The sequence below is a fragment of the Blastopirellula retiformator genome, from assembly GCF_007859755.1.
GTDB classification, from domain to species: Bacteria; Planctomycetota; Planctomycetia; order Pirellulales; family Pirellulaceae; genus Blastopirellula; species Blastopirellula retiformator.
Genome location: NZ_SJPF01000004.1, coordinates 173,014 through 229,696, shown reverse-complemented (window position 1 = coordinate 229,696; position 56,683 = coordinate 173,014). Strand labels below are relative to the sequence as shown.

The following is a 56,683-nucleotide window of genomic DNA, read 5'->3' as shown; positions in this document are numbered from 1 at the left end:
GACCCGGCTTCCACCTCTGCCGGGTCATTTGTCTGGAGATTGCTCGGTTGGTTGCGGCCTGCTGGGCCGCGGTCCGCTTCAACGGGTGCCTGACAGCAGCATCGTCTCGGCCAGACAAGCATGTTCGTCCGTTTCTTCCATGACTTCGCCACGCAAAATACGGACCTGATTCGGGGCATCGATACCGACGGTCACGCGATTGCCTGAGATTCGATTGATCACGATGGTGACGTTGTCGCCTACGTGAATGGTTTCTCCGATCTTACGGCTGAGGATCAACATGTCTTGGGTTCCTTCCAGTGGTCGCTGGACTAATGCGTTCATCGCAAATTACGAGGGGGGAGTTAAGCAAGCGGAGGCGGCGAGCACGGCGCCTTGCGTTTGCCTGCCCTCTGGATAAGCAAGCGGAAGGCCAAAGATGGAAAAATTTTCAAAAGGCAGACTGGATGTAATCGCAAATCTTTTCTGGTAAAGGGTTTGCGTTTTCTTTTTGGGCGGTGATGGCGCAGTCTTTCCGGGGGCATCCGCCGGCAGAAGTTGTCTCATTTTGAGAATGGCTCTTCATTGTGAGATGGTTTGGTCGCCGAAAACTGCGACCCGACCAGCCGCACCGTCGTCGGCATTGCCGATTGAGCGCAAAGATCGATCGCCATCTATTGCGTTAAAAGGGCGATTACGGAGAGAAAACAGAAAGATTTGGGCGCGAACTGCTGAAAAATTCACCTCCCGCTTGTCCAGATTATTAGATACGTATTACTATTGTGGAGGGGGCCTTGTAGGGTGGTTCGACTAACTCTTGTGGCATCACTCCCAACCAGAGTCTGACTAGTTACGCCCCAAGGGATGGAATGCCGGAGCAGCAAGTTTTTCTGTGTGGGGTCCCCTACCGCATGACGAACCGGGGGCCCATGTTTTGTCTCAGTTCCAATTCGAATGGAGTGCGGTGGGAATTTCATACGACGCCTTACGATTCGGACGATCTGGAGCAGCTGCTCCGCGTTTTCGCTACCGATCTGGGACTGGAGTGCTCGTTTCGCTTTCCCGAGCCGATTGATCAGTTTCCGACTTCGCGCCATGAGGCCCCAGGCGATATTCACGCCTACTTACTGCGGGTCGATGTCGAGTATTCTGCTTGGCGGCGACGCGACGAATTCCGTCGTCGCTGGTGTTTGTCCGACGAGGCCCAGTCGCGCGTCCGTCGCAAGCCAATTCAGCGGTTGATTGACAACGCGGTCAGGAAATTGGAAGAATGGAAGAGCTGACTCTGGCTGTCGCTGGTTCTCGCTTGGAATTATTCGATGCGTTTCCTCTTGATCCGTGGTTGCTTGTTGACGTCGCTGTTGCTGGTCTCTTCCCCGGCGGTCGCCCAGGAAGGGAAAGCGGTCGAGCTTGCGCTGGAGGCTCGCACTGCCGCAGCCAGCGGCGAGAGCGCCAAGGCGGTCTCGCTGGCGACGCAGGCCCTCCAGCAAGAGCCGCAGTCGGATGCCGTGACGTTTCTTTACTATCTGCGCGGTCGTGAACAGTTTCGGCTCGGCAAGATCGCCGAGTCAGCCGCCGATTTCGACAAATACGCCCAGCTCTTTCCCCGTGAGAAGCCGAAGCTGTGGGAGCGGGGCATCACGCTCTACTATGCGGAACGTTATCAAGAGGGCGCCGATCAATTCGCGCTCTATCAAAAGTATCTCAGCAACGATGTGGAGAACGCCGCTTGGCGGTTCTTGTGCATGGCGCAAGCCGACGGCGTCGAGAAAGCCAAAGCCGAGTTATTGCCGATCGAAGGGGATGGTCGGGCGCCGATGATGACGCTCCATCGCTTTTATCGCGGCCAGGCGACCGAAGCGGAGATCTTGAAAGAGGTCGAAGCGGGCGAAGCGACCGCAGCGATGCGAGCCGGACGCCGCTTCTACGCCGCTCTTTATTTGGGGCTCTATTACGAAGCGATCGGCGAGGAGGCCAAGGCGACGCCGTTTTTGAAACAGGCGGCCGACGCCGACTTGCAGAAGACCGCCCAAGGGGCGATCAACAGTTACATGGGTGACGTCGCCCGTATTCATTGGATTCAGAAGCAAGCCAGCCAGCGGAAGAACGCCGACTAGAGCGGTTTTCCTCCATCTGTATCGTTCTGGCTGGTTGCGGCCGCGCTGGTCGGCGTTGACCTGCATCGACGAATCTTGAGGATTCGCCTGCTTCGGTCGCCTTGACCAGCTCGCCTCACTAACGCCAGAAACGCGACAGCTATCAGAAAAACGCTCCAAACGTTCGCCACTCGACCGTGCAGGAAGTTCATGATTCGCAGGTATCAGCCGGGAGACCATCCCGCGATCGCCGAAATCTTCACTCGGGCGATTCACGAGGTCGCGTGTGAAGTCTACACGCCGGCGCAGTGCGCCGCCTGGAGCGACAAGGCGCCGAATCTTGAACATTGGCGCAAGCGGTGTGAGCGAAAACGTCCCTACGTCTACGTTCGCAACGGGCGCGTTGTGGGATTTCTCGAACTGGATGACGACGGGCACATCGACTGCATGTACGTCCATCCCGACGCAGGCCGTCAAGGCGTCGCCTCGGCGCTGATCGACGTGGCGATCGAGAAATGTATCGAAGCCGGCCTGCCGCGAGCCTTTGTCGAGGCGTCTCTCTGCGCGCGACCCGTCTTCGAGAAGAAAGGGTTTCGCGTCGTTAAGCGGCAGCAGGTTGCCCTGGGAGAAGAGCGGTTGATCAACTTTCAGATGGAGTTGCCGGTGAAGGCCGATCCTGGGTAGTCGCAAGGACAAAAACAGGGCGCCAGAACTTGCGCCCGATCTCTGCCGACTGGTAAGTGATGGAACTATCGGCGACGCGACAGCCGCCGCAGCGTCGTTGCGTAGAACGAAGCGAGATCAAGCGGCTGGTCCTCCGTAATCCGAAGCAACTCGATCAGTTCCTTGTCTTGGAGCTTGCCCGCTTCTACGGCCGAGACTTGCTTGTCGCCATCCGCATCAACTTTGGCGGCCAGCAAGCAATAGCCGAGGGCCGTGGCGCGATTGCGCAGTTGAGCGTCGACTTGCGCACGAATCTCGGCTGCGGAAACGAAGCCATCCTGATCGGCGTCTTCGCGGGCGAACGTCATTCGCGAACGACGATCGAGCCCTTCCTCGTCAAGTTGCGTTCCCTCTTCCGCCTCGAGCGAACCGGCGACTTCAAAAATGCTGATCTTGCCGTCGCCATCCTTGTCTGCCCCCATTCGCAACTCCATCAGTCGCTCGGCCTCGTTTTTTAGTGCCGTGCGAATTTCCGTCAGTGTGATTTTCCGATCGCGATCGATGTCGAACGACACGAGCAAAGCGGCGTCCTCGGACGTGGTCGCTGTCGGACTGCCGCCGCGACCTCCCCTTCCCCCTTCACCACCATGACTGTGACCGTTGCCGTGGTTGTGTCCACCGCCCGCCGCCATCTGGCTGCGCATCTCTTCAAAGGCGGCCTGGAATTCGTCGAGCGTCACTTTGCCATCCTCGGCATATTTTGACCCGGTTAGTCGAGCGTTGATCTCGGCGCCCTGCAACACGCCGTCGCCATCCTGATCGAACGACTTGAAGCGATCTGCTGGATCAAATCCGCCGCGGCCGCCGCGATTTCCAGCTCCGCGGCTTTCCCCCTCACCGCCACTGGCGCCACCGCCGCGGTTGCCGCCCCGTCCACGTCCGCGCGGTGAGGCGGCGGCCGCTTCCTGGGCGCCAAAGCCGAGTGGGCGAACCGCCTTGATCATTTCCAGCAGCGAAACGGCGCCATCACGATCGTCGTCCAGGGTGGCGAAGCCTTGTTCGACGACCGGCGTCACTAGTTCGTCGCCGCTTTCCGAAGCGTCCGCAGCGGAGACGAGCGAGCAACAAGTCAGCAAGATCGCGAGCGTCAGGTAGATCGAGTTGTGCATTTGGCTATTCCCTAGTTTGTTTTGTGATCGAGGTATTGAGAGGCGGCGACTAGCGGGCGGTTGCGACCTCGTCGACTTCGACTTGAACCGCTTCGGCGCGTCCTCCGCCGCCAGCGGGACGACCGCTTCCGCCGCCGCCACGGCCTCCGCGCCCTCCACCCGTCGTCAGGCTGTCATGCATTCCGACCATCAGCAGCGTGGCGCAGACGACGCTGGCGACTAGAAAGCCGGTTCCCCACAGTCGCGTACGTTTGATCTGCCACCACATCAAGACGCCCGAGATTCCCCAGAAGACCATCGACAGAAACATCAGGTCGACCATCGCCGCCCAGAACCAGCGGACGTTCCAATGGGGAGAATAGCTGCGGGCCAAGTGAAGTCGTTGGAGAAAGCTCTTCGTTTCGATCGACGGTCGCGAGTCTTCTCGCAGCGCCGTCACTCCCCCGTTGCCGAGGTTGCAGGTCACGATGGTCGGAACGCCGTCGACCTCTGCGGAAAAGACCAAACTCGGCGACCGTCGTCCGGCAATCGCACTGCCGGAAGCGAGTCCCAAGTCGGTTAGCACTTGTGGCGTCGCATCTTGGGCTTTCGTCAGGGCGTTGTCCCGAATCGTCACCGAGCGAACATCTTGCAGCGGATTGGTTGGCGGCGTATCGGCCGATTCCTCGATCTCCGGCGTAATGAAGTTCGTGCGAACTTCGCCGGCGCCCGAGACTGGATCAATCGAAACCGAATGGTTAGCGCCGTCGGCTGCAACGTTAAACGTCAGGAAGCCGCTGAACTCGGCCGGGCGACTGTCGGTCAGCTTGATCTCCGGACCATCGACCAGGAACGACTCGACATTCAATTCTTCCACGATTTGAGCCGCCATCACGTCCGCCTTGGGAAGCGACGCCAATTGACCGTCGGCAACCTCCGCCGCCTGGAATGACTGGACCTGATCGCCGGTAAAGTAGCCGGGATGGTTGAAGAACCAGCCGGTGAAACCGTACAGCAAGACCCATGGCAGCATGAAGATGCCAGAGTAAAGGTGGATGCGACGAATCAGCTTAAGCGCTTCGCCCCAGGCGCGGGAAGCGAAGCTTTTCGACTTGGGGGTCGGCTTGTCGCTTGGCTGGGCGCTGGCGCGGGCCTTGGCGAGAATCGCTTGCGTATTGTCGCTGGTCGCAGCCGCGGATGACGATTCGGTCGTCGACATAGCTCGTAGTCCCAAGGGAAGGAAGGTGCGGAAGAATCTTGAAGCGGGCTAGTACTCGCCGACCACTTCGCCATCGTTGCGGGCGAACAGCCGGCGCTGGGTGGCGATATTGATCGTGTCCGGCAGGAAGTGGACGCTGCCGTCGACGAAGACCGCCATGGCGCCGCCTGGGTGATTGCTCCGCGGGCCGGCCGCCAGATAGGCGCGAATCGACATGTCGGGGAACTTGCTATTGGGCGGAAGATAGCCGTTGATCGAACCGCCGCCGCTGCCGAAACCGCGAATCCAGGTCGAGCCCCGCTGACCATCCCAGCCAGTCGCTGCGGCCAACATTCCCGCCAGATCGTTCGCCTCGAAATAGGCTTGCAACGCGTGCATGTCCGAGACGTTTTTGCCAGAGCCGCCGGCAATATACTTTTGCATCTGGCGACCTTCCGGCGTGGTTGTCGATTCCGTACCCGGACCCATCAGCGTTTCTGCGAACGCGATCGTGTTCGAAGTGCCGTCGGTGACGTCCCGAAACTTGATCTTGCCGCCTGACCAGGCGATGCCATCGGTCGGATCGCCAAAGCTGACGTAGTCGCCGACGCCGGTACCGACATTAATACAGTAGTTGATGCCGGCGTAGTCAAAGGGCCCGCCTTTGGCGGTTTCGACCGTCTTCACGACGGGGATGTCCTCGCTGGGACAGGAAAAGAACGGCACCGGCGTCTTGGCCGCGACGACATGGGCCGGGTCGACGCCGTTTCGCGGGTGACCGAGCTCGATGTTGAAGTCGATCAGGCGCCGCAAGTTTTCTTGTTCGCAGAACGGCAGCAGCTGGGCCTGGGTCGAAAACGAATAGTTGATCGAATCGCCAATGGGCGGGAACTGCCGCATGGCGCTCTCGTAGTTGTGCAGCGAAAGCCCGATCTGCTTCAGATTGTTCGAACACGACATTCGCCGGGCCGCTTCGCGCGCTTGCTGAACCGCCGGCAACAACAAGCTAATAAGAACGCCAATAATGGCGATGACGACCAACAATTCAACGAGCGTGAACGCGCGTTTTTCTCGCATTATCTGGTTGCTCCAGCTACATCTTGTCCTGGGAAATTCCCACGCCCCGGAAGTAGCTGGCTGAGCAAGAGTGCGATTGGCTGGCGTTAGGCATGGATACTGAGTCTCAATAGCCTAGTGGCGATGGGAGCAACTCGTCAACCTACTCCCTTGCCTTTTCGCGAAAATCCACGAAATTCGCCTCGTTCCCGTAGTCGGGCAGTTGAGCCGTTTTACGGAGGTTTAAGAGGCCCTTGGTAGATTAATTTCACCTTACGCAATACAGAATGGCCCTGATTTCGACTATCTTGTTAATACCCTCCCAGTTTCCCACCTCGTACTCGATCCAGAGAGTCGAAGCATGCATCTACTCCGTTTTGCCGCCTTTTGCGCCTTGTTCCTCCTCACGGCGGTCGCTACCGCCGAAGCTGCGGAGAAGCCGAACATCATCTTCGTTATGGCCGACGATCTCGGTTACGGCGATCTCGGCTCTTTCGGACAGCAGAAAATCGCCACGCCCAACCTCGACGAGATGGCTCGCCAAGGGATGCGGATGACCGACTTCTATGCGGGCTGCACCGTCTGCGCTCCGTCACGCTGCGTCTTGATGACCGGACTGCATACCGGACATTGTTTCATTCGCGGCAACGCCAAAGATAATCTGCGGCCAAGCGACGTGACGGTCGCCGAAGTCTTGAAGAAGGCGGGCTATCAAACGGCGCTGATTGGCAAATGGGGATTGGGGCATGAAGGCTCTACCGGCGTTCCGACCCGTCAAGGATTCGATTACTTCTTTGGGTACCTCGATCAGACGCACGCCCACAACTACTACCCGACCTTCCTGATGCGGAACGAAGAACGCGTCCCGCTGAAGAACGTGCCGCTGAAAGAAGGCCCCTGGGGACAGGGAATCGCCAAGGAGAAGGTCGATTACTCGCACGACCTCTGCTTTGATGAGGCGATGCAGTGGATCGATGGCGCCGCGAAGAAGGACGCCCCGTTCTTTCTTTATCTCTCGCTGACGATACCGCACGCCAACAACGAAGCGGGCAAAGCCGGGATGGAAGTTCCCGAGTATGGACAATACGCCGACAAAGATTGGCCTGAGCCGCAAAAGGGGCATGCCGCGATGATCTCGCGGATGGATCGCGATCTCGGCAAGCTGTTCGCCAAATTGAAAGCGGATGGGATCGACGACAATACGCTGGTGATCTTCACCTCCGACAATGGTCCGCATCGCGAAGGAGGCAATGATCCCGACTTCGCCGACTCCAATGGTCCTCTGCAAGGGATCAAGCGAAGTCTGCACGAAGGGGGCATTCGCGTGCCGACGATCGTCCGCTGGCCGGGGCATGTGAAAGCGGGCAGCCAGTCTGATTGGGCCGGCGCCTTCTGGGACGTCATGCCGACCTTGGCGGCAGTCGCTGGAGTGACCGACGAAGTTCCCAGCGACATCGATGGCGTCTCCTTCCTGCCGACGATCACCGGCAAGGGAGCGCAAAAAGAGCATGACTATCTCTATTGGGCCTTCTACGAACGAGGGGGCGCCCAGGCGGTTCGTCAGGGAGATTGGAAAGCGATCCAGCAGCCGATCAATACGCCGGTTCGGCTTTACAACCTGAAGGACGATTTGGGGGAAGAGCATAACCTGGCCGCCGACCATCCCGAAAAGGTCGCCGAGATGACCAAGATGATGGCGGCCGCTTACTCGCCCAGCGACAGCTGGAAGTTTCCGCAGCCGAAGCCGAAAAAGAACAACGCGAAAGGAAAGAACTAATGCGAATTCTCTCACTGGCGTTGGTCTTGTTGACGGCGACAGTCGCTTGGGCGGCCGACGGCGAAGATCGCCCGAACTTTCTGGTGATCTTGTGCGACGACTTGGGATACGGCGATCTGGGGTGCTACGGCAACTCCACGATTCAGACTCCCAATTTGAATGCGCTCGCCAAGCAAGGCATGCGTTTGACCGCCTGTTATGCGTCGGCGCCGGTCTGTTCGTCATCGCGCGCCGGTCTGATGACTGGCCGCACGCCAAGCCGCATTGGCGTCTACGACTGGATCCCGGCCGACAACGTGATGCATCTGCAGGCAAGCGAGAAGACGATCGCGTCGCTCTTGCAGGCCGATGGGTATGCTACGTGTCACGTCGGCAAATGGCACTTGAACGGCAAGTTCAACAGCGACCAACAGCCACAGCCAGGCGACCAAGGCTTTAGTCACTGGTTCAGCACGCAGAACAACGCGTCGCCCACGCACGAAAACCCCAACAACTTTGTCCGCAACGGCAAGGCGGTTGGCCAGCAAGAGGGCTACTCGTGCCAGGTGGTCGCCGACGAAGCGATCCACTGGCTGAAGTCAGGTCGCGACGCCGACAAACCATTCTTCGCGTTCGTCTGCTTCCATGAGCCGCATGAACCGATCGCCTCGCCTGACGAACTGGTCGCTCACTACGGCGACGCGAAGAAGGAGGGAGAAGCTCTCTATTACGCCAACGTCGAGAACATGGACCGCGCGGTCGGCCGGTTGATGAAGGCGGTCGACGACCTAAAACTGGCGGAGAACACGTTCGTCTTCTTTACCAGCGACAACGGACCGGAAACGCTCAATCGCTATCGCAACGCCTGGCGTTCGCATGGTTCGCCGGGGCCGCTCCGCGGGATGAAGCTGCACATCTACGAAGGAGGAATTCGGGTTCCGGGGATCGTGCGTTTTCCGGGTCGGATTACGCCGGCTAGCGAAAGCGACGAGCCGATCTGCGGGCTCGATCTATTGCCGACGATTTGCGAACTGGCGGAAGTGAGCGCCCCAAAGGATCGAACGCTCGACGGCGCTAGTTTCGCCCAATCGCTGGACGGGGGAAAGGTTGACCGCCCTGCCCCGCTCTTTTGGCATTACTACAACGCGATCAGTCCCGCCAAGGTGGCGATCCGTGATGGTGATTGGAAACTGGTCGCCCATATCGATCTGGGGACCAAGAAAGCGGGCGGTTATTTTCGTCCTGAGGTTTCGCAGGCGATCAAACAGGGAAAGCTGACGACGCTGGAGCTTTACAATCTGGCGGATAATCTGGCCGAAAAGCATGATCTGGCGGCGGAGAAGCCGGAGGTTGTTTCTGCGCTGAAAAAGAAACTGCAGACGAAATACGACGCCGTGCTGGACGAAGCCCCTGACTGGGCGGCGCCCAGCAAATAGAGCGGTTGCGATTGAGCGGAGAAATCAAAGCGACGCGTCGGGAATGCCTGACGCGTCGCTTTATTTATTGATGGGCTGGGGCGTTAGCCGTTGGGTAAAGGAGCGACGCCCGATTCGTCGCCGTCATTGGGGACTACGACAATGCAGTTGTCCATCACGCCAGGAGGATCACCATTGGCGTCACTGGAATCGGCGGCGTCGCCGAAGTCGCTGCCGGAAACCGCCGCCGAAGGACCGGTGATTCCGTAGAGGGTGAACGATTGATCCATGTCGCCGATGGCGCCGCCGACGTCCGATAGTTCGCCGGTAATCGAATCACGCACAGCGGCGAGCCCGACCAAAATGCCAATCACGACGACGGTGGCGAGCAAGAGTAGCTCGACCGAAATGATGAATCCCGCTTCGTCGTCCCAAATGCGTTTCAGGATTTCCATTCTCGAAAACTCCTTTGCGTTCATCGCAAGTTGCCCCTGTGTTGTCTGGTAGGCGTAGCCCTAGATGCGCTTCACCTCTAATGCGACTCGCGTGCCAGTTGCGAGTCGCCAACGCGAATACGTCGCCGCCGAGTGCGATTCGCCTTCTATTGGGGCCAAAAAAACTCGGGCGAAATCGAATTGCCAAACGCATCGCTGGCTGCGATTGAAAAAATTTCCGATCACCAGAGGTCGATATGCGGTTGTGTCGGTGGCCGCTTGGGGGCCATGTTGATCGGAGGCGAACCGCCCGATAGCGCATTAGGATCGGAAGTCGCTTGTTGATTCCTGCGGCGGCGATGTCGCAGCAGGTGACGACTTATTATCACGGGAGCTTCGGGAGCCCGACGACGGTTCTCTACACTCGCTCGACGACAACCACCACCGTGCCGGTGACCAGCTACTACGCCCCGACCCCGGTTCGCGTTTACTCGCCCACCTACAGTTCGTCGGTCTATCCGCCGGTCTACAACTCGTCGCTGTATACGTCGCCGCAACCGGTCCTCTACCTGCCTGTTGAAAAATGCCCTCGTCGCATTTTCCAACCTCGCCAGGCTCAGAGCATCGCTCTTCGCGGCTCGCAAAATAACGACTTACGTCGTTGTTTTGGGGTCGCACGACCTATCAGTACTACACGCCGTATGGCGGCGCCGAGGTCCGCGTCCCGGGACAACCGATCCGTATGCGATTCGCGCGATCGTTCCGTAGTAAGTCTGACTGCTCCATACCAACTGCGTAAACGATTCAGAGGCGAGATTTGTCTCGCCCCTGTTTTTTATGCGCACGCTTGGCGTTGGGGGGAGGAGAGAAACGAGCTACAATCGTCGTCCAGTGACGCAGGCGTCGCCTGATGATCGCAGAGATGTTCTTCCTCCTGACGTTTGGGAATGTGCGATGGACGCTCCTGTTCTGGTTGTCGGAGCCGGCCCGGTCGGGCTAGCGGCCGCTTTGACGCTCTCTTGGTTTGGCGCTGCGGTCCGGATCGTTGATCAAAACGACGCACCGACGAGCCTCTCGAAGGCGCTGGTCTTATGGCGCCGCTCGCTGATCAACCTGGATCCCATGATCCCGTACGAGCAGTGGCTAGGGGATGGAATCGTTCCTAATGGTTTGCATTTCTACGACCAAGGCGCGTATCACGCGACGATGAAGCTGGATAACGCCGGGCATACCATGCCGCCGGGGCTGTTGATTCCGCAGTCGAACGTCGAGGCGACGATGATTGCGGCGCTGCGGCAGCGCGGAATTCAGGTCGAGCGGCGGACGCGCTTGGTTTCGTTCGAGCGGGCGGCGGATCGCGTCGTTTGTCAGTTGGAGACGCCGCAGGGAGAACAACAAGTCGAGACGCCCTATCTGCTTGGATGTGATGGCGCCCATTCGCAGGTCCGGCATACGCTGGGACTTGATTTCGCCGGCGAGTCCGTTGCCCAGCGATGGCTGTTGGGCGATATCGAGGTGAAGGTCGAAGATGGCGTCAATCCGCATACGCCGCAGGATGAGCGAGAGCGAACGTTGACGCATGGCTGGTTGTATTCGACGAATTCCGACGAAGGGAGTCTGCAGCTGTTCCCCATCAACGACTCGCGTTATCGCATCTTTGTCGAGGCCGGGATGGCCGGTCCCGAGACGCCCCGCCAAGATCCAACGATCGCCGATCTACAAGCGGCGCTGATCGCCCGGACCCGATTACAGTGGCGAATCACCAACTCGTACTGGCTGGCCGACTTTCGGATTAGCGAGCGTCAGGTTTCGCAATATGTGCACGGCAACGTCTTCCTTGCTGGCGATGCGGCGCACGTCCACAGTCCGGCTGGCGGACAAGGAATGAACACCGGGATACAAGACGCTGCGAACTTGGGCTGGAAGATTGCGCTGGTGATGCGAGGTGCGGCTGACGCGTCGCTGCTAGAGACCTACCAGGAAGAACGCCACCCGGTCGCCGCCCGCGTGATCAAGATGAGCGGCCGGGCGATGCGGATGACGATGAACACCAATCGCTTGACGCGCGGCGTGCAGGACGTAATTCAGTCGATCGTCACGCATATTCCGGCGGTCCGCAAAACGGTGACGTCGATCCTGGCCGAAGATGACGTCAAATATCTGAACAGTTCGCTCGCTGGTGAGAGCGCCGGCAAGATCGAAGCGGGCGTAACCTTTCCCGACGTGCCGATCGAGATCGATGGCCAGCGCGTCAGTTCCATTGAATTGCTCCGGCCGCAGCGGAAAGACGTTTTTTATACGTTGGTCCTGATGCCAGAGGCCAATGCCGACGCCTGGCCCATGGGATCGCTCGTCCAATGCCGGCAACTCGACATCGACTTTAATGATCCCGAAGGGCATTTCAGCAAAGCGTTCGGCTTGTCGGCCGACTCGGGCGTGCTGGTTCGTGCCGACGGAGTGATCGCGGCTGAAGGCTCAGCCAGTGCGATCGATACGTGGCTGCGACAAATGGGTGGCAAGTAGTCGCCGGTCGCTCTACCGCGGTGCGCAAGAGAAAGGCCGCCAACGACTTGCGTTGACGGCCTGTTCTGGTAGCGGAGGGCACGAGATTCGAACTCGCAACTCCTTACGGAGCACTTCATTTCCAATGAAGCCGCTAACCATTCGCTTACCCTCCGGGGCTACGTCCTGGGGAAGGCTTTCCCACAGCACGATCTTGCCTAAGGGCAACTCTCGACGCCCATTCTAGCTGGCGACCCCCGATCCCACAACGGAGCCCTGCCAGCGGAGTCGCATGCCAATTTTTGCTAGACACGCAGGGCCTTTGCGGGGTTCACGTCTCCTCTGTGGCGAGGTTTGCGGAGGCAATTTTCGCGGATTCTGCGAGGTTGCAAAAAATAAAGAGAATTTTGGCCAAAATACCAGCCAAAGGAACGACTGCTACTGAGGAGTCGCGGTACGGCTCGCATTTGCTAATCGAGATTGCCCCTTATCTGCCCCCATGCATTCATCGATCGACGGCAACGACATCGATGGACGCCAAGGGTTCTCCAGCATGCATCCTGGCGGCGCCCAGTTCATGTTTGGGGATGGTTCGGTCCATTTTTTGAGCGAGAACATTGACGACAACATCGGCGGTGGTACCGACTCGACGTACGAACGGTTGATGAATCGTTACGACGGACAACCGGTCGGAACGTTCTAACGAAGGGTTCGCCAATCGCGACGCCGACATGTTGCAGGCGGCGCCGCGTCAAGCGTCGAAAGTCAACACTTTGGAGATACTATGAAACGAGTCCCTGCTCACATCGGTTGTGCGGCCATCGCAATCGTGACGGCGGCGATTGTCGGTTGCGGCAATGGCGATATTCCACCGGTCGGTGAGGTTTACGGACAGGTCAAGCTCAACGGCCAACCGGTCGACGGTTGCCAGGTGATGTTCGAGCCGGTAGCCGGTGGGCGTAGTTCGACCGCCATGACCGACGCCGACGGGCGCTACACGTTGCGCTACAACGGAGACGCCGCCGGAGCGTTGTTGGGCAAGCACAAGGTGCGCCTGATCACGGCTCGGGGAGCCCGACGTGATGACAAAGGTCGGGGCGTCGACCCTGGCCAGAAAGAAAAGATGCCGAAGGAGTACAACTCGGAGACGACGCAGGTCGTCGAGGTGACTTCCGGCGACAACCCGATCGACTTTGAGGTTGATAGCTCGAAGTAGCCCACGGTTTCCAACGATCGAGATCTTCGTAGAGGGGGCGGCCAAGCCGCCCTCTTTTTATGCGATTCTCTCCGCCAATCTGCGGCGGATGTCGCCCCCTCGTTCCTGTTGGGGGTGGAGGCTCCATACCCCCAGGAGGTTTGTACTTTCTGGCCCGGTGGTGCTGCGGCTTTCCCTGAGAGGAGGAGTTTCTGTGATGATTTCCTCATATCCAGGAAAAATTGCTGCGATTCGCCAAAATCGATGGCCAAACTAGGGCAAATCCAGGGAGTGCACCTGGATACGATACCCCACGTTGATCTGTAAAAGGCCCGGGCGCGGAAGCCGGCGACAATCATGATATCGACTCCTGATCCATCAGTGACGAACCAGACCAGCTTCGCCAAGACGTACATCGCCAATCAGGAGCGGCTTAGAGGTTACGTCTACTCGTTGATCTTCAACTGGAACGATGCGGAGGAGGTTTTCCAGCGGACCAGCCTGGGGTTGTGGAAGAAGTGGGAACAGTTCGACCCAGAACGCGAGTTTCTGCCGTGGGCGTTTGGAATGGCTCGCATCGAGGCGAAGCGTTTTCTGGCCGAGAAGGGAAAGCAGGAATTGATGCTCAGCGACGCGGCGATGGAATCGCTCGAAGCGGCGCTGGTCGAACGGGCCGACGGTTGGAACGAGCGTCTGGCCGCGCTGGAACAGTGCGTCAAGAAACTCCCCTCGCAACAACGCTCGATGTTGTGGGCTTCTTATAAGAGATCGACCAGCGTCGAGCAGATCGGCCAGATGTTTGGCCTGTCGGCGAACGCCGTCTACAAGCGACTGCGTCGCATTCGCGAGCAATTGCATCAATGCATCGACCTGCGAATCGCAATGGGAGGGGACGGAAAATGAATTCACGCCGCGCCGTACAAGGAAAGCTGGTCGCTAATGCGGCGGTGCTCGATTTGATCGATCTTTGTCTGACCGATCGCGCGACGCCCGAGCAATGGAGCACGCTCAGCCAATTGATCGTCGACCAACCGCAGGTCTGCGACTGTTTCGCCGCCCAGGCGATCGCCGGATCGCGCTTAGCGCTGATCGCCGGACTTGAGCGTTCGCCAGAAGAGCAATTGGCGACGCAAGTCGCGCTCGATCTGCCGTCGCCGCCGAAACGCACTTGGATCAACCGACTTCCGTCGGTCCGCTTGCCGGTCAGTCGTGGAGCGTTGGTGACGCTGGCAGCCAGCATTTTGCTGGTGCTGATTGGCTATGGCGCGATCATCGGCTATCCGAGCTGGATCGATACGAGCGGCCCTGCTCCGCAATTGGCGAGCGGTAGCGTGCCGCCGGCGGTCCGGATCTTTGGAGTCTCTGGCGAAACGGAGCCGCGTGAGGTTTTTGGCGGCGAAGTTTTTGAACTGCCCAGCGGCAGCTATCAAGTCGAGACCTCCGCCGGCGCCCAGATTCAACTGACTGGCCCGATTCGCGTGCGGGTTGAGAGCCCGCTGAAATGGCGGCTTTTCTACGGAAAGCTGATCGCCGAGGTGCCGGCCGAAGGGTATGGGTTCACCATTCAAACGGACCAGGCGCGGGTGATCGACTTGGGGACCAAGTTTGGCGTCGCGGTTGGTCGCGACGGCGATACCAAGGTGGTCGTCTATGACGGTCGGGTAGAAGTCGTATCGGGCACGAAGAAGAAGTCGATGACGGAAGGGGACGCCTGGCAGATTCCGACCATGGAGCAGTTCGATCCGCTCGCTTATGCCGATCCGTTTAGCTTCCTCGAGGCGGGTGACATTCCCCCTTCGGTGATCGGCAAGGTAATGCACAACGGCGCCGATCGCAGCGCGACTTATCAGATTGTGCGCGCCGGCTTTCAAGAGGATTCGCTGGCGTACACCGATCGGGTTCATCAGTGGAATGGGATCTTGTCCTCTGGAATACCGCCGCAACTGGTTGGCCTCGACTACGTCAAAATGGCCAATGACTGGAAATTTGAAGAGGACGGCAATCTCCGCGACGACTTGGAAATCACCTACGAATTTAATCGGCCGGCAGTCGCCTATCTGCTAGTGGACGAGCGAATTGCCCGCCCTGAGTGGTTGCGACAGGAATTCAGAGATACCGGCTGGTTAATCGGGCTCGACAAAGGGACGCATCGCGATCCCGAGACTGGGCTCAACTACACCTTGGAACAGGCGAAAGGCGCCGGCGCCTCGATTGACGTCTTACTGCGAGTTTGGCGCGTCGTGTTGCCGGAAGGTGGCGAGTTGAAGATTGGTCCGATTGGAAATCAGAAGGACGACTGGGTCGTTCCTTGTCTGGTGGCACGTCCGATCTAGCCAATCGAGGTTCGCACATGTGGCACATCCATCATTTCATTTCTCACAGGAGTCTCTATCTTTATGAACGCCCCAACCCAACGGAAAGGTTTCACCTTGGTGGAACTATTGGTCGTGATCGCCATTATCGGCGTATTGATCGCCCTGCTCTTGCCGGCGGTACAACAAGCCCGCGAAGCGGCCCGGCGGATGCAATGCACCAACAATCTGAAGCAACTCGCCCTGGCGCTGCACAACTACCACGACACGTTCGGCGCCTTTCCGGCGATCAGCTATGACCACGAAGTGAACGGCGGCGACGAAACCCGGCATTCGAGTTGGAGTTGGGGGACGGCGATTCTGCCGCAGATCGAGCAAGCGAGCGCCTACGACATTCTCGAGCCGAGCAGCCCCGACCGACTGCATGAGGCGGTCAACAAGGCCGATAAGCTGCGGGTGCTGCAAACGCCGATCTCGGCCTGGCGTTGCCCTTCGGACGTCGGTCCGGAGTTGAACACCCACTTTGGAATCAACAACGGATCAGGCGACCAGTCGCAAGACGTTCAGATCGCGACGGCTAACTACCTGGGCGTGAACCACAGCGGCGACATCGGCCGCTCGACCAAGAACGCCGCGGTCAACGGAATCTTCGTCGCCGGAACCAATGTGGAGCAAAACCGCCGCATGGTCTGTCGTTTGCGCGACGTGCTGGACGGAACCAGCAACACCGCGATGGTTGGCGAACGAGCCTGGATGTTGGGCGGCGTCGAACTGGGCGCCGGCATGCTGTACGGTCATACCGGCAACGAAGACATCGAACGGAGCCACAACTACCTGGACGGTTTCATTTCGGTGGTTGGCGCCGGCAAGACGCACATCAATATGAACGACGTCTGCGGCACCGGCTGCGATGATCGCGACGGACGGCAAGGCTTCTCGAGCTTGCACCTAGGCGGTTCGCAATTCGCCTTTGCCGACGGCTCGGTCCATTTTCTAAGCGAGAACATCGACGACGACTTTGGCGGTCCGGTCGACACGACGTACGAACGGATCTTGTCCTGCAACGATGGACAGGTCATCGGCAACTACTAACGCATTCGACTATTCCCTCATCGGCCTTCGCTTTGATTGGGAAAAGCGGAGGCGAACCAGGAGCTTTTTATGATTCGCGGTTTTCAATTCGGCCGGTTGCTGGCGATCGCTGTGACGGGCGCGGCGCTGGTTGGGTGCAGCGACAACGGCGCTCCGCCGCTGGGCGACGTTCATGGACAGGTGACGTTCAACGGCAAGCCGGTCGAAGGCTGTAACGTTATTTTCGTGCCGGTAGAGATCGGACGCAGTTCGAGCGCCGTGACCGACGCCGAAGGGTTTTACGTGTTGAAGTATAGCGCTACCGCCAATGGCGCGCTGGTGGGCGAGCATCGCGTCGAGTTGACGACGGCTCGCGATCGAGTCGTTAGCGACGAAGGACAGGTCCGCGACGAAGGACGCAAAGAAGTCTTCCCGAAGGAATACAACAGCAAGTCGACGCAGATCGTCGAAGTGACCGACTGGGACAACCAGATCGACTTTCCCGTCGTCGGCAAGCAAAGCCGCCAGCGAGAATAACAGCAAGCGTCGCGAATCAACGCGGCGGCTATGGCCGTCGCGTCTTCTTATGCGCCCTGCTCTCTGTGGCGGATCGCCTCCTCGGAAGCGGGGACTTGGATGAGGATTTCCTCATACTGGCGAAAATCCGCAAAATCCGCGGCCAATCTTCCGCCATTGCGTGGAGTGCTTACGAGCCTAATTCGCCTGGCGTTTGGAAATGCGGACCAGGCGTGAATTTATCTTTTCTTATTTCGGGGGACGGCATTGCAATGAAGATTCGCGCCAAGAATGGGTTTACTCTCGTGGAACTGCTGGTGGTGATCGCGATCATCGGCGTGTTGATTGCGCTTCTGTTGCCGGCGGTGCAGCAAGCGCGCGAAGCGGCCCGGCGGATGCAGTGCACCAATCACCTAAAACAGTTGGGATTGGCGCTGCACAACTATCATGACACGTTCGGCGCATTGCCGGCGATCAGCTACGACCACGAAGTGAACGGCGGCGACGAGACTCGCCACGCCAGTTGGAGCTGGGGAACTTGCATTCTGCCCCAAATGGAACAATCGGCCGCCTACGACATTTTGGCTCCCAGCAGTCCCGATCGATTGCACGAAGCGGTTAACAAGGCCGACAAGCTGGCCGTAGTGCAAGCGCCGATCGCCACGTGGCGCTGTCCGTCGGACGTCGGTCCCGAGCTGAACAGCCACTTCGGCATCAACAATGGTTCGGGCAATCAATCGCAAGATGTAGAAATCGCGACCGCCAACTATATCGGCGTCAATCATAGCGGCGACATCTGCCGGACCAACACGCGAACCTCCTCGCGAAACTTTCGGATCAACGGCGTCTTTGTGCCGGGGACCGACGTGCAGAATAACAATCGGATGGTCTGCCGAATGCGCGACGTTCTCGATGGAACGAGCAACACGGCAATGGTCGGCGAGCGGGCCTGGATGCTGGGAGGCGTCGAACTGGGCGCCGCGGTTATCTACGGACATACTGGCAACGAAGACATCGAAAACAGCCACAACTATCTCGACGGGTTCATCCAGGTGGTTGGCGGCGGCAAGACGCCGATCAACTCGAACGACACCTGCGGAACAGGTTGCGACGATCGCGATGGACGGCAGGGCTTCGCCAGTTTGCATCCCGGCGGCGCTCAGTTCGTCTTCGTCGACGGTTCGGTTCACTTCATCAGCGAAAACATCGACGACAACTTTGGCGGGCCCGACGACTCGACCTACGAACGGCTCTTGTCGTGCAACGACGGCCAGGTGCTAGGAAATTACTAACAGAATTGGGGCCAACTGCGAGGCTCCGACAGAACCAAGTCGATCGATTTCCTGACAGCCGGGATTAGCTGCCCAACGACTGTGGGGAAATCATCGACGCGAAGAAACGCGTCGGCCCGGGCCGACACGTTTCTTTTTTTGCGCTATTGTGGCGTCTGGTGAGCGGCAGAGTCTTAACGATGGGGGGGAGGCTGGTTTGTTTGCCATCGCACATTCGCAAATATAAAATAAGGGCTTGGCTCTCCTCGTTATCGTTTTCCGCCTGCCGGCCCATCCGCGATTCGATTTCATGACGACAATTGAACATCCAGATCAGCTGATCGAAGGCCGGCGGTATCGTTTCTACGTCGATGTCGGCCAGTCGCAATACGAATTGGAAGCGACCTTCTTGCGTTTAGATCACCATTTTCGCCGCTTGATCTGCGTGCTGCATATGGACGACGAGGACTACAGCATCGAGTGGAACTGGGCGACCGAGATTACGCCGGTCGAGAATTAGCGCCACCCTGCTCCGTTTGGGCGGCGAAAAAAAATTGTCCCCTTCCGGGGCATTTCTCGCGATCCAGGTAGTGGTGCGGATAGAATCGTCGCCAGACGTTTCTTCCTACTGCGTGAGTCGTGCCATGGTCCCCGAAAACGAAGAGTCCAATCCGTTCGAGTCACCCGCGGCAAAAACGCCAGCCCATCGTCAGCCTCCCTGGTTGGTGCTCTACGGGGCAACCGGCATTTTCGTGCTGGTAGGTGTCCTGTGCGCCTTTTTCGAGACGCTGCTGATGCTGTTGGCCTTTATCGTGGCGGTTGGCTTGCCGGCGTTGGTGAGGACGATCAGTGACCTCAACCGCAAGTTGGCGGCAGGTTGGTTGGTCGACTACGGCGTGCAGTGGAAATCGCTTGGCGTTTCGCTGGGGGTTTCGATGATCACGATCATTTCGGCCGGTGTCGCTGGAACAACCGTATGTGCCAGCGGGATTGCCGTTGCGAATGTCGGGCAAGGTCAGGGAGAAATGTTTGGGATTGTGTTGATGTTCGGCGCAATTCCTGTGGGTCTTGCCCTGCTGGGGTGGCTGTTCTACCGACTCGGCCCCAAGAAACTAGAGGTCCTGCAGCAGGAAGCGAACCGGCATGGTGGTGAGCCACCGATTTCGACAGAACCGAACCAGAGTCAGCCTTCGCCGTGACCGACGACAATCCCTACCAATCGCCGCAGGAGCCAAACGTCACCGCACCGTGGCGGCAGTGGTATGTCTGGTGGATTGTTTCGGCAGTGATGTTTGTTGTCGTGGCGCCGATGTTTTATCGTGAACCTTGGTCCGGCGGATTGCTCTTCTTCGGTTCGCTGGGGGTCTCTCTTCGCTCGTTGTTGGAACTGCATCGCAAATTCTTGGCCGGTTGTTCAATCGGTCCCTTGCAACAGCTCAACTCTCTCGGAAAGGCGTTGTCGGTGGCGATCGGCGCTGCGGTGGCAGGAGCGATCGCCTTTTTGATCACGTGTACCGGCATGGCGATTGTGACCAATGCGCCCTTTTTTCGTCCACCTGCCGGCGGTAGCGTCTTGATGACGTTCGTGTTCGGAATCTCCTACGGAGCGATGGTCGTAACGTTCTTCTGGGTGATTTGGCGACTGGGGCCGCCGTCGCTGGAGGTGCTGCGGCGTCAGAGCGCGGCGCGGACGAAAAGCGAGGCGGATCGTCATGAGTGATCAAGATGACGAAAACCCATTCCAGTCGCCCACGGCGCCGACGGCTGAAGCGACGGCTGTGCATCCCGTGCTATTGGAGAACGAATTCGCGTTTGGGATCGTTCTGGCATTTGTCGCGGCGTTGTTCAGCTTTCTTGCCCACCCGCTGCTGGGCTACTGCGTGGTGATTGGCGTCAGCCTCGCCGTCGTTCGAGCGTGGGCGGAAGTGACCCGCAAACAGAGGGGCCGTTGGCAGTTTCGACGGTGTGACGCAACGTGGATCCTGTTCGGCTCGCTGGTTCGCGTCACGATTGCCGTGGTGTGCGGTCTGGCGATGTCCGCCTTGGCTGGCTTGCTGGGGGGAATCTTGTTTCGCGCGATTCTTTGGCTCGGCGACCGATTTTCTGCGTTCGATGCAGTTTTGGTCGATGGCTTACTGGGGCTGGTTACAACTATTGTGCTTTTGGTTTTCCTCGGTCCCCCCTCGATCGAATCGCTCTGGAATAGACGCGTCGCGGCGGGGGAAGCGAAGGAGCCGGCATGAGTGCAGGAAAAGACAAGAAGAGATTGGCCATTTGTCTGGCGCTTTCACTCTTCGTAATGATCGCGTCCGGCGTCGCTTTTTTCGGAACATGTGCGATGGCGCTTGCCAACTATGAGGCCGCGTCGACTTCCGAGAGAGTCGACCCGAACCTGCTTGCGCTGGCCTGCGTGTTGTTCGCCTTCCTCTTTTTTGTTTCGATTCCTGTGACGCTCGCCTATCGACTTGGACTAGCTTCGTCCGATACGCTACGACAGACGGAGACAACCGAGAAATCGTCCCCAAGTCCCGACGAAGGATCCCAACCGCGTGAACGCTCCTGATCGAGATTGGTATATCGTCCGCCGCTGGCAGTCGTACGTTGCCGAGATGCGCGTTGTTTCGCTGCGGATGGCGGCGATCGTCGTTTGCTACGGGCTGCAGTTATGGCATCATTTTGGTTTGTTGGACGAAGCGGGTAGAGCCGCCAACGCCGACTTTCATAAACAGGCGACGCTGATCGCCTGCGGTTGGCTTTTCCTGTCATTGGCCGTTTGGCTGGTGCTGTTGCGGCGCTGGTTTCCGCCGCTGCTCAGCTACGTCAGCACCGCGGTCGATATCGCCTTTTTGACGACATTAATCGCCGCCTCTGGCGGACCGACGGCGACCCAACTGGATACGTTCTACTACTTCATCATCATTTTGGCCGGCCTGCGGTTTGAGTTGCCGCTGGTTTGGTTTGCGACGCTGGCCTGCATGGCGGGATTTATGGCGAGCGTCGGCGCGGTTGATAAGACCTGGTTTGACGCCGATCACGCGGTGCCGCCAATCAGCCAGGCGATCACGCTGGTCAGCTTGGGCGCTGCCGGAATCGTGGTAGGGCAGATGGTCCGCCGGGCGAAAGATCTGGCGGTCGCCTATGCCGAGCGCCGGCAGAGAGGGGGCGAAGCATGAGTCGTTCGCTTCCTCAAGTCCGCTGCCCCGAGTGTGGCGCCGACAACAACGCCTTTGCTGCAAATTGTTGGATCTGCCAGCGGGCGCTGGTCGACGAGGTGGAACTGGTTGCCGCCGTGCCTGTCGAGGCTCCGAAGTTCGTTGCCGGCGCCAATACCAAGGTGGGCAATGTGCTGCTACTGCTTACGCTGGCGGCGCTGGTGCTGGTGGGCGTCGGTGTGGCGACGATCCATCCGGTCGCGCTGATCTTCTACGCGATTCTGGTGGTTGTCCCCTGTTTAGGCGTTGGCATTACGCTGCGGCAGGTGTTGGCGGCCAAGGACAAACCAACCGCAACCCGCGGGCTGAGCGTTGTACTGGTATTGGTAAGCGTCATCGGCCTGGTGGTGATTTCGATCGGAATCTTGTTTTTCATGATTTGTTTGCAGATGTTTGGCCATCAGAATTTTCATTGATGAGCGATCCTAGCCAACTTCGAAGCGCAGACCTACAGCCGCGGTCGATTCCGTTGGTGGCCTGCCCGCAGTGTGGCGCCGAGAACTACGCGTTCGCGCCGCGATGTTGGATTTGCCAAAGCGAGATGGAGACGGAGGAACTGGTTGCGGCGGAGAAAGTTGGCCAAACGCCAGCGTTCGCTCAGACGCGGGCGACGTTCTCGGCCAACCTGCCGGTGTTGATTTTGCTGCCAACGTTGGGATTGGTTGGCTATGGGGTGGCCCGGGTGCACTTGGGGTTGCTGCTCCCTTACTTGCTTGTGGTCAGTCTGCCGATGTTGGGGATCGCATTAATGATTCGCGGCGGAATCCGGAACAATCGCCGCACCGCAAGCGTCGGGGGAAGTATCGCGGTCACGATCAGTTTGATTTTGATGCTGGCGGTCGGCATGGCAATTTTGGTCGTCGTTGGGATCGTGGTCTTCGTTCTGCTGGTCTGCACGAACAATATCGACATGATTAGGTACTGACTTTGAGCGAAGCGAATCAGTCCGATGGAAGACATTTTTCGCCCAGCGAACGGCGGTCAGTTGTTTGTAAGGCGTGCGGGGCCGAGAACCAGACGTCTGCCGACAATTGTTGGATTTGTCATTTGCCGTTGGCGGAAGAAGAGGCGGATATCGCCGACCATGTATCGTCCCCGCCAGCATATGCAGATGCCGTCAGTGGCGTTTTCGCTTACCTGCTGCTCGGCTTATCCTCCTTCGCGCTGATCATAATGGGGGTCGGCGTTTATTACGTCAATCCAGACTGGATCGTTTTCTACACGCTGGCATTTGGCGCGCCCCTACTATTGGCCGCGGCGGCGCTGTTTACAGCGCTGCTTAGCAAAGACGAAAATATTCGAAAAACAGGAGCCGTCCTCGCCTCCGTTTACGCGATATTGATGACGGTTTTAGGTACGGTCGGCGTCGCGATCTTGGCGGTCGCCATCGTGCTCCTCGCCCTCGTCAGCATAATTGCCGCTTTTGGTCAAGCTTGTTTTGATGTGAACCCCTCAGGGAATTGATCCGATGCTCAAGCCGCACGAACTTGCTCGACGCGATTACACCTTGCTGGGCGTAACGCAGAGCCTGTGTCCCGAATGCCTGGCGGTGGTCCCGGCCAAGATCATCACCAAGGGGAACCGCGTCTATTTTCGCAAACGCTGCCCCGAGCATGGCGCGCGAGACGATTTCATCTGCTCGGACGTCGCCCAGTACGATCAGCTGCAGTACAGCGTCCCTGGCAAGGTGCCGCACGAGTTTGGCGTACTGCCGGAGAAAGGATGTCCGCTCGACTGCGGGCTTTGTACCGAGCACGAACAGCACAGTTGCATCGGCCTGCTCGAGATTACTTCCAGCTGTAACCTGGCCTGTCCGATGTGTTACGCCGGCAGCGGTCCCGGCGGCCATCATTTGACCGTCGCCCAGTGTCAGGCCGCGATTGATCGTTTGGTCGAGGTCGAAGGACGCCCCGAAGTGCTGCAGCTATCAGGCGGCGAGCCGACGATTCATCCCGAGTTAGAAACGATCCTGGCCTACGCCCTGTCGCAGCCGATCGACTACGTGATGATCAACACCAACGGGATTCGATTGGCTCGCGACGCGGAACTGGTCGAACGGCTGGCGAAGCGTCGCGATCGAATCGAGATCTATCTGCAGTTTGACGGCTTCAGCGAAGAGGCGTCGCTGCAATTGCGGGGAGAATCGCTGGTCGAAACGAAACAGCGGGCCGTCGAGCGATGCGGCGAAGCGGGCCTGCACGTGAACCTGGTCGCCACGCTGCAGACCGACGTCAATCAGGATCAGCTGGGGGCACTGGTCGACTATTGCGTCGACAAGCCGTGGATCACCGGGCTTAGCTTTCAACCGGCGACTTACAGCGGACGACACGTGCTGCCGGAAGTGCTGGAGCGGCGGATCACCTTCCCTGATGTGATTCGCGGTATCGACGAGCAGACGGCGGGACGCTTCCGCCAAAGCGACTTCATGCCGCTGCCATGCGCTCATCCCAACTGCCACCAAATGAGCTACGCCTATCGGTATCAGGGGAAACTGATCCCGCTGATGCGGTTCATCGACGCGACGCAGCATATTGATCTACTGGCGAGCGGCATTTCCTTTACGCGTCCCGCGGTGCGAGATCTGCTCGAGCGCTACCTGGTGCGACAAGGTTGCTGCAGCAGCGGCAACTGCGGCACGACGCCGCCGGCGGCCAGCGACGATCCGTTTGCGATTATTGACGCGCCGACGTGCGAGCCGGAACTGGAGCTATCGCCGGAGATGTTCGCCGATCCGGAGATTGGCGCGGCGGCGGTCGACTTCTTCACCAAGGCGATGCGGCAAGAGCTGGGCGCCGGCGACGTCTTCCGCGTGATGGTCACTTCGTTTTTGGACGCGTATAACTTTGACGTTCGCCGCGTGATGAAGTGTTGCATTCATCATGTGTTGCCGAGTGGGCACTTGATTCCGTTCTGCGCGTACAACGTCCTCTATCGTGACGGCCATGTGCCGCTACCGCCGCTCGATCGAAAGCACGTCTAGCCCCATGATGATCAACCCGACGTATATCGTGATCATGGCGACGGCGATCGCGCTTTGCAGTTTGCTGGTGCGCCGCTCGCAGCAGAAGCTTCCGCTGACCCGAGAAGAAAAGTTCGGGTTGGGATTGGGCGGTTTTTGCGGCGCGATGATCGGCGCCAAGTTGCCCTTCGTGCTATACGACCTTGAGGGACTGTGGAATGGCGTCGCCTGGTTTGCGCATGGCAAGACGATCGTGTGCGGATTGGCGGGGGGCTATCTGGGAGTGGAAATCGCCAAGTGGCTGATGAACATCCGGATCAAGACGGGAGACTCGTTCGCAGCGCCGGTGGCGTTTGCGATCGCCATCGGCCGGTGGGGCTGTTTCTTTGGCGGCTGTTGTTTTGGAACGCCGACGACGTTGCCTTGGGGCGTGGCGTTTCCGACGGCGGTCGACGATCCGCTCGTCCTGCGGCATCCGACGCAAATCTACGAGAGCCTGTTTCACCTGACGATGGGTTTTCTGCTCTTGTGGCTAGAGCGGAAGGGTTGGTTCCGCGGGCAACTGATGAAGCTCTACATCTTGGTTTACCTCAGCTATCGCTTTCTGACCGAAATGATTCGTCCCGAGCCGCGGTATCTGGTCGGCCTGACCGCGTATCAGTGGGGAGCGATTCTGTTGGCGATCATCTTCGTTTGGCTGTGGCGACGCGATGCCGCGGCGCTGGCGGCGGAAAACGCACAAAAAGAGCCGCGCCCGGCGGACGCGGCTGCTGATTGATTTTCTAATTTTGGTAGAGTTAGAGCGTTTTTCTGATAGCTGTAGCGTTTCTGGCGTTGGTGAGGCAAGCTGGTCAACGCCGACCAGCGCGGCCGCAACCAGCCAGAACGCTAAAGATTGAAGAAAACCGCTCTAGTGCCCGTTGCGGGTACCGGCGATCAGGCTGACGAATTCCAAGTTGGTCTTGTACTTGCCAAGCTGTCGGGTGAGCTGTTCCATCGCTTCGATGTGGTGCATCGAAGTGAGGGTGCGTCGCAGTGCGACCACGGCGCCCAAGGTCCCTTCGTCGAGCAGCAACTCTTCGCGGCGAGTGCCGGACTGGGAGATGTCGATCGCGGGCCAGACGCGGCGGTCGGCCAGCTTGCGATCGAGGACCAACTCCATGTTGCCGGTCCCTTTGAACTCTTGGAAGATCAACTCGTCCATCCGGCTACCGGTGTCGATCAGAGCGGTGCCGACGATCGTCAGCGAGCCCCCTTCTTCAAAAGCGCGGGCCGTGGCGAACAGCTTCTTTGGGATGTCGAGCGCCTTGATGTTGACGCCGCCAGACATCGTGCCGCCGCTATCGCCAACCCATTTGTTGAAGGCGCGAGCCAAGCGAGTGATTGAGTCGAGCAGCAGGAAGACGTCGTGGCCCATTTCGGCCAGACGCTTGCCGCGTTCGATCACTAGCTGCGACAAGCGAACGTGGCTTTCGACATCGCGGTCGAGGCTACTGGCGATCACTTCGCCATTGATGTTCCGCTGCATGTCGGTCACTTCTTCCGGCCGTTCGTCGATCAACAGCACGACCAACTTGACTTCCGGATAGTTTGCCGAGATGCCGCGGCTGAGATTTTGGATCAGCATCGTCTTGCCGGTTCGCGGCGGAGCGACGACCAAGGCGCGTTGCCCCTTGCCGAGCGGCGTCAGCAGATCGACGACCCGATTGGTGAGCGGGCCCCCTTCGATTTCGAGCTTGAGATGCTCGCGAGGATTGATCGGCGTCAGCTTGTCGAACGGACTGGTCATCGCATACTTCTCAGGAAGCATGCCGTCGACGTCGGTCAGTTCGCGGAGACGCGGGCCTTGGCCGCGGCGGAATCGCTGCACCATGCCGCGAAGCATCAGGCCTTCACGCAGTTGGTACTTCTCGATCATCGTGCCAGGCACGAACGGATCGGTCCGTTCGCGGGCGTAGTTGTTTTCTGGACTGCGAAGGAAGCCGTAGCCGTTGGGATGCATCTCGAGCAAGCCGTAGCCAGGTTCCAACGGAATCGGTTCGCCTGGTTCAAATTCTTCTTGTTCCAAATTGTTGCGGGGCACATTGGAACTGGGAGCGGAAGAGCGACGGTGTCCCCCCTGACGACGCGAACGTCCCCCTTGTTGTCCGTCGTTTTGGCCTCCTCGACGCCGCCCGCCGCCAGAGCGAGAGCGGGCCTGCCTCTTTTTCGCCATCGAAATCACCTAAGTTGCGCGAAGCAAATCAAGATAGTCAAGAGAATGGAGCGCTTCCACAGCGCCGCCTTAGTCATGCGCCGGCAAACGAGCGACATTCCGTTGTCGTTTGCGCAGCTTCCGTTTGGTTTGAATCAACGAAGATCGTGAAACCGAATGGATCAGAATCGAACGACTCGGCGCCAATTCCGAAACGCGGGTTGAGAGGGTCGCACGGTCCACCAGGTCACAAGGTGCACAAGTGGCGCCAGGCGTTGCTCTCAGGAAGAATCAAATTACACCGAAGTGACAAGCGTCGCGGCCAATCAGTTGGCTGTCAGCGTCGTTTGTGATGCACTTGGCTTGCCGGTGCGCCCTGCCCTGTAGGCAATGAACTTCACTGCCGTGGTGGGAACGCTACCGTTTCCGGTGATGGGTAGTTCAAAAGGTCCTGTATGACTCAAAGGAAGCCAAGGACCGGAGGTCCATCTCGCCCAAATTCAAACTTCCGCCTGGGTCGGCGAAATCGCCGCGGGGAAGGTTTCTTAAAGCTGGCTTGGCCCAGTCGCCGCTAAACAGTAGGACGACGGTTTTCAAACCGAACCTTAAAAGCGTCTAGGTTCGCCGGACGCATACGCGAAGGAGAAATCAACAATAAACGTGAAGACTCGCGACCGCGTCGCCGAACTTCGCCCGAAGACATCGTAGACAATTGGGCATGAGGGTTTCTGCCGAGTCGGCATTCTTAAACCTTCGGCATCTTATCCACAATTTATCGGGCGTGTCAAGCTATCATCGCCCGCCGAAATCGGCGAAACGGGAAAAATTGTTCGATTTCCCTGCGCCCAAAGCACTTGCGGCAATTCTCATAATGCGTGAATTGGGATTTGCAGGAAAAATCGGACTTTTTGCTACGGTCGTTAAAGTCGCATGGACGATACCCAGCAATGAATGTTTGCTTGAGGGGGACCACGCTGCTAGCGAAAGGCGCCGAAATGAGAGCGATTTGCTCTATTTTGACTATCGGATTACTGCTGATCATCAGCTCGGCTGCAACTGCGCAAGACGCAATGCCCTGGGCCTCCAGCCTCGAATCGGCCAAGCGATTGGCTGCGCAGAAGAACCAGCTTGTAATGGTGCACTTCTGGGCGCCCAATTGTCCCCCGTGCCGCATGTTGGACGCGACCTTGTTTAAAGATCCCGCGTTCGCTGCAGCGGTGACGAAAGACTATGTCCCGGTAAAGATCAACGCGGCCGAACAGACCGAAATCGCCAATCAATATGGCGTTGATCGTTGGCCTCAAGACGTGATTATTTTGCCCAGCGGCCAAATGGTTTACCGGATGGTCAGCAAGCAGGAAAAGGATAAGGCGCAGTACCTGGCGGTGCTGCATGGCGTCGCCATCAAGACCGCCGGCATGAGCCAGCTCGCCTCGACGGCCACTCCAGAAGCCCAGCCGGTCTCGTACCCAGGCGAAGCGGCTGCCCCCGGCGGTAGCTACTCCCGCTTTGGCGCCGCTCCGGCTGCCCCGCAAAGTCAGTCGCGCTTCTCGATGCCGCCTGCGGCTTCGACCTACTCGCAAAACGATGCGACTGCTCCGGCCGCGGCGCCAAGCCAGCCGACGCAATCGCGTTTCTCGACCGGTGGTTACGCCGCTGCTCCGGCAAACGAATCGACCCCGCAGCCGAGCGGCTATTCCGCTGGTCCTGCTGCCGGCAGCCAATACGCGGCCGCTTCCGCCCCGCCGCAGGCTCAGCCTTCGACTCCGCCGCCGACCCAGTCGCGGTTTGCAACTCAGCCGAGCGGATCTTCGTACGGCGAACCTTCGCAGACCAATCAACCGCCTATGCGACCGGCCCCGCAAGCTCAGCCGCAAGATCGCTTCGCCGCCCAACCGGCCGCCCAGCCGCAAAGCCAACACGCGTCGCAGTCGACGCCGCCGCAAAGCTCGTATGCTTCACAGTCGCGACAACCGGCTGCCGCTCCGGCCGCGGCCGCCGCGCCGCAGGCTCAACCGCAACAGTCTCAGCAGCCTGAGTTCGCGCTGGATGGCTTCTGCCCGGTGACGTTGGCTGAGGGGATGAGGTGGCAAAAAGGAGATGCTCGCTGGGGCGCCGTCCACCAGGGCCGCGTTTACCTGTTCGCTTCGGACGTGCAGCAGCGAAAATTCCTGGCCTCGCCTGATCGCTTCAGCCCGGTCCTGTCGGGAAATGATCCGGTCGCCTACATCGAACAAGGTCGCTTGGTCGACGGCAATCGCTCACACGGTTTGACGTACAACGGCGTGTTGTATCTCTTCTCCAGCGAAGACAACCTAAAGACCTTCTGGTCGGCCCCGCAGCGGTACGCCGCTCAGGTGCAGCAAGCGATGCTTCGCAACTCGCAGCAGCTTCGTTAAGCGGCCGCTGCGAACAGGCGCCTAGATTTCTTCCGCCGCCGGCTCCATCACGCCGGCGGCTTTCATTTCTTGGGCCTTCTTGCGGATCGCAGAATACCGCTTGCGATCTTGGCCGGCGAGCGTGCCAGGATCAATACGAGATAGAACCTGGAGCGCCTGTGCAGGCCGTGATTCGGTATCGACCATCAGGTGGGCGATCCGCAGGCGCACTGGAGCTTGGTGGGCTGCGCCGCGGCGGGCGTATTCGATCATCGCCGGCAACGCTTCTTGGCCGCGTTTTTGTTTCAGATAGCTTTGGATGATCGCCAGCAGGTCTTCTTCGGGAAGATACCAGTCGGCGTTGGAGTGTCCTAACTTCTGGTGGGCGCGATAGGCGATCGCTGGATCTCCCCCCTCGTTGAGGATATTTCGAATCTGTTCGAGTCCCAGATTCGCGGAGCGTTGACGGGCCGCTTTGAGCCGCACTTCGTCAACCTTCTCTTCTCTTGGCGCATCGGGGTTGGCGAAATAGACGGTGAAAAAGTCGTAATTGTCGCAGTCGACCCAGTTTTGTCGGACCATCACTACGCCGACGGCCAGTCCGATCAAGGCGCCGAAGACGTGAAAGAAGCTGCTGCTGATCAATCCTCCCGACTCGGCGTCGTACGTGAAATACATGATCAGCATTTCAAACACGATGCTAAATGCGCAGTAGACGGAAACCGGCAAGTCGAAAAACCAGGCTCGCATGCCAAACAGCATGAAGCATTTCACGTCGTTCATCGGGGCCCAAACAAGCGCGATCGCGATCAGACCGAAAATGATCGCCGACGCGCCCAGGGAAAAAGTGGGAACGTCGAGAAACAGAAACAAGAACTGCTCGATCATCGACTGAAAGACGCCAATGCCGGCATACAGCAGCAGAAAACGGAGCCAGCCGATTTTTCCTTCGATCAGTGCGCCAAAGGGCCACAGGATTAACATGTTGCCAAGGAGGTGCCAGACGTCGGCATGCATGAAGTTGCCGGTCAGCCATTGCCACGGCTTGATGCCGTCGCCGTAATGAAGCGTTCGCCAGTCGAAGTCGTCGCTGGGGCTCGAGCCCGCTTCGGCGTCGTCCGGAGCTTCCCCAAAAAAGTCTTGGAATTCCTGCCAATCTTCATCGCTCAGTTCGCCGGAATCGTGCGCCTCTTCCATTTGCTGGTAAAGGGCGGGCAGCGCGTACGACGAGTCTGGAAAGTGAACAGGCCACAGAAAGAGCAACAGCACGTTCACCACGATCAGCGACGTGGTGGCGATCGGTGCATGGTAGAGAGGAGCGTCGGTTGAATATGGAATGAACATCTGCTGCGCTGGCCCGCCCAAAGAGGTACTACTATCTAAGCAGCATAAAAGCGAAGTGGGGGCGAATCAACAGATTGAAGCGGCGACGGCCCACATTTAGGGAAACGTCAGAAAGCTGACGGCCAGCGCAAGCAGCAACAAGCCCAGCAGGGCGAGCACCGTTCGCGACGATCGTCGCCCCCAGCGCCGCTCGACCCAGGCCACTTTTCGCAGCGCAAAGGCGTCGTCATGGTTCGACCACGCGGCCCAGAGAGCGCCGATTCCAATCGACGCAGCGACGGCGAACATGAATGGGGTGGGCGGAAGCTGCATAAAAATACCCTTCTCTCCGCTATTCTTCTTGCGCCCAATCGCGGCTCCGCCCGACCGCTCGTAACCATTGCCCATACTGCCGCTCGACCTCGGCGCGGTCGTCGGCCGCGTCAAATTCGCGATCTAGCTGCCAGTTGCGTTTCAGCGCAGTGAAGTCGTCCCAATAGCCGACTGCCAGTCCAGCGAGATAAGCCGCACCCAGCGCGGTCGTCTCAAAGACCTGCGGCCGCCGGACCTTTGTACCGAGCAAGTCGGCTTGGAACTGCATTAGTTCGTCATTGACTGCGGCGCCGCCATCGACCTGCAGTTGCGCCAGCGCAACGCCAGCGTCGCGCTGCATCGCTTCGACCAGATCGCGCGTCTGGTAGGCCATTGACTCGATCGCCGCTTTGGCGATGTGCCCAGCCGTTGTGCCGCGCGTCAGGCCAATAATTGTGCCGCGGGCTCGTGGATCCCAATAGGGTGCGCCAAGTCCCACAAACGCAGGGACAAAATAGACGCCGTCATTGTCTTCGACCGAGTTCGCTAGTTTTTCGACGTCGCTGGAGTTTTCGATCACGCCCAGGCCATCGCGGAGCCACTGGACGACCGCTCCGGCCACAAAGACCGATCCCTCCAGGCAGTAGGTCGTCTGATCTCCCACTTTCCAGCCGACGGTCGTCAGCAGATTGTTGTCTGACAAGATCGGCTCGTGCCCGACGTTCATCAGCAGGAAGGCGCCGGTTCCGTAAGTGTTCTTCGCGCTGCCGACCTCAAAGCAGGTCTGCCCGAAGGTCGCCGCTTGCTGATCGCCGGCGATACCAGCGATCGGGATTTCGCGTCCCAGCAGCGATGCGTCGCACATGCCGTAGACTTCGCTGCTGCTGCGGATCTCAGGCAAGATCGCAGCGGGAACGTCGAGGATCTCGAGCAGCTCTGGATCCCACTGCAGCGTATGGATATTCATCAGCATCGTGCGGCTGGCGTTGGTCACGTCGGTGACATGCAACTTGCCGCCGGTCATCCGCCACAGCAGGTACGAGTCGACCGTGCCGAAGCAAAGCTCGCCCGCTTCGGCGCGGCGACGCAGGGTTGGATCGGAGTCGAGCAAATAGCGAATCTTGGTGCCGGCGAAGTAGGGATCAATAATCAAGCCCGATCGCTCACGGATCGTGGCGCCATGCCCATCGTGCGAAAGCTGGTGGCAGATCGGCGTCGAGATCCGGCTTTGCCAGACGATGGCGTTGGCGACCGGTTTGCCGGTGGCCCGCTCCCACAGCAGCGTCGTCTCGCGCTGATTGGTGACGCCGATGGCGGCGATCTGCTCGATTTCGACTTGAGCGGCGGCGATGGCGGCTTGGGCCGTTTCGATCTGTGTGCGCCAGATGTCTTCCGGGTCATGTTCGACATGCCCCGGCGTAGGCAGAATTTGGCGAAACTCTTGTTGGCTTCGCCCAACGATCTTGCCGTTGTGATCAAAGACGATCGAGCGGCTCGACGTCGTCCCTTGATCGAAGGCGAGGATGTATTGTTGCACGGGCGTTTCTCTCTCGGGGCGTCAGGAGACTCGTTTGCCGTAACGTTCTTGCAAGCGATGGACGTAGTGGTCGACCTCGGCGTCGATCTGCGCTTGATCCAACCAACCGGCGGTCGCCAATTGTTCGGCCAGCACGCGTAAGCAGGAACGCGATAGTTTGGGATCAAAGACGATCATCAGCCGGCGTTCGACCAGATCGGCGAGCGTTTTGGCCGCCAGATGCTCGATTGCATACGACGCGTGGGCAATCGGAACGTCAAGGTCCGGCAACAGCGGCGCGTCGGCCGGAGTTTCGCCAAAATTGGGCGGCGGCAGTGGACGTTCACGCGAGTTGCGGGCGACTTCGTGACCAAGATCGGGCAGCACCGCCTTTACCACGCCTTCGGCCAACGAGCGGCAGGTCGTCAATTTGCCGCCAATGATTGAGTAGAGCGGAAACGGCGATCCGCTGTGTCGGTGAACGACATGGCTGCGGGTGATCGACGAAGTCGCCCCTTCGCCTGCGGCGGGCAACGGACGGACGCCGCAATAGTGCTGCTGGATATCATCGCGGGTCAGACCGACGTCGGGAAAGATCGCATTGGTGGCGTCGATCAGGTAGTCGATCTCTTCCTGGTCGGCGACCGCATCGGCCGGGTCGCCGTCGTAGCGAATGTCGGTCGTTCCTATCAAACAGGCGTTGTTCCAAGGCAGGATGAAAATTGGGCGTCCGTCGGAGGCCTCGGCGTAGACGCCGCGTGGACCGATCGTTTTGCACAAGTCGGGCGCCCGGGTGATCAGATGGCTCCCCTTGGTGCCGCCAATCAGTTTGTTCGAGGGGACATTCAGGCCCGCGAGCGCGGTATCGACCCATGGTCCGGCGGCGTTGATCACCGCCGCAGGCGTCACGGCGATTTCGCCGGCGCCATGATTGGGATGAATGGAAGAGAAGAAGAGGGTCTCGGCTTCGCGGCGGACATGCTGATAGGTCCGCAGCGAGAACGCGCCCCCCTGCTCTTTCGCGGCGGCCTGGGCGTCTTGAACCAGGGAGAGTGCGAATTGCTCAGGAAACGTCAACTGCCCGTCAAAGTAGCTGAACGCGGTGAAGAACTTGGACGTGCTCAGCCCCGACTCGGCGAACTGCGCCGACGAGAGACGGCGATGTCCCGGGACCGCGCCGCTGGCAAAGCGATCGTACAACGTCAGTCCGAGCCGCACGACCAGCGAGCCGCGGCCATCTTTGGGGGCAGCGCCCGACTTGAAGAAGAAGCGTTGGGCGCCGCTGATCAGTCCCGAGAGACGATTGCCGACCGGGATGACCAGTTCCAGCGGACGAACCAACTCGGGAGCCAGTCGCAACAGACGATCGCGCTCGGTCAGCGATTCGCGGACCAGCGAGATCTCGGCATACTCCAGATAACGGAGGCCGCCGTGTATCAGTCGCGAAGAATAGCTGGTGGTGCCGCCAGCGACATCTTCCGCGTCGACCAGCAAGACTTCGGCGCCTTGCAGCGTCAGTTCGCGGGCGATTGCCGCGCCGTTGATACCGGCGCCCAGCACCACGATGGGGCCAACCTGAAAGCGATCCGTCGCCATGCGTCTCTCCGCTTAAGGCGGGTTAGTTTTCCTCGAGCTGGCGTTCCAAGTAGCCGACCTGACTACGTACGGCGTCGAGGTTAGGATTCAACCGCAGCGCTCGGCGAAAGTTCTCTAGCGCCAAAATAATCTCGCCCTGATGCAGGTTGCACTGGGCCAGGCAGATCGCCGCCGGAAAATGATACGGGTTGATTTCTAACGCCTGGTGGTTGTCGCGAGCCGCCAATTCCCAGACCTGACGTCGGAAATAAGCTTCTCCACGAAAGTAATGCGCTTCGGCATACCAGGGAGCATGGTGGATGAGCGTGGTCGCGTCAATCACAGCGTCGTGCCAGGATGCGGCGCGCAGATGTCCAGCGACGCGTTCCAACTGGCGGCGCTGCGTGGTGGCGCCAGCGCGAACCCACAAGTTGCGAATGCCGTTTTCGGAGATCAGGCGAACGCCGCGGTCAATGTCGGTCAGGCCGCAGCCGACGATCGCGTTGGAGCCAAAATCGCCCAAAAAGCAAAGAGCCAGGAGCGCCGCACGACGGACCTCCGGCGAGTTGTTTTCGGCCAGGCGTTCTAGCGTTCCGATACGATATTGCCGCGAGACGTCGCGAATAAATGCAGCCGTATTCTCGCGCTGCAAGTACTGGCGATAGTATTGCAGCAGCGTTGGCGCTCGTTCCGGTTGTTCATTCACAGGGGAGGTACCATCAGCAGGATTGCGGCGACGGGAGACTTGACGCGCTCGCCGAACAAGATTCGAGTGTAATTGGAGCGAAACGAAACGGCAAATTGTTCTCCCGGGAAGACTCCCGGCCGGCGGAGCGGAAAATGAGCGACTTTCGACAGTTTTTCATCCCACTTTTGATGGTTGGGGCCTTCTGCACAGGCGCCTATGGCGTCGAATGGAAGACAGGCGTCGCGTTCGAAAAACAACTCGATTCGGCGGTCGACCTGCAGTGGGAGGACGTTCCGCTGCGGGACGCGATCGATTCGCTCGCCAAGACGCAGGAAATCGCCGTTTTTCTGGATCGCCGCATCGACCCTGATCGGCTGATCACCCTCAGCGCCAGCGACGCCCCGCTCGAGATGGTTGTCCAGATGCTGGCTCAACGTGCGGGGGGCGGAAGCTGCCATGTCGGTTCGGTCATCTACATCGGACCGGCTGAGACGGCGGCTGACCTGGCGACTGTCGCCGCCGTGCAGACCGAGTTCGCGCGGCAGTCGCGTGATCCGGCGGTGCGGCAGTTGTTTGCGGCGGAGACGCTCGTCTGGCCGGAACTGACCGAGCCGCGGAAGTTGCTCATGGAACTAGCGCAGCGGCACAAGCTGACGTTCGCCAATCTCGACGCCGCGGTTTCGCATGACTTGTGGCGTGGGGGCGAGTTTCCCAAGATCGCTCAGGCCGAGTCGCTGACGCTGCTGCTGGCCGGATTCGGGGCGACCTATCGGTTTGGCAAAGACGCCGCTGGCAATCCGCAGTTGCAACTGATTCCCTTGCCCGAGAACCCCCAACTGACGCGGCGGTTTCCGTTCCGTGGAGACGTCAACGATGCGGCGGCCAAAGTGAAAGCGGAGTTTCCGGAGTTGGCGATCGAGACGCAAGCGGGCGGGCTCTCGGTGACCGGCAGGTACGAAGAGGTGACGCTGGCGGGCAAGATGCTGCGAGGCGAGAATTTCCGTCGCATCGCGGTAAATCCAGGACAGAAAGTCTATTCGCTGGAGATCAAAGAGCAGCCGCTGGGCGCCGTCTTGAACAGCCTGGCCCAGTCGTTGTCGCTGAAGGTCGAAGTTGCCGAAGATGCCCAAGAGATCTTGCAGCAGCGGATCTCGTTTTCGGTCGATAAGGTGACGTTGGTCGACCTGCTGCAGGCGGCGATGGAGAAGACCCCGGTTCGCTGGCAGCTAAGCGGCGAGACGCTGACCATTACGGCCAACAAGAAATAAAAAACGCCCTGACGTCGACCGGCGACGTCGGGCGGCGTTGGTCGGTCGGCAAAGCAAGGCTTAGCAGCCGTGCTTTTCCAGCTTTTCGCGAAGCGTATCGGCCGTGAACGGCTTGACCAGATAGTCCGAGACGCCAGCCTGAATCGCTTCGAGAACGCGCGATTTTTCGGCTTCGGTCGTGACCATCATGATCTTCACGTCCTTGTCGATCTTGCGAATTTCCTGAACGACTTCCAGGCCATTCTTGCCCGGCATGTTCCAGTCGGTCAGAACCAAATCGTAGTCGCCCGGCTTGAAGATCTTGAGCGCTTCATCGCCATCCGCCGCTTCGGTCGCGTTCGGTACGCCGACGGCCTGGAGCGAACGGAGGATAATTTTGCGCATCGTGCTTGAGTCGTCAGCGACAAGAACTCGAGTGGACATGGAACTGGTGACTCCTGAGTCGAACCCTATGAATTGCGTAATAGAGCGGCGCCATTATTAGCACGCATCTCTGCCCACCTCTCTTGGGCTAACGAACGATAGGTCGCGGCGAATGCACGTCAAGCGACGAAACGGCATACCGGGGGAATTGTATCTGTTTGCGGATGACCGCGATGCAAGGTCTCCGCTTCGGTCGGCGATCTCTTATACGGCGCGGTCGCTGAAACTAGACGTACGCGTTCTGGTTGTACGGATTGGTCTGACTAGGGTGTTAGGGGGTTGCAAGGAAGTTAAGAAAACTCTTCGTCTTGGCTAATTCGTATCGGGGCCGGTAGCCGAATTAACCAAGCAGCGAGTTGTCTGTTTGGGCAATTCGGGGGGAGTTATCGCGGGGCGGCGATACAGACTTTGACGCTCGGCGATGGCTTCAAGACTAGTTTTCCACAACCATGTTAAGGAAACGAATCTTGTCCGCCACGATACAAGACTTCGGTCTCGAAAGTACCGGCAGCGGGGCGCCAGGCGACTCAGCCAACTCGATGCAGTTGGTCAGTTTTCGCCTCGCTCAAGAGGAATACGGCATCGAGATTACCCGCGTTCAGGAAATCATCCTGATGGGCGAGATCACACGCGTGCCGCAAACGCCAGACTTCATCAAGGGACTGATCAATCTCCGCAACACGGTCATTCCGATCGTGGATCTGCGCCGCCGCTTCGGCCAGCCGGAAGAAAAGATGACCGATGAAACTCGGATCATGGTCATGAACGTCTCCGGCAAGACAATCGGCATCATTGTCGACGCCGTCAGTGAAGTCTTGCGGATCGGCAAGGATCAGATTGCCCCACCCCCGCCGACGGTGGCGGGACTGGATCGCGACTACCTGACCGGTTTGGTCAAGCTCGAAAAGCGACTCCTCATTCTGTTGGATATGGACAAGATCCTGACCAATGGTGAGAGCGTCTTGATTGAGTCTCTCTAGCGTTGCTGTTTGCGGCTGCCCTTGCAAATGCACAACGGGAAAAATAGCGTGGTTCGCTCGATCTCGGTCCGCCTACCCGCCAAATTTTCATCCACGTAAGCAATCCAACCTCTGGAATCGAGAAAGTTATTGCGATGGCAGCCACCAACTCACGCACCAAGCCCACTGCGGGCGAAGCTCTAAAACGCGAACTCTCGCTCGCCAAGGCGATGAGCGACAACTCTCCGATCAACATCCTGGTCGCCGACCGCGACCTGGTCATCACCTATGCGAACGCCGCCAGCATCAACACGCTGAAGCAACTGCGCAAGTTCCTGCCGATCGAGCCGGAACAGATCGTCGGCCAGTCGATCGACATCTTCCACAAAGACCCGGCGATGCAGCGTCGGATGCTCGCCAATCCGAGCAATCTGCCGCATCGCGCCACCATTCAGATTGGCGATCAATTCGCCGACCTGTTGGTCAGCCCGACCTTCGACGACGCTGGCGAGTACCTTGGTCCGATGGTGACCTGGGAAGTGATCACCGAGAAGCGTCGTCTGGCGCAGTCGGCGGCCGAAAAGACGGCGATGATCGAGAACGCTCCGATCAACCTGATTCTGGCCAATCGCGATGGCATTATCACCTACGTCAATCCGGCGTCGGAAAAGACGTTGCGTTCGATCGCCTCGATCCTGCCGATTCCGGTCGACAAGATCGTCGGCTCGTCGTACGACGTCTTCCACGCCAACCCGAGCAAGCAGCGTCAGTTGCTGGCCGATCCCAACAACCTGCCGCACAGCACCACGTTTGAGCTTCGCGGTCAATGGTTCGCTCTGGAAGCGGCCGCCATCTACGACGAAAACGGCGAGTACATGGGCCCGATGGTCTCATGGGAACTGGTCACCGACCGCGTCAACGCCGAGAAGGCCGAGAAGGAACGCCTGGAACGGGAGCGGGAAGAGCAAGAGTTCGTGCGACAGAAGGTCGAATCGCTGTTGGTCGTGGTCGAAGCGGCCGCCAAGGGGGATCTGACCCGCGATGTAACGGTCGAAGGCTCCGACGCGATCGGCACCTTGGCCGCCGGCTTGAAGAAAATGGTCGTCGACCTGCGTGACGTCATCGGCCGCGTGATCGAAAGCGGCAACCAGTTTGCCGAAGGCGCCGGCCTGATCGCCGAAAGCTCGCAGCAAATGGCTCAAGGCGCTCAGACGCAAAGTGCGTCGGTCGAACAGATGAGCGCCTCGATCGAAGAGCTGACGCGATCGATCGAAGCGGTCAAAGACAACGCCGGCGAAGCCAACAAGGTCGCCGTCGACACCAGCCGCATGGCCGAAGATGGCGGCTCCGCCGTTCAGAAGTCGGTCGAAGCGATGGACCTGATCAAGAACTCCTCGGAGCAGATCAGCGAAATCATTCAGGTCATTTCGGAAATTGCCAGCCAGACCAACCTGCTCGCCCTCAACGCGGCGATCGAAGCGGCTCGTGCCGGCGAACATGGCCTTGGTTTCGCGGTCGTCGCCGACGAAGTTCGCAAGCTGGCCGAACGCTCCAGCGAAGCGGCCAAAGAGATTTCCTCGTTGATCAAAGAATCGACCCAACGCGTCCAGGATGGCGCCAAGTTGAGCGAACAAGCGGGCGCCTCGCTCGAGAAGATCATTCACGGGGTCGAATCGACCGCCGCGAAGATCGCCGAGATCGCCACGGCGACCGTCGAGCAGGCACAGAGCGCCAACGAAGTCGCCAACGCCATCCAGTCGATTTCGCACGTGACCGAGCAGAACGCCGCGTCGTCGGAAGAAATGGCCTCCAGCAGCGAAGAGCTGGGCGCCCAGGCCGAAACGTTGCGTGACCTGGTTTCCCGGTTCCGTACGGAGTAACGAGGCGCGCGATACCGCTCCTCTCAAATCGGTTGAGAGGAGCTGCGACTAGGACAGGACGCCCCAATCTGGGGCGTCAGGATGACGAAGAAAGCGACAACAATGACTGCAGCACGACCTGGGCACGAACTGGTGACCGACGCCCAATTGAAGCGTTACGCCAAGCTGATCTACGACGTCGCCGGCGTCGAGATCTCGCCCCAAAAAAAGCAGTTGCTCTCCAATCGCGTGCGACGTCGCCTGAAAGTGACGGGCATCGCGAACTTCGAGGATTACTACAAGAAGTTGGTTTCGTTGCCGGTGACCGACGACGAGTGGGATCACTTTCTGCAAGAGGTGACGACCCACGAGACCTACCTCTTCCGCGACGATAGCAACTGGAACTGGTTTCGCAGCGAATACCTGCCGCAGCTTGTCTCCGAAGCTCGACAAGGGAAACGCCAGAAATCGCTCCGCGTCTGGTCGGCCGCGTGCAGCACCGGCGACGAAGCTTGCACTATCGCTTGTTGTGCCGCCGAAGGGTTCGCGTCGCAAGCGGGTTGGGACGTCAAGGTCATTGGCACCGATATCGGCGTCGGCGCCGTCCGCGAGGCGACCGCCGCGAAATTCAACGAACGTTCGATGCGATTGGTTCCCGATGCGTTGAAGAAGCGTTACTTCGACGACGTGAAGGGCGAACCGTTTTGGACGCCGAAACCGCCGGTCCGCAAGACCATGTCGTTCCGACAGCACAATCTGCTGGATCCGCTGCGGGAGCGACCTTTTGACGTCGTCTTCCTGAAGAACGTGTTGATTTACTTCAATACCGAATCGAAGACCCGCGTCATCGAAAACATCAAACGCGTCATGTCGCCAGGTTCGATGCTGGTGCTGGGGGCCGCCGAGGGGGTGAGCGAACTGCTGAGCGGTTACGAACGCATTCGCCCTTGGTTGCATCGCTACACGAATTCGGCGGGTTCGCCGAGCGGAAAGGCGGGTGTCTAGATGTCCGCGCCGGGGCAGGACGAGTTCTTCGACAATCTGCTGAGCGACTTCCTTGACGAATCGTCGCAGTTGATCGATCGACTCAATGACAATTTGCTAGAGCTGGACGAGTGGGCCAAGGCCGCCGCCGAAGATGAGGGGGCGGTTCTAGACGCCGATCTGGTGAACGATATGTTTCGTTCGGCCCATAGCGTCAAAGGGCTGTCGGCGATGCTGGGCTTGCCCAACATCAACTGCTTGACCCACAACGTCGAGAACATCTTCGACGCAGCCCGACGGGACGAACTGCAGGTGACGGCGCATGTCGTCGAGGTCGTCTTTCGCTCGGTCGACTTGCTGGGCGACATGCTCGGACATCTGCGGGAGACGTCTTCCGACGACATTCCGTGCGAAGAGATGATTGAACAGATCAAAGAGGTGCTGCAGCAAACAGGCTCGGTACGCGAACAAACCAGCCAGGCCGACGCCCAGGCGGTTTGGGAAGCGACATGCGACGAGGTTGCCATGGAAGAAACTCCGGTAGAAGCGGAACCGGTCGTCGACACAGCCGCACAAGTGGCCCAGATCCAGGCGGAAGTCGCCGCATTGTTCTCTGGCGCTACCGACGAAGGCGAAGTGCCGGCCAAGTACGTTTCGATCTTTATTGACGAAACCGAAATGGCCCTTGACGAATTGAGCGACATCCTGGTGGAGTCGGACAGCGATCTTGAGGAGGAAGCGACCAAGACGTTGCTGGTCACCTCGCATCGCATCAAGGGTTCGGCGGCGTCGATCGGCCTGAATCGTCCCGCGCGACTGGCGCATGTGATGGAAGACATCTTGCAGGAACTGCGGGATACCGGCGGCGTCGTCAGCGCCGACCTGGCCGATGCGTTCCTGCCTTGCGTCGACGGTCTGCGCGTTTACGTGCAACAACTCAAAGAAGGCGCCGACAAGACCGACAGCTTCGAAGACCGCACGGTCGAGCTGTTGATGGCCTGGCGTGGTATTCAACCGGCCGCTTCGCCCGCGGAACCAGCCGCCGAGGCGGTCGAAGTTTCCCCGTCGGACGCCGTCGCGCAGGCCGATGCCGGCAGTGACGTTGAAGGCGGAGTCCGCATCGAACTGGTCTTTGACCAAAATTTGCCCCTCTCGACCCTCAAAGCGCAGCTGCTGCTAGAGAAGGTTGGACGCGTTGGTCAGATCCATCGTAGCGAACCTGCCTACGAAGAATTGGATAGCCTAGATCGGCTCGACAAGCTGGCGATCGAATTGACGACCAGCGAATCGTCGGAGTCGCTCTATTCCTTGGTTGACGTCTCGGGCGTCGTCTCGGCGAATATCCTCGAACGCAATGGGGCCGCGGAACCTGCGTTGCCGAGCGATGTGCCGCCGCCTGCGGCTCCGGTCGAAACGAAGATCGAACAACCAGCGCCTACTCCGACGGCGACAGTAACGCCGGAAAAGCCGACGCCCGCCGCGGCGCCTGCCAAACCGCCGGTTTCCACTCCACGACCGGCGTCGAGCAAGACGTCGGCCGAATCGTCGTCACGATCGAAATCGAACGAGCCGATGGCCAAACCGGCCGAGACGCTCCGCGTTGATATCGAACGGCTTGATCAACTAATGAATCTTGCCGGGCAGTTGGTGATCAATCGTGCTCGGTTTTCGCAGTTGACCGATGGGTTGCGAGAATCGCTTCCCCACAAGTCGTCGCAGCACAAGATGTCGAACGCCTGCGGGCTGAGCGGTAAGTTGGTGCAGATGATCGACAGCCTCGACCCGACCTCCGGCAAAGGGCAAAGCGAATGGAACGCGATCAAATCGCATATTCGGATGTTGCATGCCGATCTCGACTCGATCGCGCGTGAGACCTCACGATTCCAGACGGTGCGGAGTCGCTCGAATGAACTTCACGAAGCGGTTCATCAGTTGGAGCGGGTCTCTGACGGCATTCAAAAATGCGTGATGGATACCAGGATGGTCCCGATCGGGCCGCTGTTCGGTCGTTTCAAGCGGGTTGTTCGCGACGTCTCTCGCAGCAACGGCAAAGACATTCGGCTCGACATTTCCGGCGAAAAGACGGAACTGGACAAGCGAATGATCGACGAGTTGGGAGATCCATTGATCCACATGGTTCGCAACTCGGCCGATCATGGCATCGAATCGCCCGAGGTGCGCAAAGCGGCCGGCAAGTCGCCGCAAGGACTGGTTCGCCTCGACGCGTTCCATCGCGGCAACAGCATCATCATTCAAGTGACCGACGACGGTAAGGGACTCGACCCCGAGTTGATCTTGCGGAAAGCGATCGACAAGGGAATCGTCGACCTGGCCGAGGCCGAAAAGCTGACCAACCAGCAGATCCTGCAGTTGATCTGGGAGCCGGGCTTCAGCACTGCCGAGAAAGTGACTGAAATCTCGGGTCGCGGGATGGGGATGGATATCGTCCGCTCGAAGATCGAGAACGTCAACGGCGTCGTCGAAGTCGAGAGTACGCCTGGCCATGGAGCGACCTTCACCATCAAGCTGCCGCTGACGATGGCGATTTTGCCCAGCTTGATGACCCGCATCAACGGCGAAACGTTCGCTCTGCCGATCGAAGCGATCAGCGAAATCGTCCGCGTCCCCCGGGACGACTTCCGGACGGTTCAAGGGGTGCAAACGGCTTCGATTCGAGGCCGGGTCATCTCGGTGGTTCGACTGCACGAACTGTTTACAGGCGAACCAGAGCCGGAAGCCGGTATGATCGGCACAGCCGATGCAACCATCGTCGTTGTCGGGCAGGAAGGCCGCGAATTGGGGTTGGCGGTCGACGTCTTGCTTGGAGAAGAAGATATCGTTGTGAAGTCAATGGCGGAGAACTACGAAAACGTCGTAGGCCTGTCTGGAGCCTGTATTCGAGGCGATGGACGCGTGGCATTGATTTTGGATCCTTCGGCCATGATCGAGGCGGCCTCGCACCGTCGCAACTCGCCAGTTGGCGCGAAATAGGGGAAGCAGAAGCAGATGTCGGACAATACACACGAACACGGCGTGCACCTGGAGATCTTGCATCAGATTCTCAGCGCTGCGACGCATGAAGCCTCGGCCGCGATGTGCCGATGGACCAACGGCCTGATCACGATGTCGCTGGACGAAGTGCGCGAGATTCCGCTCGAAGCGGTGTCGACCGAGTACGACTTCGGCCTCGACATGTTGACGATGGTCGTGCTGACGCTCAATGGCGAAATCGGCGGATCGATGATCCTCTGTTTCGACGAAGAGAACGGCCGCGATCTGGCCGCCTCGTTGCTTTGCTCGAAGCAGCGACAAACGGGCGATTGGACGCCGCTAGAGCGGTCGGCGTTGTGCGAGACCGGCAACATCCTGGGTTGCGCGTACTTGAACGCCCTGACCCGCCTGATGTCGGTCGACCTGGTGCCGTCGCCTCCCTACTTCCTTCAAGATTACGGAGCCAGCGTTCTCGAACAGGCGCTGATGGAGCAAGCGGCGCTGGAGGACAAGGTCATGATCTGTCGCACGCGGTTTACCCGCGGCGACCAAGAATTGAACTGGAATGTGTTTTTCGTTCCGAACAGTCAGATGCGGCAAATGATGGAAGACGCGTTGCATATCGACGCTTAAACGTAACTCATCCAGCGGAAGCGGACTTGGCAGGAATCGGCGAATCGCATGACTACAGCAGAACAACTAAACGTCGGGCTTGGGCAGATTCAGCTCGCACGTAACGACGAGATACTCGCCTCGATCTTGGGATCCTGCATTGGCGTAGTGATCTACGATCCACAGCGAAAGATCGCAGCTTTCGCGCACGTCGTTTTGCCGCTCTCGGGCGGACGTCCCGGGTCGCCTGGGCGATTTGCCGACACGGCAATTCCGGCAATGCTGCAGGAACTTCGCAATCAAGGCGCGAACCCGCAACAATTGCGAGCTAAAATTACCGGAGGCGCCTGTATGTTTGGCAACAACCAAATGAACATCGGCGATCGAAACGCAGAAGAGGTTCGTCGCCAGCTGAAAGAAAAGAAGGTTCCTCTGATCTCTGAGGATGTTGGCGGAACCAAAGGACGTAAAGTTTTTTTCTCCCCTTACACGTCGCAGATGGAAATCGTCATCAACGGCGTGAACTCCACGATCATCTAAGCAGCCGATTTCCGAGCGTAGGACCGAATATTATGTCGAAGCGACTACTTGTTACTGACGACGCCATGATCATCCGAGAAATGATTAAAGAAACGGCATCCGCAACTGGCTGGGAAGTAGTCGGCGAAGCGGACAATGGCCGCGCCGCCGTCGAAGCGTACCGCGAGTTGCGTCCCGATGCGATGACGCTCGATATCGTCATGCCCGAGTATGACGGCATCTACGCGCTAGAAAACATTCGTGCCGAGTTCCCCGACGCCCGGATCTTGATGGTCAGCGCCATCGATCAGACCTCGGTGCTGAAGGACGCGCTGCGAAAAGGCGCCACCGACTTCATCATCAAGCCGTCGAGCCGTTGCGCTGAAGACAGCGCCGTCATGCCGGCTCTGCAGGCGTTCCTGCTTCGTTGTGAGAAAGACCAGGGGCTCCCCTGCCCGATCGATCAACCGTGCAGCTGCGTCGAATGTCGCGACGTGCTTCGCGTTGTCGAGCAATGGAACGACGTTCGCGGATCGAAGCCGAACGGATCACTGGCCGGCACGTAATGCCTGCGACGAAAACGTAATCGACGCACCGTCATGAATTATGGCGGTGCGTTTTTGCGCTAGCGGTTTCTAGCTGCGGACGATCTTCTCGAGCTCTTCGCCGATCGATTTCTCGATCCGACCTTTGAACAGCATCGCGGCGAAGGGAAGGCTTCCCTTGACGACGACCAGCTCTTCCAGCACTTCCATCGTTCCGGCGATGTCGACGCCCATCGTGCGGAAGGAGAAGCTCATGACGTGCTCGTCCCACGTCTGCTGCATGTCTTTGACCTGGCCTTCAAACCGGCCTCTCATCTTTTCAAGCACCATCTGCACGCGCTCGATGGCGGCGTCTTGACCAAGCGAGTGGGGCTTTTCGACGTGAAATCCTGGCATTCGATGACTCCGCGCCGATCAGACGACGCTAAGAATGGTTTCCGGAGCCCGAGCTATTTTAACGCCAATCCACAGCGCTAAACCAAAAAAGAGCGGGCCGCTTCATTATCATCGAAAGTTCGCCGATCGCTAGGGTGCCAGAGGGGAAGCCCTTTTTCTAAGCGTGCGGCCAGAATGTTGAGTTTCTCCGAAGTGCCAGGCAACGCGTTGGTTGATTCGAAGTCGCCCGAGGTCTTATCGGTCGGTTCGTAATCCCAGATGCCCATCTTGATCGCTTCAAGTACGGAGCTTGGCACGATAGAGTCTCCTACGGTATCTATGGAACTGGAGTGGGGTGGCCTGCAGCCATCGTGCGTCGACAAAATCGAATCGCAAGTTCGCTTGGGGCGAATCCCATTCGACGTGCTCCGCCCTAGCCGCCAAATCGGAACGGACAGTATCAAGCCGCGACTCGTAAAAGTCAAGCAAAACGTGACGCATTCCCACTTGTGAACCGCGTTGTTGCTTCGCTCTCGAATGAATTCAAGCTGCGCCTTAGCGCGGCGACGCGCTCCTCTCGAACCTCGCCGGTGCGTGATCCTGCACACGCTGCGCCGCGCACCGCCAACACATCGGCGCCCGCTTCGATTGCCGCCGAGAAGTGCGCCTCGGCCAGCGAGCCGCCGCAGGCGGCAAGTTGATCGCCGGCATGAATCGCCGCAATCGTCTGCGCCAATTCGCGGGCCGATACAAAGTCAAATAACGATTGGCCATCTTTGACGTAAGTGTCTAGCAAAACGGCTGTCGCCGAGATTTCGCGGCTCCAACGCAATACTTCGTTTAGCGGGGGACAATTGGCCCGCGATTGATCGACATAGTAGACGGCGACGCGCACGCACTCCGGTGGGACCTGCTGGTACCGGGCGGTAGCGATCGTTCGCCAGTTCGCCACATCGGCCATGTTCGCGAGGCCGAACTTCACCATGCTCGCCCCCCGAAAGGAATCGGCGTCAAAACGAGATCCCCGGTCGCTGATCTCGCCAAGCGCGACGCTGACCGAAAGCTGCCCGTCAATCTGGTCGATCACTTCCCGCCACACTTGCGGCTTGGCCGCGCCCAGTGAGCCGAGCGTCGGCTCCTTCACATCGATCAAGTCGGCGCCGCCGGCGAGCGCTGCGCGTGCCTCGGCGGCCGATCGTACGGAGACGAGAAGTTGCGTCATCAATGCGTTCCTTGTTGTGTCCGCTTCGCGTTAATCAATCTGCGTCACGCTTCCGGCGACATGCGATCGTCGCGACGATCCAGCAAGCGTTGCGCAGCGGGCGCACCTCGCTGATTTTGCGACGCCAATAAACCGGCGCTTCACTGCCGGCAGAAGTGCGCACTCTAGCGATGTGTCGGGAAACCGCACCAGAAGATGGATAGGGTCGTAGCAGATCCGCGGCGCTTGCCAGACGCGAAACGCGGCGACAGTTGCAACGATTAGCGCGGCGGCTGATTCGATCGCTATGCCCGTCGCAATCGGGTCGCGCGGCGGCGCGGTCAATCCAAGGCCAGTGGCGAAAACCGCGGAAAACGAGGGGGCGGCTTCGTCAAAGCGGCATTTTGCCGCACGCCAGGTTGTCGGAAGAGTTGGGCTGTTCATTCTGGCCGAAAAGTGGGGGTGCGCACGATTATCGCAGCTGTAATCGGGCGCGAGCGTTCGATGATAGAAGAGATGCGGCCCAACGCCAACAACATTAGACCTTCTTAATGCCGCCTTGGCGGCAAATTGGCCTCGTGGTAGCTTGTCTGTCATCGCACGTGACCTACGTTTGCCGGAACAGGCGTCAAGTCGGTTTTGTAGATTTCGACAAAATCTTTTGACGCATCCCACCCGCAGAACATGTGAGCCAAACGCTTTGGCGCGCATGTCCGAAACCTCGGAAGTAGAGTCATGCCAGACGCGATCATCAATTCCGACCACAGCGAAGCAGCTATCTCTGGAACGTCCATGTCGCACGATCACCACCATGAGGGCGGTTCCGATCGACCCGTACTCCTTGCTATCGGCGCAATTTTGGTCGCCTTTGTTGCGGCTACTTTGGCTGGGTGGACGCAACCGGTCGTCACCCATGTCGCCGCCGAAGCGCACGCCGAGGCGGTCCATGCCGAAGCGGGACATGAAGCGGCGCACGGCGATGGACATGTCGCCGAAGGTCATGGGCATGATCATCCCGCCCCTCACATGTACGCGGTGATTCCGTTCGTCGCTCTGTTGGGGGCGATCGCCGTCTTCCCGCTGCTCGGCTTTACGGCTCACTGGTGGGAAAGCAACTCGAATCGCTTCCTGGTCGCCGTCGTTCTGGCCGCGGTGACGTTGCTGTATTACATGATCCTCTATGTCGAAGCGGGATTTGGCGCCGCCTTGACCCGCGTCGATCACGCGATTCTCAAAGAATACATTCCGTTTATCGTCCTCCTCTTTTCGCTCTACGTCATCTCGGGCGGGATTCGAATCGAAGGCGATATGGCGGCCCATCCCTCGACCAACGCCATCTTCTTGCTGGTGGGCGGTTTGCTGGCCAGCTTTATCGGCACCACCGGCGCCGCGATGTTGTTGGTTCGCCCGCTGATCGAAACCAATAAAGAGCGAAAGTACGTTCAACACACGGTCGTCTTCTTTATCTTCGTCGTCTGCAATTGCGGCGGCCTGTTGTTGCCGATTGGCGATCCGCCGCTGTTCCTGGGCTACCTGCAAGGGGTTGACTTCCTGTGGACGATGTGGACGCTGTGGATGCCTTGGCTGATGGTCAACGGGATCTTGATCGCCATGTACTTCCTGGTCGACAAGCTCTACTACTATCCAAAGGAAACGAAGACCGACATCGCCCGGGACGAAACCGAGACGACTCCGCTGCGAATCCGCGGCCTGATGCCGAACGCCCTGCTGCTGGTCGGCGTGATCCTGTCGGTCGCCCTGCTCGATCCGCAAAAGCCGCTGCCGGGAACCAGTTGGCATCCTTACGTCTACCTACGTGAGGTGGTCCAGTTGGCCCTGGTCGGCATGAGTCTGTGGCTCGGCTCGAAGGCGGTTCGTACCGAGAACAAGTTCAATTACCATGCGATCGTCGAAGTCGCGGCGCTGTTCGTCGGCATCTTCATCTGCATGCAGCCGGCTCTGGAACTGCTTAACCTGCATGGTCCGAATCTCGGCATCGACACGCCGACCAAGTTCTTCTGGATTACCGGCGGTTTGTCGGCGGTGCTCGATAACGCCCCGACTTACCTCGTCTTCTACAAGACGGCCGACGCCCAATATGCGGGCCAAAGTCTCGCTCAAATGCTGCACGATCCCGAGCACGTTGGCGCCACCATGAAATTGATGGCGATCAGCTTGGGCGCCGTGTTCATGGGGGCCATGACCTACATCGGCAACGGGCCGAACTTTATGGTCCGAGCCATCGCCGAAGAGTCCGGCGTCCGCATGCCCAGCTTTTTCGGTTACGTTCTCTTTTACAGCTTGCCGATCTTGCTGCCGGTCATGATCGTGATGTCGCTCGTCTTCCTCTGGTAAATCCAATTCCTTTCGCGGCGATCACGCCTAGCCGCCCAATCGCCGCTAGGCGTGCGGCCTACGACTTAGTACGATCGAGCAAAGCCTTAACTTTCGCTCTAGCGTACTGATGCAACCGTGAACTACGAATACGTCGAAACGCAATCTCAGCTCGTCGCTTTGTGCGACCGTCTCCGCTCCGAGTCGCACATCTTCTGGGATACCGAATTCGTTTCGGAAGACGTCTATCTGCCCGATTTGTGCCTGGTTCAGATCGCGGCCGGCGACATATTGGCGATCGTTGATCCGAAGCGGGTCGACGACATGAACGTCTTTTGGAACCTGATCGCCGATGGAGACCAAGTTTCGGTCGTCCATTCGGGCCGCGAAGAGTTCCTCTTTTGCTATCGCGCTACGGGTAAACCCCCTGCCAATCTGTTCGACACGCAGATCGCCGGCGGCCTGATCGGGATGGAATATCCCGCCTCGTTCGGTAATTTGATCCTGCGGCTGCTCGACGAAAAGCTTCCCAAGGGAGAAACCCGCACCGATTGGCGCATCCGCCCGCTAAGTTCCCGCCAGATCGAATACGCGCTGAACGACGTCGCCTACCTCGGCCCGGCTGCCAAGGAGCTTGAGAAAGAGCTGGGGCGGCTCGATCGGGTCGACTGGATGAAGGAGGAGATGCAATCATGGCAAGATGCGCTGGTTGAATCGACCCAGCGTTCCCGCTGGCGAAATGTCTCGGGAACCGGCAGTCTCAACCGCCGGTCTCTGGCCGTGGTGCGTGAATTGTGGAAATGGCGCGATAAAAAGGCGTCGGTCGCCAACATCCCGGCTCGGCGGATCTTACGCGACGACTTGATCGCCGAACTGTCAAAACGGAAGTCGGCCAACGTCAAACAAATCCGGGCAATCCGCGGGATGCAGCGGAGCGACCTGAACCGCCACTTCGACGAAATCGCCGCCGCGATCCAGATCGCGCTCGATCTGGACGAAGCCGATTGCCCCTCGTCCCGTCCCAACTGGAATCAGGGGAAACAGTACGTCGTCCTCGGGCAGTTCCTCTCAGCTGCCTTGGGCAGCATCTGCCGCGAAGCGAAAGTCGCCCCCAGCCTGGCCTGCACGGTCCAGGACGTTCGCGACCTGGTCGCCTACCACCTGGACGGCGCTCCCGAAAACCCGTCGCTCGCCCAAGGTTGGCGAGCCGAAGTGATCGGCAAAACGATCGAAGAGCTGCTCGACGGCTCGCTGGTCGTCCGTGTCGGCGACCCCCGCGCGGTTGAGCCGTTGTCGTTCGATCGCCCGTAGTTGGGTGACTGGACCGGACTGTTTCACTTTTTTCTTCCGTAGGGTGCGTCTGGACGCACCACGAACCTGCCACAGCGGCGGTTTGGGGCTGGGGTGGCAACGCAAACTCTTAGCGCCGAAGCGATTCCGCGCGATGATGGAACCGGACTGGACTGTTTCACTTTTTTCGCGCCGGTCGAACTAGAGCGTTTTTCTGATAGCTGTAGCGTTTCTGGCGTTGGTGAGGCAAGCTGGTCAACGCCGACCAGCGCGGCCGCAACCAGCCAGAACGTTAAAGATTGAAGAAAACCGCTCTAGTGGACTGGACGGCGACGTTTTTTTCTTCAGCCCCACAGGGGCGATTTACAACCAATCTGGCTCATGCCGTTTGGCGAGTGCGATTAACTGGACCGGACCGTTTCAATTTTTTGAACCGTACTGGACTGGATCGCGACGTTTTTTCTTTCGTAGGGTGCGTCGGGACGCACCGCGAACCTGCCACGGCGGCGGTTCTTGTCTCGCGTGGGAACGCAATCTCTTGCACCGTTGCCACGCGATCGTCGCGTCGGCCGCAACGGCAGGGTCTCGGTGCGTCTCGACGCACCCTACCGCGGAGAGTTTTTTCGGCGACCGCAATCGACCAAAATTCCGTGCGCTTTGTCAAGCAAGTTTTCGCTGGGCGGATCGGCCCGATAGCAGTCCGTTGATTTTCTCAACGGACTACTGGATCGCAGGGATGCGATCCCAAAATAGTGACGGAAGTCATTATTTTGCGAGCCGCGAAGAGCGATGCTCTGAGCTTGGCGAGGTTGGAAAATGCCACGAGGGCATTTTTCAACAGGCAGATAGAGATCGCCGGCCGCATTCCCTCGGCTTGCGCACGCGGGCTACGATGGGGCCGTAGGTTGCGCACAAAAAAAGCCTGTCGCTGGGCGACAGGCTTTCGTGAATCCAAACCTCTCCGCTTGGCTTAGCGGAAGCGGCTGTACGGCGTCGGCGACAGCGGCGTTCCTTCGGCCGGGGCCGGACGTTGGGCTTCGCGGAGCGGCGTCTTGCCGCTGTTCAGCGGAGTCGACGGTTGCATCTGCGGCGTCGAGCGCGACAGGACCCCTTCGCCATAGAAGCGGGTCGTTTCTTCACTGGCCAGCTTGGTGACCGGTTCGCGGCAGCGAACTTCGGCCCGGAAGCTGTGGCTGCCGGCCGTCAGGGCCTTGGCCGAAACCTTCAGGATCAGGTTCTTGTCAGGACCGAGCGACTGAATCGGGCTGAAGATGACCTGCCCGGCGTCGATGGTCGCCTGGCCGCCGGAGACCTGGGTCGGTTCGATTCCTTGCGAGAACTGAACGGTGACCTCGATTCCTTCGGCCTCCTTGGTGCCGCGGTTGTCGAGACGGAACTCGTAGGTCACCTCTTCGCCGACCGGGGCCGGACCCTTCGGATCATTCACATACAGTTTCAGGTCAGCGACCGATTCGACCATCGTGGTCACGTTTTGCGAAGCGAGCAGGCCGTCGGTCGACTTGCAGCTGGCCAGGATCGTGTTGTTGCCGCCAACCATTAGCGTGCAGTCGAGCTTCAGGGGGCGAACCGCTTGGGCTTCGAGGGCGCCGATGTTCCAGACCACCTTGTTGCCAACCGGATCGTACTTGCCGCCATCGGAGCACGATTCAAACTTGGCGCCGGTCGGCAAGGTCGCTTCGGCGACGACGCCGGCCGCTTGGGCGTTGCCGTTGTTGGTCAGGTTAAACAGGTACGAAGCGGACGTCGCCGCGTATTTGACCGGAGGGCCGTGGGCGACCAACTGCAGATTGGCGCGACGGACGGTGACTCCTTCCGACGCTTGAGCCCGCAGGCCCCCCTCGGCGAACGCTTCGGCCGAGATCTTCAATTGGCCCGCTTGGCGAGCGGCGAATTCGACTTCGATCACCTTCTTGCCGCCCGGCTGAATGCTGCCGATCTGGTTAAAGGTGGTCGGGGCTTGGCCGGCTTTCAGCGGCATCAAGGTGATGCCAACGTTTTCGGCGGTGCCGCTGCCGGGGTTGGTGATCACGATGCTATAGATTTGCGTTTCGCCGTACAGCACTTCGCTGGGGCCTTGAATCGCCATGTTCAGTTTCGGTTCGAGCACGTTGACCGTGGTGGCGGCGCTGGCCGCCGAGAAGGCGACGTCGACTCCCAGGTCAAACCCGCGGTTGTTGCGAGTCGCCAGCTCTAGGTTCAAGGTTCCTTCGCCGCCGGCGGGCAGTACCGGAATTTGCCAGATGATGAAATTGGCGGCGCCGCCCATCGTGTTGGCTTGGGCGGTACCCATGGCGGCTCGTTGGTTGACCAGTTCGACGCCATGCGGGGTTTGGATCTTGATCGCCAGTTCGCGAGCGTCGACCTTGCCCAGGTTCTTGGCGACGACCTGGAAGACCGCCGGCTTGCCAACGACCATCGCCTTGGGGCCAATCGTCTGAACGGCGACTGTCGGCGACGCGACTGTCAGCAGCGAACCATCGGTCGGATTAGGCCGAGCGGCAGCCGACTGATCGCTGCCGCTGTTAAACCGCATCGGAGCGGGATCTTGTTCAGTGGGGGCCGGCTGAGCCGGAGCCTCTTGCATGGGAGCCGGATGGCCTGGTTCATCGCCGCCATTCCAACGCGAGATCGGGGCCGGAGCGGCAGGCGAAAAACGGCTGCCGCCGCTTGCTGGCGGCATGGTCGCGGCAGGCGGAGTCGCCGCCGGAGCGGTCTCTTGCGAGGCGGCCGGATTGAAGCGGCGCGACGACGGTTGCGGCGTGGCCGGTTCGGCCGGCTGGTCAAGTTGTTGGGGAGCAGCCGCGCCCGGGGTATCGCCATTTTCCATCGCCGACAACGCGGCTCGCAGGGCCGGCGGCAGACCCGCGGCGCTGGAGGCCCCACCCGGAGCGGCCAGATCACGGCGGCGTCTCGATGGCTTTTCGGCCTCTTCGGCGGCGGTTAGCTGCGTGGTCGGAGCGGGCTGGTCGGTGACCGCATAATCAATCGGCCGACGAATCGGCAAAGCGCGACCCGGCTCAAACTTCTTCAGCGGAATCTCTTCTTCCGCCCCGGTCAGGCGAATTTCGCCGTGGGAATGACCGTCGTCCAGCGCGATCGCGTGGACGGCGGTCGGCAAGTGATTCGCAATTCGGCCGGGCTCTGCGGCGGTGCTATCGTTCGCAGCGGCTTGATCGCTGGTAAGATAGTAAATGCTGCCGGCCACGAGGACGCTGGCGGTGACCGAGAGAAGAATGGCTTTTCGGAGCATTGCTGAAACCCAACTGGGGGACGAAATTTGGTGGTCTCAGAGTGTCGTATCGGTCATGCCGATGCCGACGGTTTAATGCAATTTGCCGGTAGCGGAAAATAGAAAAACTTTGACGGCTGTAACGCCATTAGGGAGAGAATCGCAGGATGTCGAGACGAGAACAAATCGAAGCGTTGCTAGCGGATGACCCCAACGACGCCTTTCTGCTGTACGGGCTGGCGATGGAGTATCGCAAGGAAGGCGCCTACGAAGAGGCGCTCGATCGCTTCAAGCTGCTGGTCAAGCAAACGCCCCCCTATGTGCCGGCCTTCTTTATGGCGGGGCAGATGCTGGCCGAAGCGGATCGTGCAAACGAAGCCCGGACTTGGCTGCGGGAAGGGATTGAAGAAGCGAACCGCCAAGGCGACGCCCACGCTGCTAGCGAAATGTCAGAGCTGCTGATGACGCTGGGGCAGTTGGGAGAATAGAGCGATGACGCGGCGGCTCGATCTTGCGTTTCATGACCACCTGGTGGCGGCGACATCTTGGATCGCACCAACGGCGACGGTGATCGGCAACGTCACGCTGGGGGAAGAGTCGATCGTTCTCTACTCGGCGGTGGTGCGCGGCGATAACGAGCGGATCGAGATCGGCGCCTCTTGCAATGTGCAGGACGGCGCGGTGCTGCATGCGGATCCTGGTTTTCCTTGCGTGCTCGCCGATCGCGTGTCGGTAGGACACCGGGCGATTGTGCATGGCGCCATGGTGGAAGAAGACGTGTTGATCGGCATGGGCGCCATCCTGCTGAACGGCGCCAAGATCGGCGCTGCATCGCTGATCGCCGCCGGGGCGTTGGTGACGGAGAATACGGTCATCCCGCCACGCAGCGTGGTGATGGGCGTGCCAGGCAAGGTGGTGCGGCAAACGACTGAGGAGGATCTCGCCCGAATCCGGCATGCGGCGGAGCACTATCGTCTGGCGGTTGCGCAGTATTTGGAAGCGTACGAAGGGTGAGATCAATCACCGGGTTAGCCGCGATAGCTCCGCTATCGGGGCCGACGAAGTCGGCAAGAGGCATCAAGCCGCTGCGGAGTCTCTCGTCGGCTGCTTCGATCCTAGTTGGCGTTGTTCAGCGATTGCTTCTTCTGACCGCTAATTGACGCCTCCTGCGGCTGCGCCGCCCCGATAGCTGAGCTATCGCGGCTAACCAAGGAAAAGAGACGCCGCCGTCCCCTACCCTTTCGTCTTCTTCGGCGCACAGGCGCCAACTAGTGAGCAGCTGGAGCAACTGCTGCCGCACCCCGGTCCATCTTCGGCGCCGCAACCGGGGCCGCAGCCTTCGTCGAGCAATTTGGCGAACTCGCGGATGCGGACCTTGGCGTCATACGTTTCGGCCAGACGCTCGGTCAGCTGTTCCACTTCCGGCGAGACGTCTCCCAGGAAGTAAAAGAAGAGCGATTGCCCGTCGAAGAGTTGCTCGACATCGATCAAGACCGCGTCGAGCTGGCGATCCGACAGTTGCGAAACGCAGGCCGTCATCGCTTCCTGCTTGTTTTTCTCCAGCCGCTCTAGCAGCATTTCGTCTTGCGGAGTCATGCCGCGCAAGATCGAGCCGTCGGTGTCTTGGCCGACATCGGTCGCCGGGCTGAGAATTTCTCCCACTTCCAAGCCGCGCGAGGTGCGACAGACCACGCGCATGCCGCGCTGGTAGGCGACCGCGTCGACCGAAACGAAGCGGCCGATCTGGCCGACGGCGCCGACGCGGACAAGATGGGTGCGGTGAATCGTCGAAATCATGCGAAGCCTTGCAGTTGGAGAGACACTCCCCAATTTTGACCTGCGAAAGCCGATTCGCCAAGCGGAGAGGCGGGGCTGCTAGGATCGCTACCGCGCCCCGTGCAGCTCGAGCAGTTGCTGGAACGTCGACCAGAATTGCGTTCCTTGCTCGTACTGCTGCTGCGACATTTCGTGCTGATACGCTTCGAGATAGTCGAGTTGCTGCTGTGTGGCGTCGACATAGTAATAATCGCCGCTAGCGAGCGGATTGACCCAGTCGACGTCGCCCGGCTCGCGCTGACGGACGAACTGGCCGTTCTCGTCGATCACGATATTGGCGAACAGCACCGGCAGCTTCATCTGCAGCTCGTAGTGTATCTTCTCTTGCGGAGACAGATCGGCGGTCGCTTCCTCCCACGCGTCGGCAACTTCCTGCGGCGTGCGACTGTCGGGAAAGCGGATGCCGAGCGCCTTGCCGGTCTGGGTGAGCCCGTCGAAATTGAGATCGACCTGAGCCGGCGGCGGAATCAGCAGATTAAGAGCGCCCTCTTCGTTCAGGCTGTCGACGCGGATCGGTCGGGCCAGACGCTGCACATGCTGAACGGTCTGCAGTTCGCTTTGGGTCAGGCTCTTCAGAAACGCCTTGGGATCTTCGTAGCCCCCTTCGTCGATTGCCCGGACCAGCAGATCGCCGTAGTCCTGCCGCAATTCGGCCGGATTGTAGTCGGCGGCGTAGCTGGCCGCTTTGCCGCCGCTGAACCAGTTATCCCAGCTGCTGCGGACATCGTCTTGCAGCGTTTCTTCCGAGACATATTCGTCGGCCGATGCGTAGCCTGATCGCCCAGTTTGCTCCAGGATCTCGCTGAACAGGCTCTGTAACTGCTCGTTGGCAGAGGCGGGCTTGGCGGCGGTTGGCGCTGCGGCAGCCGTTGTGGCGTCAATTTGCATCGTGGCTTCCCCCTCCACGGAACTTTGCGGCGAACTGGCCCCCAAGTTGGGGTTTGATGGGTATTTCGGCTGCGAAAGTCGCTCGACTTCAGCATCTTGCTGAAATCGAGCGATTTGGTGTCGCTGTGCGCCAGTTTGGGAAGACCAGGAGAAATGGCGAGAGCCGCCTTGGCCGACCTACCCTCGTCTGCCGCTTCGTTTTACAATACGGGGCGATTAAAACACCTACTTTGGGCGAAGAGACTGATTGATGGCGATTGTTGAAGACGCGACTCTGACCGTTGAAAACCGCTGGATGAAGCTGGCTCAAGAGATTTTGGCTGGCGCCCGGCTGAGTGAAGAAGATGGTTTGGCGATCTTGCACAGCAGCGACGACGAACTGCTCGACCTGATGTCGGCGGCGTTCGCAATCCGCAAGCGTCACTTTGGCAAGACGGTGCAGCTGTATCAGCTGATGAACGCCAAGAGCGGTCTCTGCCCCGAGGATTGCGGTTACTGCTCGCAGTCGAAGGTCTCCGACGCCGAGATCCCCAAGTACAACTTCCTGAGTCGTGACAAGCTGATGCAAGGCGCCGAGATC

The 56,683-nt window shown here is 59.3% G+C and carries 55 protein-coding genes and 1 tRNA gene (1 of these 56 cut by a window edge); 37 read left to right on the top strand and 19 right to left on the bottom strand.

Translation table 11 applies throughout. The features are described 5' to 3' along the window. Nucleotides 1-78 precede the first annotated feature (78 nt). Nucleotides 79-324, bottom strand: a complete 246-nt coding sequence (locus tag Enr8_RS16875) for a carbon storage regulator (RefSeq protein ID WP_246120132.1) — start codon at nt 322-324, stop codon at nt 79-81. A 614-nt stretch (nt 325-938) separates the two neighbouring features. Here Enr8_RS16875 and Enr8_RS16870 point away from each other — a divergent pair. From Enr8_RS16870 to Enr8_RS16860, 3 genes are all read left to right on the top strand, one after another. Further along, on the top strand, nt 939-1,262 hold the full coding sequence (locus tag Enr8_RS16870) for a hypothetical protein (RefSeq protein WP_146433687.1): 324 nt from the start codon (nt 939-941) through the stop codon (nt 1,260-1,262). A 36-nt stretch (nt 1,263-1,298) separates the two neighbouring features. Then, the gene (locus Enr8_RS16865) at nt 1,299-2,096 is read left to right on the top strand and encodes a tetratricopeptide repeat protein (protein ID WP_146433685.1); all 798 of its coding nucleotides are present in this window, start codon (nt 1,299-1,301) and stop codon (nt 2,094-2,096) included. Nucleotides 2,097-2,285: 189 nt separating this feature from the next. Next, a complete protein-coding gene (locus Enr8_RS16860) occupies nt 2,286-2,759 on the top strand; it encodes a GNAT family N-acetyltransferase (protein WP_146433683.1) in 474 nt (157 codons plus the stop codon). A 65-nt stretch (nt 2,760-2,824) separates the two neighbouring features. Here Enr8_RS16860 and Enr8_RS16855 read toward each other — a convergent pair whose 3' ends face one another. Genes Enr8_RS16855 through Enr8_RS16845 form a run of 3 tightly spaced genes read right to left on the bottom strand, consistent with a single transcriptional unit; the run spans nt 2,825 to nt 6,161 of the window. Then, a complete protein-coding gene (locus Enr8_RS16855) occupies nt 2,825-3,907 on the bottom strand; it encodes an EF-hand domain-containing protein (protein ID WP_146433681.1) in 1,083 nt (360 codons plus the stop codon). A gap of 49 nt (nt 3,908-3,956) precedes the next feature. Then, the gene (locus Enr8_RS16850; RefSeq protein ID WP_146433679.1) at nt 3,957-5,105 is read right to left on the bottom strand and encodes a PepSY domain-containing protein; all 1,149 of its coding nucleotides are present in this window, start codon (nt 5,103-5,105) and stop codon (nt 3,957-3,959) included. Between the two features lie 48 nt (nt 5,106-5,153). Beyond that, nucleotides 5,154-6,161 (bottom strand): DUF1559 family PulG-like putative transporter, encoded by a 1,008-nt coding sequence (locus tag Enr8_RS16845; RefSeq protein ID WP_146433677.1) that lies wholly within the window; start codon nt 6,159-6,161, stop codon nt 5,154-5,156. A gap of 340 nt (nt 6,162-6,501) precedes the next feature. Here Enr8_RS16845 and Enr8_RS16840 point away from each other — a divergent pair, with 340 nt between their 5' ends. Both Enr8_RS16840 and Enr8_RS16835 read left to right on the top strand, forming a co-directional pair. Then, on the top strand, nt 6,502-7,917 hold the full coding sequence (locus tag Enr8_RS16840; RefSeq protein WP_146433675.1) for an arylsulfatase: 1,416 nt from the start codon (nt 6,502-6,504) through the stop codon (nt 7,915-7,917). After that, nucleotides 7,917-9,332 carry a sulfatase gene (locus tag Enr8_RS16835; protein WP_146433673.1) on the top strand — a complete coding sequence of 472 codons (1,416 nt, stop codon included), beginning with the start codon at nt 7,917-7,919 and terminating at the stop codon, nt 9,330-9,332. The genes Enr8_RS16840 and Enr8_RS16835 overlap by 1 nt, the downstream gene beginning before the upstream one ends. A gap of 83 nt (nt 9,333-9,415) precedes the next feature. Here the strand turns inward: Enr8_RS16835 and Enr8_RS16830 are convergent, their stop codons facing one another. Then, nucleotides 9,416-9,766, bottom strand: a complete 351-nt coding sequence (locus Enr8_RS16830; protein ID WP_146433671.1) for a hypothetical protein — start codon at nt 9,764-9,766, stop codon at nt 9,416-9,418. Nucleotides 9,767-10,699: 933 nt separating this feature from the next. Between Enr8_RS16830 and Enr8_RS16825 the strand changes: the two genes are divergently transcribed. Beyond that, nucleotides 10,700-12,268: an FAD-dependent monooxygenase gene (locus Enr8_RS16825; protein WP_186767711.1), complete on the top strand. Its 1,569-nt coding sequence runs from the start codon at nt 10,700-10,702 to the stop codon at nt 12,266-12,268. Between the two features lie 72 nt (nt 12,269-12,340). On the opposite strand, the gene Enr8_RS16820 is transcribed toward Enr8_RS16825, so the two are convergent. Next, nucleotides 12,341-12,422 (bottom strand) — tRNA-Ser (locus Enr8_RS16820). 324 nt (nt 12,423-12,746) lie between these two features. On the opposite strand from Enr8_RS16820, the gene Enr8_RS16815 reads away from it, so the two are divergent. The 17 genes from Enr8_RS16815 to Enr8_RS16730 all read left to right on the top strand — a co-directional run bounded on the left by Enr8_RS16815 (nt 12,747) and on the right by Enr8_RS16730 (nt 25,561). After that, entirely contained in the window at nt 12,747-12,950 is a 204-nt protein-coding gene (locus Enr8_RS16815; RefSeq protein WP_222434891.1) for an H-X9-DG-CTERM domain-containing protein, read from the top strand. 81 nt (nt 12,951-13,031) lie between these two features. After that, nucleotides 13,032-13,463 carry a carboxypeptidase-like regulatory domain-containing protein gene (locus tag Enr8_RS16810; RefSeq protein ID WP_146433667.1) on the top strand — a complete coding sequence of 144 codons (432 nt, stop codon included), beginning with the start codon at nt 13,032-13,034 and terminating at the stop codon, nt 13,461-13,463. A gap of 336 nt (nt 13,464-13,799) precedes the next feature. Then, a complete protein-coding gene (locus Enr8_RS16805) occupies nt 13,800-14,345 on the top strand; it encodes a sigma-70 family RNA polymerase sigma factor (protein ID WP_146433665.1) in 546 nt (181 codons plus the stop codon). Then, nucleotides 14,342-15,775: a FecR family protein gene (locus tag Enr8_RS16800; protein WP_146433663.1), complete on the top strand. Its 1,434-nt coding sequence runs from the start codon at nt 14,342-14,344 to the stop codon at nt 15,773-15,775. The genes Enr8_RS16805 and Enr8_RS16800 overlap by 4 nt, the downstream gene beginning before the upstream one ends. Nucleotides 15,776-15,838: 63 nt before the next feature. After that, complete coding sequence (locus tag Enr8_RS16795; protein ID WP_146433661.1) at nt 15,839-16,846, top strand: DUF1559 family PulG-like putative transporter; 1,008 nt, start codon at nt 15,839-15,841, stop codon at nt 16,844-16,846. 69 nt (nt 16,847-16,915) lie between these two features. Continuing rightward, nucleotides 16,916-17,362 carry a transthyretin-like family protein gene (locus Enr8_RS16790; protein WP_146433659.1) on the top strand — a complete coding sequence of 149 codons (447 nt, stop codon included), beginning with the start codon at nt 16,916-16,918 and terminating at the stop codon, nt 17,360-17,362. A gap of 251 nt (nt 17,363-17,613) precedes the next feature. Further along, nucleotides 17,614-18,633: a DUF1559 domain-containing protein gene (locus Enr8_RS16785; protein ID WP_146433657.1), complete on the top strand. Its 1,020-nt coding sequence runs from the start codon at nt 17,614-17,616 to the stop codon at nt 18,631-18,633. Between the two features lie 289 nt (nt 18,634-18,922). Beyond that, nucleotides 18,923-19,132, top strand: a complete 210-nt coding sequence (locus tag Enr8_RS16780) for a hypothetical protein (RefSeq protein ID WP_146433655.1) — start codon at nt 18,923-18,925, stop codon at nt 19,130-19,132. Between the two features lie 16 nt (nt 19,133-19,148). After that, a complete protein-coding gene (locus tag Enr8_RS16775) occupies nt 19,149-19,811 on the top strand; it encodes a hypothetical protein (RefSeq protein WP_146433653.1) in 663 nt (220 codons plus the stop codon). Beyond that, entirely contained in the window at nt 19,808-20,332 is a 525-nt protein-coding gene (locus Enr8_RS16770; RefSeq protein WP_146433651.1) for a hypothetical protein, read from the top strand. Before Enr8_RS16775 ends, Enr8_RS16770 begins: the two co-directional genes overlap by 4 nt. A gap of 58 nt (nt 20,333-20,390) precedes the next feature. Continuing rightward, nucleotides 20,391-20,855, top strand: coding sequence for a hypothetical protein (locus Enr8_RS16765; protein ID WP_146433649.1), 465 nt, complete (start codon nt 20,391-20,393; stop codon nt 20,853-20,855). 306 nt (nt 20,856-21,161) lie between these two features. Continuing rightward, nucleotides 21,162-21,785, top strand: coding sequence for a hypothetical protein (locus Enr8_RS16755; RefSeq protein ID WP_146433646.1), 624 nt, complete (start codon nt 21,162-21,164; stop codon nt 21,783-21,785). Continuing rightward, nucleotides 21,782-22,240: a hypothetical protein gene (locus Enr8_RS16750; protein WP_146433644.1), complete on the top strand. Its 459-nt coding sequence runs from the start codon at nt 21,782-21,784 to the stop codon at nt 22,238-22,240. Before Enr8_RS16755 ends, Enr8_RS16750 begins: the two co-directional genes overlap by 4 nt. Next, nucleotides 22,240-22,749 (top strand): hypothetical protein, encoded by a 510-nt coding sequence (locus Enr8_RS16745; RefSeq protein ID WP_146433642.1) that lies wholly within the window; start codon nt 22,240-22,242, stop codon nt 22,747-22,749. The genes Enr8_RS16750 and Enr8_RS16745 overlap by 1 nt, the downstream gene beginning before the upstream one ends. Nucleotides 22,750-22,751: 2 nt before the next feature. Next, on the top strand, nt 22,752-23,288 hold the full coding sequence (locus Enr8_RS16740) for a hypothetical protein (RefSeq protein ID WP_146433640.1): 537 nt from the start codon (nt 22,752-22,754) through the stop codon (nt 23,286-23,288). 4 nt (nt 23,289-23,292) lie between these two features. After that, nucleotides 23,293-24,804: a radical SAM protein gene (locus Enr8_RS16735; protein ID WP_246120131.1), complete on the top strand. Its 1,512-nt coding sequence runs from the start codon at nt 23,293-23,295 to the stop codon at nt 24,802-24,804. Nucleotides 24,805-24,811: 7 nt separating this feature from the next. Beyond that, entirely contained in the window at nt 24,812-25,561 is a 750-nt protein-coding gene (locus tag Enr8_RS16730) for a prolipoprotein diacylglyceryl transferase (RefSeq protein WP_246120130.1), read from the top strand. Between the two features lie 132 nt (nt 25,562-25,693). Here Enr8_RS16730 and rho read toward each other — a convergent pair whose 3' ends face one another. After that, a complete protein-coding gene (rho, locus tag Enr8_RS16725; RefSeq protein WP_146433637.1) occupies nt 25,694-26,998 on the bottom strand; it encodes a transcription termination factor Rho in 1,305 nt (434 codons plus the stop codon). Between the two features lie 1,049 nt (nt 26,999-28,047). Here rho and Enr8_RS16720 point away from each other — a divergent pair. Further along, complete coding sequence (locus tag Enr8_RS16720; RefSeq protein WP_186767709.1) at nt 28,048-29,376, top strand: thioredoxin family protein; 1,329 nt, start codon at nt 28,048-28,050, stop codon at nt 29,374-29,376. Between the two features lie 21 nt (nt 29,377-29,397). Here Enr8_RS16720 and Enr8_RS16715 read toward each other — a convergent pair whose 3' ends face one another. The 5 genes from Enr8_RS16715 to Enr8_RS16695 all read right to left on the bottom strand — a co-directional run bounded on the left by Enr8_RS16715 (nt 29,398) and on the right by Enr8_RS16695 (nt 34,787). After that, the gene (locus Enr8_RS16715) at nt 29,398-30,699 is read right to left on the bottom strand and encodes a rhomboid family intramembrane serine protease (protein ID WP_146434947.1); all 1,302 of its coding nucleotides are present in this window, start codon (nt 30,697-30,699) and stop codon (nt 29,398-29,400) included. A 96-nt stretch (nt 30,700-30,795) separates the two neighbouring features. Then, nucleotides 30,796-31,011: a hypothetical protein gene (locus Enr8_RS16710; protein WP_146433633.1), complete on the bottom strand. Its 216-nt coding sequence runs from the start codon at nt 31,009-31,011 to the stop codon at nt 30,796-30,798. Nucleotides 31,012-31,030: 19 nt separating this feature from the next. Then, nucleotides 31,031-32,527 carry a glycerol kinase GlpK gene (glpK, locus tag Enr8_RS16705; RefSeq protein ID WP_146433631.1) on the bottom strand — a complete coding sequence of 499 codons (1,497 nt, stop codon included), beginning with the start codon at nt 32,525-32,527 and terminating at the stop codon, nt 31,031-31,033. Nucleotides 32,528-32,548: 21 nt separating this feature from the next. Continuing rightward, nucleotides 32,549-34,102 carry a glycerol-3-phosphate dehydrogenase/oxidase gene (locus Enr8_RS16700; RefSeq protein WP_146433629.1) on the bottom strand — a complete coding sequence of 518 codons (1,554 nt, stop codon included), beginning with the start codon at nt 34,100-34,102 and terminating at the stop codon, nt 32,549-32,551. 22 nt (nt 34,103-34,124) lie between these two features. Continuing rightward, nucleotides 34,125-34,787, bottom strand: a complete 663-nt coding sequence (locus Enr8_RS16695; RefSeq protein WP_146433627.1) for a tetratricopeptide repeat protein — start codon at nt 34,785-34,787, stop codon at nt 34,125-34,127. A gap of 134 nt (nt 34,788-34,921) precedes the next feature. Here Enr8_RS16695 and Enr8_RS16690 point away from each other — a divergent pair, with 134 nt between their 5' ends. Beyond that, a complete protein-coding gene (locus tag Enr8_RS16690) occupies nt 34,922-36,037 on the top strand; it encodes a hypothetical protein (RefSeq protein ID WP_146433625.1) in 1,116 nt (371 codons plus the stop codon). 60 nt (nt 36,038-36,097) lie between these two features. Here Enr8_RS16690 and Enr8_RS16685 read toward each other — a convergent pair whose 3' ends face one another. Further along, nucleotides 36,098-36,460 carry a response regulator gene (locus tag Enr8_RS16685; protein ID WP_146433623.1) on the bottom strand — a complete coding sequence of 121 codons (363 nt, stop codon included), beginning with the start codon at nt 36,458-36,460 and terminating at the stop codon, nt 36,098-36,100. A 467-nt stretch (nt 36,461-36,927) separates the two neighbouring features. On the opposite strand from Enr8_RS16685, the gene Enr8_RS16680 reads away from it, so the two are divergent. From Enr8_RS16680 to Enr8_RS16650, 7 genes are all read left to right on the top strand, one after another. Next, entirely contained in the window at nt 36,928-37,440 is a 513-nt protein-coding gene (locus tag Enr8_RS16680; protein ID WP_222434890.1) for a chemotaxis protein CheW, read from the top strand. A gap of 134 nt (nt 37,441-37,574) precedes the next feature. Continuing rightward, complete coding sequence (locus tag Enr8_RS16675; protein WP_246120129.1) at nt 37,575-39,299, top strand: methyl-accepting chemotaxis protein; 1,725 nt, start codon at nt 37,575-37,577, stop codon at nt 39,297-39,299. Nucleotides 39,300-39,401: 102 nt separating this feature from the next. Continuing rightward, nucleotides 39,402-40,283, top strand: a complete 882-nt coding sequence (locus Enr8_RS16670; protein WP_146433619.1) for a CheR family methyltransferase — start codon at nt 39,402-39,404, stop codon at nt 40,281-40,283. After that, nucleotides 40,284-43,253 (top strand): chemotaxis protein CheA, encoded by a 2,970-nt coding sequence (locus tag Enr8_RS16665; protein WP_146433617.1) that lies wholly within the window; start codon nt 40,284-40,286, stop codon nt 43,251-43,253. Between the two features lie 15 nt (nt 43,254-43,268). Further along, the gene (locus tag Enr8_RS16660; RefSeq protein ID WP_146433615.1) at nt 43,269-43,886 is read left to right on the top strand and encodes a chemotaxis protein; all 618 of its coding nucleotides are present in this window, start codon (nt 43,269-43,271) and stop codon (nt 43,884-43,886) included. 48 nt (nt 43,887-43,934) lie between these two features. Continuing rightward, complete coding sequence (locus Enr8_RS16655) at nt 43,935-44,405, top strand: chemotaxis protein CheD (protein WP_146433613.1); 471 nt, start codon at nt 43,935-43,937, stop codon at nt 44,403-44,405. 32 nt (nt 44,406-44,437) lie between these two features. Further along, nucleotides 44,438-44,950: a response regulator gene (locus tag Enr8_RS16650; protein ID WP_146433611.1), complete on the top strand. Its 513-nt coding sequence runs from the start codon at nt 44,438-44,440 to the stop codon at nt 44,948-44,950. A gap of 69 nt (nt 44,951-45,019) precedes the next feature. Here Enr8_RS16650 and Enr8_RS16645 read toward each other — a convergent pair whose 3' ends face one another. From Enr8_RS16645 to Enr8_RS16635, 3 genes are all read right to left on the bottom strand, one after another. Then, on the bottom strand, nt 45,020-45,325 hold the full coding sequence (locus Enr8_RS16645) for a polyhydroxyalkanoic acid system family protein (RefSeq protein WP_146433609.1): 306 nt from the start codon (nt 45,323-45,325) through the stop codon (nt 45,020-45,022). Between the two features lie 77 nt (nt 45,326-45,402). After that, nucleotides 45,403-45,621, bottom strand: a complete 219-nt coding sequence (locus Enr8_RS16640; RefSeq protein WP_246120127.1) for a hypothetical protein — start codon at nt 45,619-45,621, stop codon at nt 45,403-45,405. A 164-nt stretch (nt 45,622-45,785) separates the two neighbouring features. Continuing rightward, complete coding sequence (locus Enr8_RS16635) at nt 45,786-46,526, bottom strand: (5-formylfuran-3-yl)methyl phosphate synthase (protein WP_146433607.1); 741 nt, start codon at nt 46,524-46,526, stop codon at nt 45,786-45,788. 714 nt (nt 46,527-47,240) lie between these two features. On the opposite strand from Enr8_RS16635, the gene Enr8_RS16625 reads away from it, so the two are divergent. Further along, nucleotides 47,241-48,860, top strand: a complete 1,620-nt coding sequence (locus Enr8_RS16625) for a sodium:proton antiporter (protein ID WP_146433603.1) — start codon at nt 47,241-47,243, stop codon at nt 48,858-48,860. A 117-nt stretch (nt 48,861-48,977) separates the two neighbouring features. Beyond that, a complete protein-coding gene (locus Enr8_RS16620; RefSeq protein ID WP_146433601.1) occupies nt 48,978-50,150 on the top strand; it encodes a ribonuclease D in 1,173 nt (390 codons plus the stop codon). Between the two features lie 949 nt (nt 50,151-51,099). On the opposite strand, the gene Enr8_RS16615 is transcribed toward Enr8_RS16620, so the two are convergent. Then, nucleotides 51,100-53,400 (bottom strand): DUF11 domain-containing protein, encoded by a 2,301-nt coding sequence (locus Enr8_RS16615; protein ID WP_146433599.1) that lies wholly within the window; start codon nt 53,398-53,400, stop codon nt 51,100-51,102. Nucleotides 53,401-53,546: 146 nt separating this feature from the next. On the opposite strand from Enr8_RS16615, the gene Enr8_RS26230 reads away from it, so the two are divergent. Together Enr8_RS26230 and Enr8_RS16605 are read left to right on the top strand one after the other, a co-directional pair. Beyond that, nucleotides 53,547-53,867 carry a hypothetical protein gene (locus Enr8_RS26230; RefSeq protein WP_246120126.1) on the top strand — a complete coding sequence of 107 codons (321 nt, stop codon included), beginning with the start codon at nt 53,547-53,549 and terminating at the stop codon, nt 53,865-53,867. 4 nt (nt 53,868-53,871) lie between these two features. Continuing rightward, entirely contained in the window at nt 53,872-54,393 is a 522-nt protein-coding gene (locus Enr8_RS16605; RefSeq protein WP_146433597.1) for a gamma carbonic anhydrase family protein, read from the top strand. A 219-nt stretch (nt 54,394-54,612) separates the two neighbouring features. On the opposite strand, the gene Enr8_RS16600 is transcribed toward Enr8_RS16605, so the two are convergent. Next, nucleotides 54,613-55,176, bottom strand: a complete 564-nt coding sequence (locus Enr8_RS16600; protein ID WP_146433595.1) for a PSP1 C-terminal domain-containing protein — start codon at nt 55,174-55,176, stop codon at nt 54,613-54,615. Nucleotides 55,177-55,263: 87 nt separating this feature from the next. Continuing rightward, complete coding sequence (locus tag Enr8_RS16595; protein WP_146433593.1) at nt 55,264-56,103, bottom strand: hypothetical protein; 840 nt, start codon at nt 56,101-56,103, stop codon at nt 55,264-55,266. A 250-nt stretch (nt 56,104-56,353) separates the two neighbouring features. Between Enr8_RS16595 and bioB the strand changes: the two genes are divergently transcribed. Next, nucleotides 56,354-56,683, top strand: the beginning of a protein-coding gene (gene bioB / locus Enr8_RS16590) for a biotin synthase BioB (protein ID WP_146433591.1). Its footprint extends 717 nt past the window's final position; the window shows 330 of its 1,047 coding nt (coding positions 1-330); it begins with the start codon at nt 56,354-56,356; the stop codon falls past the right edge of the window.

Bases quoted from the DNA above. Each gene is read 5' to 3' on its own strand.
- Enr8_RS16785 (WP_146433657.1), top strand. From the start codon at position 17,614: ATGAAGATTCGCGCCAAGAATGGGTTTACTCTCGTGGAACTGCTGGTG.
- Enr8_RS16685 (WP_146433623.1), bottom strand. From the start codon at position 36,460: ATGTCCACTCGAGTTCTTGTCGCTGACGACTCAAGCACGATGCGCAAA.
- Enr8_RS16745 (WP_146433642.1), top strand. From the start codon at position 22,240: ATGAGCGATCCTAGCCAACTTCGAAGCGCAGACCTACAGCCGCGGTCG.
- Enr8_RS16835 (WP_146433673.1), top strand. From the start codon at position 7,917: ATGCGAATTCTCTCACTGGCGTTGGTCTTGTTGACGGCGACAGTCGCT.
- Enr8_RS16650 (WP_146433611.1), top strand. From the start codon at position 44,438: ATGTCGAAGCGACTACTTGTTACTGACGACGCCATGATCATCCGAGAA.
- Enr8_RS16780 (WP_146433655.1), top strand. From the start codon at position 18,923: ATGACGACAATTGAACATCCAGATCAGCTGATCGAAGGCCGGCGGTAT.
- Enr8_RS16665 (WP_146433617.1), top strand. From the start codon at position 40,284: ATGTCCGCGCCGGGGCAGGACGAGTTCTTCGACAATCTGCTGAGCGAC.
- Enr8_RS16670 (WP_146433619.1), top strand. From the start codon at position 39,402: ATGACTGCAGCACGACCTGGGCACGAACTGGTGACCGACGCCCAATTG.
- Enr8_RS16810 (WP_146433667.1), top strand. From the start codon at position 13,032: ATGAAACGAGTCCCTGCTCACATCGGTTGTGCGGCCATCGCAATCGTG.
- Enr8_RS16800 (WP_146433663.1), top strand. From the start codon at position 14,342: ATGAATTCACGCCGCGCCGTACAAGGAAAGCTGGTCGCTAATGCGGCG.
- Enr8_RS16715 (WP_146434947.1), bottom strand. From the start codon at position 30,699: ATGTTCATTCCATATTCAACCGACGCTCCTCTCTACCATGCACCGATC.
- Enr8_RS16805 (WP_146433665.1), top strand. From the start codon at position 13,800: ATGATATCGACTCCTGATCCATCAGTGACGAACCAGACCAGCTTCGCC.
- Enr8_RS16645 (WP_146433609.1), bottom strand. From the start codon at position 45,325: ATGCCAGGATTTCACGTCGAAAAGCCCCACTCGCTTGGTCAAGACGCC.
- Enr8_RS16730 (WP_246120130.1), top strand. From the start codon at position 24,812: ATGATCAACCCGACGTATATCGTGATCATGGCGACGGCGATCGCGCTT.
- Enr8_RS16815 (WP_222434891.1), top strand. From the start codon at position 12,747: ATGCATTCATCGATCGACGGCAACGACATCGATGGACGCCAAGGGTTC.
- Enr8_RS16710 (WP_146433633.1), bottom strand. From the start codon at position 31,011: ATGCAGCTTCCGCCCACCCCATTCATGTTCGCCGTCGCTGCGTCGATT.
- Enr8_RS16845 (WP_146433677.1), bottom strand. From the start codon at position 6,161: ATGCGAGAAAAACGCGCGTTCACGCTCGTTGAATTGTTGGTCGTCATC.
- Enr8_RS16625 (WP_146433603.1), top strand. From the start codon at position 47,241: ATGCCAGACGCGATCATCAATTCCGACCACAGCGAAGCAGCTATCTCT.
- Enr8_RS16615 (WP_146433599.1), bottom strand. From the start codon at position 53,400: ATGCTCCGAAAAGCCATTCTTCTCTCGGTCACCGCCAGCGTCCTCGTG.
- Enr8_RS16700 (WP_146433629.1), bottom strand. From the start codon at position 34,102: ATGGCGACGGATCGCTTTCAGGTTGGCCCCATCGTGGTGCTGGGCGCC.
- Enr8_RS16840 (WP_146433675.1), top strand. From the start codon at position 6,502: ATGCATCTACTCCGTTTTGCCGCCTTTTGCGCCTTGTTCCTCCTCACG.
- Enr8_RS16720 (WP_186767709.1), top strand. From the start codon at position 28,048: ATGCCCTGGGCCTCCAGCCTCGAATCGGCCAAGCGATTGGCTGCGCAG.
- Enr8_RS16595 (WP_146433593.1), bottom strand. From the start codon at position 56,103: ATGCAAATTGACGCCACAACGGCTGCCGCAGCGCCAACCGCCGCCAAG.
- Enr8_RS16655 (WP_146433613.1), top strand. From the start codon at position 43,935: ATGACTACAGCAGAACAACTAAACGTCGGGCTTGGGCAGATTCAGCTC.
- Enr8_RS16690 (WP_146433625.1), top strand. From the start codon at position 34,922: ATGAGCGACTTTCGACAGTTTTTCATCCCACTTTTGATGGTTGGGGCC.
- Enr8_RS16825 (WP_186767711.1), top strand. From the start codon at position 10,700: ATGGACGCTCCTGTTCTGGTTGTCGGAGCCGGCCCGGTCGGGCTAGCG.
- Enr8_RS16600 (WP_146433595.1), bottom strand. From the start codon at position 55,176: ATGATTTCGACGATTCACCGCACCCATCTTGTCCGCGTCGGCGCCGTC.
- Enr8_RS16605 (WP_146433597.1), top strand. From the start codon at position 53,872: ATGACGCGGCGGCTCGATCTTGCGTTTCATGACCACCTGGTGGCGGCG.
- Enr8_RS16795 (WP_146433661.1), top strand. From the start codon at position 15,839: ATGAACGCCCCAACCCAACGGAAAGGTTTCACCTTGGTGGAACTATTG.
- Enr8_RS16850 (WP_146433679.1), bottom strand. From the start codon at position 5,105: ATGTCGACGACCGAATCGTCATCCGCGGCTGCGACCAGCGACAATACG.
- rho (WP_146433637.1), bottom strand. From the start codon at position 26,998: ATGGCGAAAAAGAGGCAGGCCCGCTCTCGCTCTGGCGGCGGGCGGCGT.
- Enr8_RS16790 (WP_146433659.1), top strand. From the start codon at position 16,916: ATGATTCGCGGTTTTCAATTCGGCCGGTTGCTGGCGATCGCTGTGACG.
- Enr8_RS26230 (WP_246120126.1), top strand. From the start codon at position 53,547: ATGTCGAGACGAGAACAAATCGAAGCGTTGCTAGCGGATGACCCCAAC.
- Enr8_RS16675 (WP_246120129.1), top strand. From the start codon at position 37,575: ATGGCAGCCACCAACTCACGCACCAAGCCCACTGCGGGCGAAGCTCTA.
- Enr8_RS16750 (WP_146433644.1), top strand. From the start codon at position 21,782: ATGAGTCGTTCGCTTCCTCAAGTCCGCTGCCCCGAGTGTGGCGCCGAC.
- Enr8_RS16860 (WP_146433683.1), top strand. From the start codon at position 2,286: ATGATTCGCAGGTATCAGCCGGGAGACCATCCCGCGATCGCCGAAATC.
- Enr8_RS16635 (WP_146433607.1), bottom strand. From the start codon at position 46,526: ATGACGCAACTTCTCGTCTCCGTACGATCGGCCGCCGAGGCACGCGCA.
- Enr8_RS16830 (WP_146433671.1), bottom strand. From the start codon at position 9,766: ATGGAAATCCTGAAACGCATTTGGGACGACGAAGCGGGATTCATCATT.
- Enr8_RS16865 (WP_146433685.1), top strand. From the start codon at position 1,299: ATGCGTTTCCTCTTGATCCGTGGTTGCTTGTTGACGTCGCTGTTGCTG.
- Enr8_RS16855 (WP_146433681.1), bottom strand. From the start codon at position 3,907: ATGCACAACTCGATCTACCTGACGCTCGCGATCTTGCTGACTTGTTGC.
- Enr8_RS16660 (WP_146433615.1), top strand. From the start codon at position 43,269: ATGTCGGACAATACACACGAACACGGCGTGCACCTGGAGATCTTGCAT.
- Enr8_RS16735 (WP_246120131.1), top strand. From the start codon at position 23,293: ATGCTCAAGCCGCACGAACTTGCTCGACGCGATTACACCTTGCTGGGC.
- Enr8_RS16875 (WP_246120132.1), bottom strand. From the start codon at position 324: ATGAACGCATTAGTCCAGCGACCACTGGAAGGAACCCAAGACATGTTG.